Consider the following 57,671-nt stretch of genomic DNA (forward strand, 5'->3'; position numbering starts at 1 on the left):
CCAAGGATACGACTGGCAGTTCGATATACTTTTGAAATATCGGCAGTGACGCTTTATATGTTTGGTGTGCATTTTGAAGCATAATATTTTCGTCTTTATCGCGAATCGTAATTGTATCTCCTTCTCTCCCAAATGAAGGTTTTTGAACGAAAGAACCTTTTCCTAAAAATAAATCTGGTTCTAAATATGTAGGTAACATATATTCTTTAATCCACTGTTGTTCCTCATTTGTATAAAAGGCCTCTTCTTCTGCTAACCCCCAAATAAGACACTGAATTGATTTTGGCTGAAGTAAAAATGCTGACAAAGGATTTATTATAAAAAGCTTTCCGGCTTTTACAAGTTGTAACAATTCCACACCTACCAAATCTCCTGTTTCAGGATCTTGATCCTCAATTAAATCTTCTATCGGATATGTTTGGCGATATAAAACATCAATCTTCGCCCCATCTTTATCGACTAGAGCATCCTTTGTAATTCTAAGTTCTGACATTGGCACTACTTTATTTTCAACATGGCATAGCTGACTTAAATACATAGTGGTATTCCAATCCTCGATATGTTCATGATGTGCTGTAAAAACAACATTTGGATTATCTAATCCCTTTGTCGCTTCCATTACTGCTTTCGTTACACCAGAAGATAGCAATCGTTCTTGATCCGAGTTTGGATCATCATAGCCTAGATTTCCACATACTTTCCCATTCATTTGAAAGCATTCCATAATAAAAGTTGGTGTATCACTATTAAACTCAAGCATTTTGATTTGGTTATCCTCTGTTACGGCAAAATCAAATCGCGAAATTACAGATTCAGGATAAAGCCCTTTCATTCTAATGAATGATAAGCTCGCAGGAGGAAAACCAAGCTCAAGAAGCTGTTCGTCACTTAAATTTCGCAAAAGTCTAGCAGTCTTAAAAAATATTTTACCCATTCGTTCAGTCGCTAAGTGTACTTGTTCCAAAGTCTGATTTGTTATAGAAAAAACATGAAACAAACTATACTCACATTCATATAAATCCGACCAAAAATTCGGATATTTTAAATAAAATTCTTTTCGATCCCTTATGTATTGCGACATATTTTAGCCCCCAAATCCTCCCTTTGAACCGCTTCCAATTCCACCTTTAAATTCAGCAGACGATTGATACGATTTAAACGCCGATGAATTTTTAAAAGTGGATTTATTTTGATAGTATCGTCCACCATAGAAGTAATGCCCACGATAACCTGAACTACTATCATCACACTGCCATACCCCAAGTTCATCATCCCAATCCCAATCAGAACAACTATTATCATTCGGTTTTGGGGGAAGATCTTGTGCGCAACCAAATAAAGTGCCAGTCATTAAAGACGTTACGACACCACCTACTAGCCATTTCGTTTTTGTCACCTTCGCACTCCCCTTTTTAAATTCTATTCCTATTATATAGGATGGCATGATAAAGTAGAAGAAAAAGGAAGAAGAGGGATTAAATGCGCTTAGAATATCGACTTAATGATGAAACGAAAGGGTATCCTGCTTTATGGAACTACGCCAATATTTCTAATTCTGAAATTATCGCACGCATGACTTGTGAATATTTTATTAAAGAGAAAAATACTTATGTTGTTACTGCAACTTCGGTTGATCCAGACGGAACAGCAGTTATTTATATTCAAAAAGAAGTTTTCACAAATGACCCTTCAGACCCTACATACTCCTACATCGGTTTTGAAATTAGAGAACTAAGTGAAACGAGTTCAAACATAGTAGATAGTCAAGATGTATGGAACTATGAAGAAATTTTACCATCTCTTCATTCAGATATTATATATATTCAGCGAGACGGCATGTCTATGGAGTTCTCCTTAGATTCAAGAGAGATTGATGAAGACAGAAAGTGCTACATTTATTACGGAAACTTCACAGGTGAATCAAGATAATATTGATATATCTATGCAACAAAAAAACCTTACGTATAAAACGTAAGGTTTTTATATAGCCCCACATATGCCGTTCTCTCTAGATGTCCATAAACCTGCTCTCACAGGTGGATGCTCTCACAAATGTTTGTAACTTCCTTCTTAAAAAGATGGCATGTTAGCTACATTTAAATATTGAACTTCCATATTAAACTTATTGGTTTAAGACATGCATAAGCTACGTACACCGTAGGAATTTTATATAAGGTTAGTTGAAATAAGACCCCCGCACGTGCCGCTCCTCGTAAATGTCCAAAAACCCGCTACTCGCAGGTGGATGCCCTCACAGTTACCGTACATCTTCCTCCACAAAGAAGGCTTGATGATGGTCGCTAAATATTGAGCTTCCGTATAACTAACATCGGTTTTAGACATAAATAAGTTACGCACACCGCAGGATGTATTATTTACTTGTCGTTATATTATCACATTGTTTCTAATGTGTAAAATACAAAGTTTTTCGAGCAATCTCTTGCTTGTGACCTTATTTTAATACAAATTATTTTTGCATGCAAGTGATTAATCTTCTTCTTTTGCAATTTGATTTTCTGGATAAGAAATCCAATCACTCCAGCTACCTGCATACAATTTTACATTTTGGAATCCAGCTAATTTTAATGCAACGATATTTGGGCACGCTGTAACACCAGAACCACAATATACAATTGTTTCCTTATCTTTCGAAAGATTTTGGAAGCGTTCTTGTTGCCCAGCTCCATTCTTAAATTGTCCTGATTGCAACATTCCATCCTTCCAAAAATGGTTTACCGCTGTCGGAATATGACCTGCTTTATGATCGACAAGTTCCTCGACACCAGCATAACGCTTTGGCTCTCTAGAATCAATTAATGTAACATCCGCACCTGCACGGATATTCTCTCTGACCGTTTCCATCGTTACAAGCATATGATCTTGTATGTTAGCTTTGAATGTTTTTCGTATAACAACAGGAATTTCCGTTGTTGTCGGTAGTCCATTCTCTTTCCAAGCCGGGAAACCACCATCTAATATATATACTTTCTCATGTCCTACATAGTTACATAACCACCATAAACGAGCAGCATTTGCACCGGCTTGACTGTCATACGCAATTACTGTCGTATGTTCATCAATACCAGCCTCCGAAAGCTTGTCTGCAAACTCCTCAATATTTGGTAAAGGATGGCGGCCACCATGTTCTGCTATAGGACTTGATAAATCTAAATTCAAATCAAAATATAACGCATGAGGAATATGTCCTTCTTCATACTTTTCTCTACCCCAATTAGGATTCGCTAAATCAAAACGACAATCGATTATACGGACATTCTCATCTTCTATATGCTCACGTAACCATTCGACTGTAACTATCATCTTTAACGACCTTCTTTCTCTTTCAAACGACTTACATACTCCATAACCATTTCTTCTGTAACATATTTACGCTGCAAGGTAATACCATTTTTTGCAAGATCATTAATTTGCTTCGTTACAACATTAATGACATCAACCGAAAATTCTTTCCCATTTGACGCAAGAGATACGGCAGCTTCAATAGCTGCTTCACGCTGTGCATCTAATTGTAAACATGCTTTTACACTTTCATTTTGTTTACGAGAATGTGCTGTAATTGCTTTATGTACTTCCATCTTCTCTTCCCCCTAAATAGTTATACGTTTTTATTCAATTCCATTGCAAGCCGGATCATATCACGACATACAATCCCATTTTCAATAATCTCTTCTTCATAATGCTTCGAAAAGTAATCAAAATCAATAGAAAAAATACGAAATCCACATTTTTGATATAAAGCAAGTTGTGAAACACTAGAATTGCCTGTACCAACTTCAAGTTTTGACATACCATATCCTTTAGCAGTTTCTACAGCATGCCTTAATAGCTTCTTCCCAATCCCTTTTCCTTGTAAATGCTCTGCAACCGCAATATTCATGATTTCCATCGTCTTTGGCCTTGTTTCCAAAAGAACATATACACCGATAACGCTCCCCCCCTGCTTAGCTACGTATGTTAATCCTCTTTGTACATATGTAGCTATTTGCCGTTCACTTGGATCAGCAAGTAGCAATAAAGACTTCGGTATAGCCTCTTTTGGAATACGTTCTATTACAACAGACATAAAAAATTCCCCCTTCTCTATTGTTCTAAACCCTCCTTGTCTACCATAAGTAATAGAAAGGAGGGATTCACCATGGACAACAATGAGAAAAAATGCAACGTCATCTCTATTGATGGAAAGAAGAAGAAAAGCGACACGTATTCCTATCCAAAATTAGTAGTTGAAAACAAAACATATGAATTTTCTTCATTCGTCTTATGCGGTGAAACACCAGATGGCAGACGACTCGTTCTTACTCATATGATTTCTACCGATGAATTTGCTGGATTTGTAAAATCTTTAGATACTGTACTGCAAAAGAAAATTGAACGAATCTTTTTCTCCTAACGACTATATAACATAAATTTCTTTTTCAATCTCTACTAACTGCTTTTGCAATTGTTCTTTACTTTGTTCATATAGAGATACATCAATCGTTTCAGCCAATGCAAACAATATACTTTCATAATAGTTCATCACATCTTGCTGCATCACTTTTTGGAATAAGTTCCACTTCATATCCCACTCTTGCTTATAATGATGAACAAATAAATCTTTTTCATCAGCTACATAGTTTGATACGAACGGTTCTAATACAGATTTAGCGTCTTCTTGCATAAAAGCTTTGTCATTCTTTTCAAAAAAGCTTTTCTCATTTTTAAAATGTGCCAGTGCTTTTTTGAAATCTTTTATTTCAACTGAAGGGAACGGTTCTTTATGTGTAATATCTTTATATTCATACTCCACTGTTCCATTCATAGAAATTGATTCATTTTCTACTTTACAGTTCACTACAATTTCGTCCTTTGCACGCTTCATCGCTTCGTCTATCCATTTTTCAAGGCGTAATGATGTCGCACGCATTTCTTGCAATAAATCATGCTGAATAAATGCTACTAAATCCATAACACACTGTTGCAATTGTGTTTTCACATTTCCATCCGTTCGAAGTGACGCCGGATTAATAAATTCAGTAAACACATCGTTATAGCGTAGGAATAGACGCTGTTGCACGTAATAAAGCAACTCTTTCACTTCATTTTGCATCGCCTGTTCTTCAGCAAGTACACTATATGATGAAATGATATGAAGTAGTTGATCACGCTCTGCTTCATATTTTTTCGTTTGCTTCTCTTTCTCTTCATTCCCCTGTTTTGCACCCTTTATCATGTTTACTAAAAGCTGATCTGCCCCTTGCAAAGCACCATATAGAGCATGCACAGAAACAAGCATTAAATCTCTCATCATAAAGGACGTAAATGATTCCTCAAACTTCGTAATCCCAGAGTTTTGTAAAATACCATACTTCTCTTTTTCAACATTCTTTCCTTGTTTCTCTTCAAGCGCACATAAACTTGAAATTGCAAATAAACGCGGATTTCTAATACCGTATTGCAGCAGCTGATCTGCGATATAACCTTTTACCATTTCAAGTTCTTCTTCAGACTCTGCTAAATCCGCCGCATTAATTAAGAAGAACATTTTATCAAGGGCAAAAGTATCCTTTACACGACCAAGCTGAATTAAAAATTCACGGTCAGCACGAGAGAATACATGGTTATAATATGTTACAAATAAAATAGCATCTGCGTTTTTAATATACTGGAATGCAACATCCGTATGGCGAGCATTAATAGAATCCGCTCCAGGTGTGTCTACAAGCGCTACTCCCTGCCTTGTTAAAGCACAATCATAATAAAGTTCCATATACTCAACGAAGCATGATTTCTCTTCATTCGCTACATAATCAGAGAACTCTTCTAATGTAACTTGTACTTGTTCTCCTAAATAAGTAGAAACTGCATCATACCCTTTTTGTACCGCTCGTAAAAAGCTAAATGTTGTTTTTTGCTTCCCAGTTGGTGAAGGATATTTCATAATTTTATCAATTTGTGCTAACGCTTCATCTAACGTAGCAATCTCATAATGAAACAGCTTATAAACAGCTTTCATATCTTCTAATAACGCTTGCTTTGATTTAAACTGAACAATTACTGTTCCGTGTGGTTTTTTCTCTGTAACCGGCAAAATTTGATTAATCGTTGCCGTCGTCGGGTTTGGTGATACAGGAAGTACTTTCTCACCGAGTAAGGCATTGGCAAATGATGATTTTCCAGCACTAAATGCCCCGAATAACGCTACTGTAAATTGTTTTGTTTCCACACGTCTTCTTTTCTCTATTACCTCTTGCTGTACATGTTTCAGCGCAGGCAATGGCTCTAATATCGTTTCAGCTTTTTTCACTTTCTCTAATATCCGCTGAATATTTAAAGCCGCCGTTCCTTTCAGCTCTTCTTCATGAACCGCTACGTTATTGTTTACGATTTCCTGCTCTTGTAGTGTAAATTTCTCACTAACAATTTGCTTTTCCCTTTGCAATATCTCATCTATTTGCAACCCTTCAGGCGTAGCAACATGATCGTGCCAAACATTTCGTAAATGGTCTTCATATGCCTCCAAATTGTTACTGTATTGTAATTGTGTTTCTTTCGCCGTTTGCAACATCGTATATGTTTCAATCTCTTCTTCAATACGAGCAACTGCTTCCCTTACCTTTTGCTTTAAAACGACCGCACTTTTATCAAAAATTTGCTGTGCTTTTATAAAATAACGTTTCTTCAGTTCATTCGCTACATCCGCTGTATAAAGAAGTAAGTAATCACCTGTGAAACCTGCACCTTGTTTAATTACTTCGGCCAACATTTCTGGTCCGAAAGCAATTTCTAACCCATATATGTCTTTCCCAACTTCCTCCGTGAACAATCCTTCTTCTTTTAAGAAGGCTACAATAAATTCCTTCACATGAAAATCAAGCTGCGTTTCAACAATTTTTTGAAGGGCAGAATAAAACACCTCTACACGTCTTTGTTTTTCTTGCTCCGTCTTTCCTTTCGAAAATAGCAAACCGACCTTAAATTTTGTTAATTTCGTTTCTAAATATGCATTTGCCAATTCTCTCATTTCAAATGGCATTAAATAAGCGTTATCTAATATAGCTTGTAAACCTTTTATAAATTCGTTTCTCACATGAGATTCTTTACTTGCCTCACGATTTTTCGCTTCCGTTAACTCTTCCTTCTTTTCAACTACCTCTGAAATAGAAAGTGGTGATGCTAACTCTTCCTCATATTTCAAAAGAGCTTTTTCATTTTCAGAAAAAATAAACGAGAAATGTTCCCCCATTAAATATTCTGTTTCTCGCTCCATTCCAGTCCTTACATACTGCTCTTTTTCTTTCATAATAGAAGTAATTAACGCTTCTAAGCTTCTAATTTCATTATGTGGATGGTTCATCATTTGTAATGACGTATAATAAACACCATCTACTTCAATATCCCAGTTAGAGAATGATTGTTTTACACTATCTTTATAATTCTCAAACGATAATTCATTTTCTTTATGTTTATCTATTTGATTTACAACGAGATAAACCGTTTTATTACGTTGTTTCAATTCTTTAACAAATTGTAAATTCACTTCCGATTGGACGTGATTATAATCCATCATATAAAAAATGACATCTGCCAGATGAAGTGTCGACTCTGTCGCTAATTGATGGGCATCATCTGTTGAATCAATCCCTGGTGTATCAACTAACATAACCCCTTCAGGAATTGGCGCGTCGTTTCGATAAATATGAACACCAATTACTTCATCGCCGTCTTTACAAATTTGTTTTAATTCTTCTGCTGAATATGCACCGTCATATTCGTACTGCTCTCCAGATTTAACCGTTACAACAACACGATCCATTCCTTTTTCAATTTTGACAACGTTAGCGCTTGTCGGAATTGGACTTGTCGGTAACAACTGCGCTTTATATAGATGATTCATCATCGTTGATTTCCCTGCAGAGAAGTGACCGCAGAACGCTATCATAAGCTGTTCTTGTTTATATTTTTGAATTACCTCAAACAACTTTAAACTATTCTCTGCATCGCCGTGTTTTTGCCACTCTTCATAAAAACAAACAAGTTTTTTCATACCGTTTGTCTGTACTATGTTTGTCATCCCCTTGTTCCCCTTTATCCAAGATGTATATACTTTTCCCCGCTATTTGCGAGTTCATAACCAGTGAGAGTTACACCTACCCATTGATTACAGTTTCACTTTACTATCATACTAAATTTTCAGCATATTCTCATTAAAAATAAAAAATCCCTTTCATTCTTTTTACAAATGAAAGGGATTTTATGTCATATCACTCATTTTGCTGTTCCTACTCCATTTAAAACATACTTCGCAATAACTGCATATACAGCGACTGTACCTGCTACTAATGCATATACCATAATTACGCACCAACCTTTTTTGATAATGATTATCACTTTTGAATACAGTTTATCATTAAAGAGAATCATTATCAACACTTTTCATAAAGAAAGCTCCTTATAAGAAGGAGCTTTACTGCCTGTTTTGAAAAAGGTTAAAACTTGTTGTGCACTCTTATTATATCTCATCCTACATAACTTAACAGTTTAAAAAAATGGAAATATCCCCTATCCCCTCCACCTTACATTTTGTATAATAAAAGGGAATTACTTAACAAGGAGGAAAAAAATGACACAAAATCTCACACAAGGCGAGAGGATACACTCCATTGATGTTATTAGAGGAATAGCTGTACTAGGTATTTTTCTTGTGAATTGGCCTGTTATCGCCGGGGTTGACTCACGTGATCTTTCAGGAATTTACGAAGGGATAGACAGCTACATTCGCCTATTTTACGATATGTTTATTCAAACGAAATTTTATACAATTTTTTCGTTTTTATTCGGATTAGGTTTTTATATTTTTATGAGTCGTGCTGAAGCGAAAACAGATCATCCAAAAATTTTATTTGTTCGCCGCTTATTTATTTTATTATTATTCGGTTTCTTACATTACGTTCTTTTATGGGACGGAGACATTTTACATACTTATGCGATTGCTGGATTTTTCTTATTTTTATTTTATAAGAGAGAACCTCGTACTATTTTAATATGGGCTATCGTTTTATTGAGTATTTTTCAATTCATTATGCTAATGGCTGGTATTACGGTTGCATTGGTACCAAAGGAAGAGCTAGGTTTTTCCTTACCTATCATGCCATTAGAAGACTGGCTGTCACAAATACAAAATCGTTTCCATGCATTTTACGCTGATGGAATTGGATTAAATTTACTTATGCTTCCAGAAACAGTTGGGCTATTTTTACTTGGTTTATACGCCGGCAAAAAGGATATTTTCCGCCGCACGAAAGAGTTAGATCCAAAACTTAAAAAATGGCAAATTATTATGTTCCTTTTAACATTACCAATGTGGTTCTTCATGGTCCGTTACTTCTTATCAAAACCATTTTATGAACCAATTTATATGCAGGTCTTTACAATGTTTAGCGGAAAAACGTTATTCATATTCTACATTTTCACTCTAATGCGTTTATTACAAAAAGAAAAATGGCAAACGTTATTACGTCCATTCCAATACGTTGGACGAATGGCATTAACAAATTACATCTCGCATACAATTGTTACATTACTTGTATTTGGTCTATTACTTAAAAATTATTATCCTGCTCCATTATGGGTTGGACCAATATTCTGCATTAGTTTCTACACGTTACAAATCTTTATTAGCCGCTGGTGGCTTTCACATTACCAATACGGGCCACTTGAGTACATTTGGCGTCTTGGTACTTACGGGAAAATGATGCCACTTAAAAAGAAAAGCAAGGTCTCATAACGAGACCTTGCTTTTTTACGCTTCTCTTACTGCATTTTGCATAGATACTGGCTCTTCTTCTACTTTCACTTTACGCTGCGGCACCATATTAAATACGATATTTAAAAGTACTGCTGACGCACTTCCAAGTACAATTCCGTTATCTGTTAAAATACGAATGTTTTCTGGAAGTTGTGAAAATAATGTAGGAACGACTGTTACGCCAAGCCCAATTCCGACAGAACATGCAACGATTAATAAGTTTTCTTGTCTTCCGAAGTCAACGCTACTTAACATTTTAATACCATATGCCATAACCATACCGAACATCGCTAACATCGCACCGCCCAGTACTGATTTCGGAATAATTGTTGTAATAGCTGCGATTTTTGGAATGAAACCAAGTGCGATTAACATACCACCGCAAGTATAAATAATAACGCGATTTCTTACTCCAGTTAATTGAACAAGTCCTACGTTTTGAGAGTATGTTGTATATGGGAACGCGTTGAAAATGCCACCTAACACCATCGCTAATCCTTCTGCGCGATAGCCTTTTGTTAATTCTTTTTCACCGATTTTTTTATTGCAAATATCAGATAATGCAAAGTATACACCCGTTGCTTCTACAATCCCTACACAAGCAACGAGAATCATCGTAATAATTGGTGTTAATTCAAATGTTGGTGTACCAAAGTAAAATGGTTGAATACCGTGGAACCAATCCGCCTCTCCAACCGCTTGCAAACTTACTTTCCCCATAAACGCTGCAACGATAGTACCGAACAATAGACCTAGTAAAATAGAGATTGAACGAATAAATCCATCAAAGAAACGATACATAATGATGATAAATAATAACACACCAAATGCTAATGCTAAATTTTCAAGACTACCGAAATCCTTACTTCCTACTCCTCCAGCCATATCATTAATTGCTGCTGGAACAAGTGTAACTCCAATTACAGTAACAACAGATCCTGTTACAACAGGTGGAAACAGTTTTACAAGTTTTCCAAATAATTTCGCAAAAATAACAACGAATAACCCAGCAGCAATAATTGCTCCATAAATTGAAGACACACCGTATTGTTTTCCAATCGCAATCATCGGTCCAACGGCTGTAAATGTACAACCAAGTACAACGGGAAGTCCTATACCGAAAAAGCGATTTGATAATGCTTGTAAAATTGTCGCAACGCCGCACATTAATAAATCAATTGAGACTAAATATGTTAACTCTTTTTGATTTAAACCAAGTCCACCGCCCACAATAAGCGGAACGATAATTGCTCCAGCATACATTGCAAGCATATGCTGCATACCAAGCGATGCAATTTTAAATGGATGCTGCTTCATCGTTTATTTCACCTCCGCAGTTTCTTGCTGTACAAATGTAACTGTGCCGTTATCAAGTGATGCAATTTCTGCTAGTGATTCAACACGAACGCCTTGTTCACGAAGCTTCTTTCCTCCATCTTGAAATGCTTTTTCAATAACAATTCCAATTCCTGCAATACTCGCTCCAGCTTGCTCTACTAAACTCATTAAACCTAAAGCAGCCTGACCGTTTGCTAAAAAGTCATCGATGATTAATACACGATCATTTTCATCGATATGATTTCGAGATAATGAAATTTCATTTGTTTCTTGTTTTGTAAATGAATATACGTTTGCAACGTACATATTATCTTGTAACGTTAACGATTTACGTTTTCGTGCAAAAATTACTTTTACACCAAGCTCTAATGCAGCCATAACTGCTGGTGCAATGCCTGAAGATTCAATCGTCACGATTTTTGTAATGTTCTCTTCTTTAAAACGTTTAGCAAATTCTTTTCCGATTTCTTGCATAAGTACTGGATCAATTTGATGATTTAAAAAAGCATCTACCTTTAATACGTCACCAGATAAAACCTTTCCTTCGTTCAAAATCTTTTCTTGTAATACTTTCATGTTTGTTCCCCCTCTTATGCAATAAAAAAACTCCAAAAGCCGCCACCACTCGTTACAAGTGAGAGACGCGCTTTTGGAGTTTCGCAAAAAAAGAATGCTAAACAAGCAATTATATTCGTCCTCACTCATAGTCAAAGTATTTACGGTACTTCGGTAGAAACTTGCAGGCCATATCCCCGCGATTATATGAGTGTAGCTAACTATTTATTTTATAGAAGGATTATAACGTACTTTTTATGCTTTGAAAAGCATTTATCGAAAAAACACGTACAAATTTTTAAAAACTACTATTTTTGTTCGAGTTTTGCAAACTCTTTCATTTCCAATTACAACTTCGTTAAAATGATTGGCCCATCTTTTGTAATCGCAATTGTATGCTCATATTGAGCTGATAATTTCCTGTCCATCGTTCGTGCAGTCCACCCATTTAAATCTACTTTAGAATATCGCATACCTATATTTACAATCGGTTCAATTGTAATTACCATTCCTTCTTGTAACTGAGGTCCTTGTCCTTGTTTCCCAAAATGAAAAATTGCTGGTTCTTCATGAATCTCTTTACCGATTCCATGTCCCGTAAAGTCTCTTGCAACAGAAAAACCTTCATTTGTTACATAACTTTCAATTGCATAGCCAATATCTCCTACATGGTTATCGATTATCGCCTGGTCAATTCCTTTATACAAAGCATTCTCAGCTACTAACAACAACTTTTCTGCTTCATCAGAAACTTTTCCAACTCTATACGTCCAAGCAGAATCTGAAAGACCCCCATTTAAGTTTACTACCGTGTCAATTGTTACAATATCACCCTCAGTTAAAGGAACATCGGCCGGAAACGCATGACACATTTCATCGTTTACAGATGCACATATCGCATATGGATATCCGTTGTACCCTTTCTGCTCAGACGTTGCACCATGCTGTTCTAAATATGCTTCAACAAACGTATTAATTTCTTTTGTAGTAATACCTGGTTTCATCATCTTCGCAATTTCTCTATGACATGAAGCAAGTAATTTTCCAGATTCATGCATTAACTCTATTTCATTTTTCGTTTTAATTATACTCATGCTGTCTCTCCTTACTAAACTTGCTATTTACTATTAAACTTCAATCATACACATCCTCTTCCAAAATTTCAAAACTTCCAATTACAAAAAGTATGATTTATTTCTGCATAAAAAAACAGAAGGAGATTCTTCTGTTTTTTAATCATTTTTACATATATAATTCATTTTCAAAAACTCAAAACAACTACCATTTGTTTTCTGTATAAACGTTCCAACTACTTCAAACCCTGCCCTTTTATACACTTTAATCGCTCTCTCATTAAATATAGCTACTGATAGTGTTATATACTTGCATCCATATTTTTCTTTACTAAAAGCTAGTATAGCGTTTAAGAACTGTAAACCAAATCCGTTCCCAGTTATATTAGGTCTCATTCCAAGACCAATATCAACCGTTCCGTCATTTATTTTACAAACAGTAAAATAACCAATGAGAGTGCCATTTTCCTTCACAGAAAATGTATGATTCCCTCTACTTTCATCATGTAAAAATTCAGCTAAATCTTCTTCATCTGCCTCTATATCGTAAAAGGAATATTTCCCTTCATAATGCCAGTTGTATGCAATTTCTTCTGCTTCTTCTTGCGTCATTACTTTATATGTATAGTCCATTCTCCCATCCCCCTTTAAAAAAGAGCTGCAATTAAGCAGCTCTTTTTTTACAACTCATAAATCTCTTTATATTTCGCTTCTAAATAATCGGCTAAGTAGTTTGCATTTAAGCCTTCACCTGTTACATCTTCTAAAATTTCAAGTGGCTTTTTCGTTTTACCGTATTGGTGAATGTTTTCTGTTAACCATTCACGAATTGGTGTTACGTTTCCTTCTTCTAATAATGCATCAAAGTTCGGAATGTCTTTTAACATTCTTTGCTTAAATTGCGCTGCATACATATAACCAAGTGCATAAGATGGGAAGTATCCAAATGAGCCACCAGCCCAGTGAACATCTTGCAATACACCTTGCGCATCATTTTCCGGACGAATTCCTAAATATGCTTCCATCTTATCATTCCAAGCTGCTGGTAAGTCCTTCACTTGTAATGTACCATCAAATAATTCTTTCTCTAATTCATAACGCACCATAACATGAAGCGGGTATGTAAGCTCATCTGCTTCTATACGAATGAATGACGGCTTCGATTCGTTAATTGCATCATAAAATTCATCGACTGACATATCATCAAATTGACCATCGCTATACTCTTTTAATAAATCATAATTTTTCTTCCAGAATGATTTATTACGGCCGATAAAGTTCTCAAAGAATAATGATTGTGATTCGTGAATACCCATAGATGTACCACTGCAAAGTGGTGTACCTTCAAATTGTTCTGCAATATTTTGTTCATATACTGCATGACCACATTCATGGATCGTTCCAAAAACAGCCATACGAAAATCTTTTTCATCATAGCGTGTCGTAATACGAACATCCCCTCTATTTAATGTAATTTCGAAAGGATGCACTGTTTCATCAAGACGACCTGCTTCAAAGTCATAATTCAATTGCTTTAATAGTTCTAATGTAAAGTTCTTTTGTTTTTCTTTTGAAAATTGTTCCGATAAAGCACTTGTTTTTAATCCTTTTTTAGACTCAGAGATTTCTTTTACAAGCGGCACGATGCGCTCACGAAGTTGACCAAATACGTGATCTAAAACTTCTACTGTAATACCTGGCTCATACATGTCTAATAATGTATTATATTTATATGTTTCATAACCCCAATATGTAATAAATTTCTTTTTAAATTCAACAATTTTTTCTAAGTATGGGCGGAACATTTCGAAATCAGATTTTTCACGAGCTTCTTCCCACACACTCTCTGCTTTCGCTTCTAATTTCACATAAGCCTCATATTCAGCTTGTGGAATTTTTTTATTTCTATCATATTCTTTCCGACACTCTTCAACCATTTTCTTCGTTGTTTCAGAAAGTTTATCTTCACGTATTAAAGCTTCAAGCTCTGTTAAATAGTTTCCCATCTCATCTGAAGTCGACATAGCAAACACTTCTGACGAAAGCATACCAATTACTTCTGAACGCTGATCTACACCTTTTTTGGGTGCACCTGTTCTTAAATCCCAAAACATTAAACTTAATGCTTCTCCGTAATTTTGTATCTTCTTCACGTATGTTAAAAATTGTTTTTCTACTTCATATGTAGCAACTGTCATCGTATAAAAGCCTCCTTTTTCTACCTCAAATTTAATTCGACACAGAAACATAAATTCCTTTTATAATAGAAAAAAAGCTTGGCAAGCGCCAAGCTTTCTCCTTATAATTCTTTACCTTCTACTGGCAGTACATTTTTCACAGCTGCAACTACTTTCTCATCTTCTGAATCAGATAAGAAGATTGATATAGCACCTTTATCTTCACTTGTACGAATTAAACGCCCAATTCCTTGACGAAGTCGTAAAATCATATATGGTACATCTACATCCCAGAATGGGTCATTTACGTGCTTACGTTTCGCTTCAAACACAGGATCGTTTGGAGGGAATGGTAATGACCAAATAATAACGTGTGATAATGATGAACCAGGAATATCTAAACCTTCCCATAAATGAACCGCACAAAGTACAGTCTCTTCTTCATTTTGGAAACGAGAAACGAGCTGGCTAATTTCCTGATCTCCTTCATATAAGAACGGAACCGACATTTGCTCCTTACTTACATACTCTTTGAACGCTGCAAGCTCTTGCGTTGTACGGAATAATACAAGCGTACGTCCATTTGTTTTTTGTATATTTTCAAGTGTATATTGACACTTTCTTTCCCATTCATTTTCTTTCGTATGCGATAGTAAGTTTACTGCCATTTGCTCTTCGTAATCAAACGGTGAAGCAACTGAGAATGATAAGTAATCTTTTACCCCTAGGCTATTAGCTGTAAACGCGAATGAATCATTGTTCGATAATGTCGCAGAAGAGAAAATATACGGTATTTTCTTCGAGAACACTTTCTCTTGTAATACTTCTTCAACTGCACGCGGCATAATCACTAATGTGAAGGCACCATCACCTTCTTCACCCCAAGTAATTACATTTTTCTCGTGCATGAACAGACGAAGTGAATGTTCTAATACATCTAAATGCTCATCAACAATATTTAAATCATACGTGTTTACTGTATGCATTTCACTTTCGAATACTAATGCATCTCCAACTTCACCGATTTTTGCATAAAGTCGTTTCGCTTCAGCTGTTACTTTTTCTGTCACAGTAATTTCTAAACGATCAGAACCGGCAATTTCTTTTTTGTTTTCTTGTAACACATCAAAGAATCGCTCTGTTTGCCAAATTGTTTCTTCTACTAAATGTGCAAACTCCTCACGAATATCGTTTTGTAGCAATCTCGTTAAAAGTTGCTCCATCATTGTTTGCTTTAAACGGTATGTTAAAGCTTTTTGAGCTGCATATTCTACAAGATGTCCTTCATCGAATACAACGCAGCTACTTTCTGGTAATAACGGAATTTGCCCTTCACGCTTACGAGCATCGTACGTCCAAATATGATCCATATAGAAATCTTGAGAACAAATAATTAAATCTGCTGCTTTACGATAATGTTCACGAGAAAGAGTTTGTCCACAACGATGACGAGAATCACAAGTAAAGCAATCTTGGAAGTAATCCCAATTTACTTTTGACCATTCTTCGTCATTTAAAAGTGGAAATTCTTTTCTGTCACCATAGTGAGTAAAGTTTTGCATCGTACCATGATCGAATACAAACTGTGGTAACTCATAATATACGTCTTCAATTACTTCTGGAGCTCGTCCACTCATAACATCTTCAAGTTTACGTAAGCATAAATAATTATCCATTGATTTTGCAAGCCTTACATCAACAGATAGCCCTAATGCTTCAGATAACTTAGCGATGTCCCCTTCTTCTTTCACAAGCTGCTCAATTAACGTTTCATCTGCACAAGCAATAATAGCTGGTTTCCCAGTATAACGCGCGTAACAAATTGCATACAGAAGATATACAATTGTTTTCCCTGTTCCTACACCAGCTTCTGCGAACATAACTTTCTTTTCTTGGAAAGCGCGTTCTAACTGAAACGCCATAAAAATTTGTTCATCACGCTCTTCAAAGCCTTTTTCCGGAAGGATGTCGTAAAACACATCTCCAATCCACTCATTCAACTTATCATAAAAATTATCTTGTTTTCCTACTTCAAATGGTAATCTCTTCTCAGTAAACATCCTTAGCCTCCAACCAAAAAGTTTTTCTATAAAAAGATAATAGCAACTGCTACGCATATGTATGCATTTGCTTTCCCCTGTTGCAATACATAGAAATTCACGAAAAAAAATTTTCCTTTCGAAAAAGGAAAATTTTCTTCTATATTAATGACTTTAAATACCGTTTATCAATCGCTGTTTCATGTGAAAGAGCTGACAAATATTCTTCTTGTGCTTTTTGTATTTCATCTACAATCGCACCTTGACTATCCACTTCTTTTCCGAGCTCATCATACGTACGGTGAATAGCTTTTTGAATCATTGATAATTGGAAATTATCCATATCACTTCCTCCTTTACGCATTACATAATAGCCAGTATATGCGCGCTGGAGGAGTTTTATACTATGAATTACGCGGTGGACGTTTTCCGAAGTATTGGTAGTAATCTGCCACCAAAACAAACTCATAAACCTAGTAATTTAAAGGTTTCCTCTAATTTCTTTTTTCCGAATCATTTGTTACTACTTCCATAATAATATGTCTAGAAAAAAAATACAATGGATTTATGTATTAGACACATCGTTTTATCTTAACATAATTAGATAACATCTTCAATAATTTATTATATCCTAATTATGAGATGACTATTTGATTCAAAACTGGACAATCTCATCGCTTCTCATTAATCATCTGTATTAGCAAAAAGAAATCGCATGATACTAAAGAAAAATAAGAAGACAAAAAAACCAGCAAAATACCCTGCTGTCACTAGCAAATTTGTATATTTCACATTAACATCTAATACATTCAAATAACCCAAAATAAGTAAATAGAAAGTAGATAAATTCACGCTCAATTCTGTTATATATCTTATCACATACCATCTTTCTCCATTTAACTTATAACAAGTAAGTTTCTCCCAATAAAAATGATATATAAGAAGTAAAAAAACTGATATTATCCCTCCTAATATCACTAAGTAGGCTAAAAAGTTCATTATCATTACAAATACTAACAGGACCTTCTTTAAATATTGATGAGCCATCAATCCCATAAATTGATTATTTAAATCTACAAAAAAATTATAATCAAAACTTTTAATAAAAAACAAAAAGGTCAACAATAAAAAAAGAATTACCTGTATTTTCTGTAATGAAATTTCTTTAAATTCCTTTATACTACGAATTGCTTGTGTTTCAAGTGCCATCTATTTACCTCAATTCTTAAACTTGTATTTTACAAAAATCACAGTATTTATACCCCTATATTTCTTACTAAATTCAACAATAACTTCCGGTTATTCGACATCTGCTAATTTAGATATAAAATTCATCAATTATAACTTCTCCTTTTCAAAAAAGAATTCTTTTTTACACTAGCACACTAATCTCACTATTTTATTAACCTGCCAAAATACCAATAAAAACAAAAACTATAACAATAATTATAATTAAAACCACACCACATCCAACTATATCCATGGTTTGCCCTTTATTAAATTGCTCTTTCCTTCATTTATACTCTTCTGCATCATATTCCATGTTAATGAATTCACTGTTTCCAGAACGTTTATTTTCTGCTACTTGTTGCAAAAGTTTGGTGTACAATTTAATATCACATTCTATCAAATCTACATATCCATTATGATATCTAATTATTACATGAAATGTAGAATCATTCTTTGCAGACAAAGCCCCTGCTAACGCTCCTGCACCACCTAATGCAATATTCCCAATAACGCCACGAACTACAGCACTTTGCACATTTTTCACACTATCTTCACTAACAATTTCAAGCATTGAAATATTCTGTTTCCATTTTTTTGTATCAATATTTATCAATTCACTTTTTACTTTTTGCCCAATGATTAATTCTTGATTACGCCAATTTAATGTATATCCTTCTTTTAGTATCTGCCCTGTTACCGTCACCCCTGTAAATGGTTCTAAATTCCCCATCCCTACGCCCTCTTTCCTTTAATAAAATTTGCACTTTACTAATAAAAATACCATATTTTTACATAAACATAAACTTCCTATTATGTACTATTTAAAACGATTTTATATTACCCTTAACAAAAAAACAGAAAATTCAGTTTTTTGTTGAAAAACAATTAAGTATAATATCTATTATATTCTATTCTTGCTATCATTATTTATAAGAATCTATAAAATCCAAAGGAGGATATCATGAACGTTCAAACAAAGGGGAATGAACAGATTACAAAGTTATTAGATAACTGGTATATAGAAATTCGAAAAAGAAATTTAAATAATGCAAAGCAACTAAAAAAGGAACTCGATAAAAACATTACCAGTGTAAAAGACGATAAAAATGTACTTTTATACCACTCTTTATTGAACTTCCGTTATCAATACTTGATGGACAGTTTAAGTATTGGCAAAGATAGTTTTAAAGAAATAGAATCTTTTGATATACCAACAGATGAACCTTTATTATATTATTACCATTTTTTCAAGGCAATGCACTCAAACATAACTGGTGATTATAATTTGGCAAAAGAACATTATGAAAAAGCCGAAATTAAATTAAAACAAATCCCAGATCAACTCGAACAAGCAGAATTTTATTTTAAACTTTCTACCTTCAGTTGCCATAACCAACAATATGTTTTAGCACTTAAACAGGTTTCTAAGGCAAAAGAAATTTTTTCTAAATACAATGGTTATGAATTAAACATTGGTTACTGTAATAATCTTTATGGATTAGCATGTATACATTTGAAAGAATATGAATTAGCAGAAGAATGTCTTATCTCTGCATTGGATATATTCCAAAAACAAAACGAAGAACAAGCAACCTTATACGTTCGACATAACTTAGGTTTTATGTATGCAAATCAAAACCTTTCAGAATTAGCAATTCGCTATTTATCCGAAGTAACTGAAAAAATGCCAGCAAACTATAGAGCGATTTTAATTGAAGCATGCGAACATGCAAAAATTAATAATAAAGAAAAAGCATTAGAACTTTTAAAAACAGGTTTAGAAATCAGTTTAAAATTAAAAAATGAGGAATACCAACATCGCTTTAATATCTTACTAACGATAAACAATGAGGTTTCTGGAGAACAATTAGAATCAATAATACTAGCAGGAATGCTCTATTTTGAAAAAGAAAACCTATACGAGTACATTAATGAATATAATGAAAAATTAGCAGTGAAATTTTATCATGAAGGCAATCATTTAAAGGCAAGTAAATACTTCTATCTAAGTTCAAATGCAAGAGAAAAAATTCATGATAAGGGGGCGTTAAAATGAAAAAAGTAATAATTAGTTTAACGGGAATTATGACTGCACTAACATTAACATTTGGTGTACTGGATGCTAAAGATACACATGAAACAATTTATACTGTAAAACAAATGTCGGATGGTCATACTGGTGGTTAATAGGTTGAATTAAAAGGGTGGTTGTAAAATAGATAACCACCCTTTTTTATTTTCATACTTCTTTAAAATCTTTAATTAAATAATTTATTTCGCTTAAAATATCTTTTAAAGTTCATTTAAAACATTTTTATTATGTAAAAGAAGGGCAAAGCCCCACCGAACGAAGTGAGGTAATGAGCCGAAGGCGAATCAAAGAGCGTTAGCGACCTTCCTTTTATACTATCTATTCTTTTTACTATCTATTTTCTATACCTATCACTTTTTGTCCATTTTTGAGACACTTTTTGATATAAGTTTATCAGAAAATGTCACCTTATTTCTCATTTTCGGACAAAAAGTGATATCCCATCGCATTTTAAACAAGTAATTTAATATTCCAAAATGTCCAAGAGGGTATCCTTAATTGCAATTTGGTACTTTTGAGACATGATAAATCTCATTGTTATCAAGGGGTTTGAGGATTCTCTAATTTGCCAACTTTATATATTAAAACGAATTACGAAAACGAAAATCAAAAAGATTCACGACTCAAAAAAACGCCCTCCTAAATTTTGAAGTGAACTCGAATAGTGGTACATGAAAAAGGATGGATATTCCAATCGGACCATTATGGAGCAGTTTGGAATTAAAAATGTTTCCCAAATTAAGACGTGGATGAAGTGGTATCGTACCGGTCAAACGTACCGTTTTCAACAACCTGTAGGAAAACAATATTCTTATGGAAAAGGGCCAAAAGAGTTAAATGAATTGGAACAGCTACGGTTAGAAAATAAACAGTTAAAAACAAAATTACTGATATGGGGAAAGTATCTGGAAATCGAAAGGAATTAAACCCGGAAACTGTAGTTACTTTATGGACCGATTTCAAAACAAAACTAACGGTAAAAGAATTATGTAATGTATTAGAATTACCCTGGTCTACATTTTATCGTTGGTTACAACGAACAGTGGACCTAAGAGATGAGATAGAAGAGAAAATAAAGGATGTTTGTCTTCGGCATAAATTACGATATGGGTACCGAAGAGTGACCGCAACTCTTCGGAAAATGGGGCTGTGTGTATGGAATAGTAGCAACGGTTCTTTTCTTCCCATAAGTCATAATTGTCCTATTCCTCATGTCAATATCAGGCCACTTTAAATTAACTAATTCTTCTCTCCTAAGCCCTGTAGAAATCAATAGGACTATTACCATTTGATTTCTCATTAAAGCATAATTTGTCCCTTTATAATGCCCTCTATCAAAGTGTTCAAGAACACTCTTTACTTACTCATCTGTTAAAACATCTGTTATGGTATCTTCTTTACTAAATTTTATTTTTTTGAATGGGTTTTCTTCGACTATCCCTTCTTCTAGGTACTTAAAATACACCTTTAATGTTCGATTCTTTTCATTTATTGTAGATATACTATTTTTCAACTCATGCTTACAATAAATGAAAAACTCTTTTGCAACTTTTGACGTAACTTTATCAGTGTCAAATATCCCTTTATTTACACAAAAGGACTCAAATCTTTTCAAAATTTCTTTATAAGATTTCAAAGTATGTTTACTTAAATTACGTAATTCCCTATCATCTAAAAATTCTTGCATTACAATTTTATACAACAAAAAACCTCACCCTTTCTTCCTTTTGGAAAAAAGAATGAGGTTTATTTATTGGGCTAATATTTAATAACTTGTTCTAAGCGAACCAATTATGTTTTAGCCCTTCAAATGCCTTTATACTATGAATTACGCGGTGGACGTTTTCCGAAGTATTGGTAGTAATCTGTACGGATAAATCCGTTAAACAGTTTACGCTTCTTCGACGCATCTTTTCCATAACACTTCTCAAACGCTTCGTAGCTTGTTAATACATACGCTGACCATGTATCTAACGGGCGGAATACTTGTCCCATTTCTTTATACAGTTGTTCAACGAGTGCTTTTTCACTTAAACGTTCTCCGTATGGAGGATTCGTTACAACGTAGCCATAATCCTCTTTTGTTGTGAAATCTTTTACTTGCATTTGTTTAAATGTAATTAAATCGCCTAAGCCTACTTCTTCTGCGTTATCTTGAGCAACTCGAATCATACGATGATCAATATCTGATCCAATGATTTGTAATCGTTGATCATAGTTCGCTAAATCTTCAGCTTCTTGACGAGCTTCACGCCAGTTTTGTTTACCTACCCAGCCCCACTCGTCAGATGCGAAACCACGGTTAAATCCTGGTGCAATGTTTTGTCCAATTAATGCTGCTTCAATCGGAATTGTACCTGATCCACAGAATGGATCAACAAATGGACGATCTGGCTTCCAGTTTGTTAATTTAATTAAAGACGCAGCTAATGTTTCTTTTAACGGAGCTTCCCCTTGATCCATACGGTATCCACGTTTATGAAGTCCAACACCGCTCGCATCAATTGTTAATGTTGCAATATCCTTGAGCATTGCAATCTCAATACGGAATAACGGACCATCTTCTTCAAACCAAGTTGTACGTTTATATGTTGTTTTTAATTTTTCAACGACAGCTTTTTTAACGATACGTTGGCAATCCGAAACACTGAATAATTCAGATTTTAAAGATTTACCGATAACAGGGAATTCGCCATTCTCTGGAATATAATCTCCCCAGTTTAATGCTTTCGTTTTTTCAAATAGCTCATCAAATGTCGTTGCTTTAAATTCGCCAACTTTAATTTTTACACGGTCCGCAGTACGTAACCATAAATTCGTACGACAAATCGCCTTTTCATCTGCTTCAAATGTTACTTTGCTGTTTTCTACTTGACATTCATAACCAAGATCGCGAACTTCTCGGGCAACTAACGCTTCAATACCCATTGCCGCTGTTGCAATTAAAGTAACTTTTCCCATTTGCATTCACCTCTTATGTATATTCAAACAATAATTAATAGCAATTGGTCCTATTAATTATTACATTTTACGAAAAATATTCTCATTAACCATTTTAACTCATACTTTATAACTTCATACAAATAAAAAGCCCTCCTCTAACAAAGGAGAGCTGAGTTATTTCATAGTTGGTTCATAACGTTCTGTAAGCCATGTTCTGTTCCTTTGTACTACAAACGGCCCACGCCTCGTACTCCGGTGGCAATCATCTATCTACAGGTTATAAAACCTGTCCTTTCCCGTCGTTCATTTCCTTGGAAAAGATTCCCCTACCATTATTTGGGTTTCTCGCTCGTGGGGTTTACCTCGTTCCACTCCTATCATTTCTTCAAGGACTTCGTCACTGTGGCACTTTAAAGGTAGTCAAACCATATCCGAAAGGACTTAGGTTTTTTCCCTGCCGTTAAACCAGCCTTACAGCCAGAATACCCTAGCTTATGAATTGGCTAGGCACGAACACTACAGCCATCTCAGGCCGTGCGAGCATGGACTTTCCTCTACAACGTTGGCGTTGCAGCGATTACCCAAACGTTATGACATCCATTAGTATAGTGGAAACAAAAAGATTTTGCAACGTTTTTTTCTATGTAAAATGCTTAAACCTTTTCCCACCTTACATCATTCGTATAACTTACTTCCAAATACAGCTTTTTCTAAGTTAGATAAGCGTTTTAAAATATCCGTATTCGTGTTGTTATAAACCGGTTGTGCAACTGGTGTTTGTACAGGTTGTTGTGGAACTTGCGTTACTGCTAGTTTTTGTTCCTCTAATTCACGCTTTAAACGAGCATTTTGTTGCTTTAATTGCTCAAACTCTTTGTGGAAAGCTTCATAGTCTTTAATGATCATATCAAGAAACTTGTCTACTTCTTCTTGCTGATAACCTCTCATACCTGTTTTAAATTCTTTTTCTAAAATATCTTTCGCTGTTAATTTAATTTTATCCGAAATCATTTTCTTCACCTCAAATTTTTACCAAAACTTTCATTAACTAAATTTTTTCAGAAACAATGCTTTTTGTCAATCATATATACGAGTACTATATTACATATTACTCTGCATTATTCCACTGTTCCTCTTCTATTATATCTTGTAAATCAGAAAAAAGAATGAAATAACTGTGATAATTTTCTATTTCCCCTTTTTTCTTTGCTGATTCTACAATATATTTGGGACTTCCTGGTTTTTCTTCATCGTATACCGCTAAAAGCGCATCACTTTTTTCAATAAAAAATTGATTTTTTAATTTAAATTGCTCTGGGCTTTCATACTTCCGTTTCGTGATACTATCAACATGGTCTGCTTGAGAAAGAATAAATTCGTAATATTCACGATTATCTTCTTTCCAATTTTCTTCTTGTTCTAAAAACGGAGTGAATACCGCTAATTTTAAATCAGGATATTCTACTTGCATTTCAAAAACAACTTCAGCAGCCCATAATTCTACACCTAATTGGCCGCTTATTATAACCCATTCTAAACCATCTTCTACAAAAGTGAGTAATTTACGGTGTAATGCTTTCTTTATACACTCTACTCCTGGATGATCATTTTTAAATATTCCAAGTTCAAATGGCTTATATCCTGTTACTGCAATAACTTTCATATCAACACTCCAATTACAAAAAAAGAACTAGCATTTCGCTAGTTCTAACATATCATTTACTTTTTAAATATTCCACCAACGTTTGGTCCGATATTTGGACCTACTGGTGATACATTGTTTGGTAAAAACGGTGATACATTTGGTCCTGGTCCAAACGGTGATACATTCGGTCCTGGCCCAAATGGAGATATTTGATGACCGTGGTGGTGATGATGATGACCATGGCCACACGGTCCACATCCGCCACCGAATCCTGGGTCGATTGGGTCCACAACATTTACATTTGAATTTGTTTGCGGGAAGAAGTTTTGGTTTTTAATTTGTTGATGATGTACATGTGTTGTATGTGTTGGGAAAATGTGTGGCACCACCGTTGTTGAAAAAGAGTGTGTTACGCATTGTTTCGTCGGATGAATGACAGGAGCAGTCGTACAAATAGGTCCTGTAGGCTTATGCCCTCCAAAGCAAGGATGACAATGATGCATAGTTTTTTCTCTCCTCTCTCGTTAAAAAAATCTGATTACACTTTACAGTATGAGAAAAGAGAGAAAGCCGTTTGTTATATATACCCATTTATTACAAGGAAATTTGTCTAGTCCTTTATTTCATTTACATTGTTTTTATAGACAATCCTTCAACATCACTTACCAAAAAAGCCTCCAACTTGCTTTACAATACCTGTCACTTGATTCATCGCATTCATCATTTGTCCAGCTGTATTCATCATTTTATTTACATCATAGTTACCATCTGATGTTTTAAATTGAGAAACAAAACTAGAAAACTGACTTGGCTGTTGTTGCTTTTGCTTACCCTGCGTCGGGTACGGTTGTTTTGGTGGATAAAACATCGCTTGTTGATTAGCATACGGCGATGGTGGTGGCATATAATATTGCGAATTCATATAAGGCTGCTGCTGTGGTTGATTCATGTATGGTTGCTGAGCTTGTGATTGTTGAGCTTGATTCACATAAGGTTGCTGCTGTTGTGGTTGTTGAGCTTGATTCACATAAGGTTGCTGCTGTTGTGGTTGTTGAGCTTGATTCATAAAGGACACTTCAAACGGTTGATAATAATTTTGATTTCCATAATAAGGCTCGAAAGGATACATATTATACCGTAAATATGTATCCGTATTATATTGGTACATATTTTGCTGTGCATATGGATTCGTTTGCTGATATAAGTTAGGTTGTTGAAACATGCATTCTCTCCTCCTTCACATAAGTTTCTACATATATAATATGTACCTATAAAATAATATGTGTGATGGAGTATCTGTCTATTTTTGTCGGAAGTTTAAATTTTTAAAAAATTAAAAAAGAAAACCCTTCCATGCTATGATAATAAAGAAGAAGATTCTCATGGGGGAGGAATCAACATGGTATTAGGGGATTTAAAACAAGCGTTTTCTCAAAAAAAGGGGTATTGCACAGAGAATGCAAATGAATTATTAGACTTTGCGAGACATTGGTATCTCGAAGGAAAAATATGCATATCAGATTATCGAACATTAATAAAAGAATTAGAAATAAACGGCGCAACAAAACCTACAACAATGACAGAAGCATAAAAATAACAAGAGGGATCTCCCTCTTGTTATTTACATTGCTCAACTATATTTTGCAAAGTATACGAAATGGCTTGGTGTGTTTCAAAGAATCGTTTACCTTTACCTTTATTTACAAAGCATTGCAACACATTCGTTTGTAAATTATCATATACTTGATCAATTTGCTGTACATGTATATATTTTGGCTTTTCTTCTTTAATCCACTTATAAGCTAATTCTTTCCACTTCTTTAATTCCTCATCTACCATATCTACAAACGGTTTCATATCCTTATAAAAGTCGTATTCGGTTAGTTCTCTCTTTTTTACATTCGCTTCATTATTATACTGCATGAGTTTTTCTGAAGACTGTATTAATGCTTCATTCTTCATTTCTTTCCCACCTTATTATGCACTCACTACGACGTTTTGAAATGTCTTTACCCAATTCCCTTTCTCTTCGTGATGCACTAATTTATTTTCCATATGTTCAATATGCATTTCTGTTATTTCTATCTTATTGCATATTTTTTCACTCGCATCCTTTAATGCATGCTTCATTCTAATCCCTATATTCATTTCCAGCAAATCGAGAGAACTTAACATTTGATCCATTTTTTTCATTACATCTTCCTTCTGAACCATCGCCATATACAAAACGCCTCCTTCTTTGCTTTTCCTTTGTCATGTAATTTCGCCGAATGATTCACCACTCCTGCCCACATGACAAAACTAGTTGTTATTCGTCAAAGAAATCATTTCGTATGTCATTTATAGAAATGGTAACAATACAAAAAGGAGGTGTATTACAATGGCAAAGAACAAAAATGAAAAAAAGAAAAACCAAAACAAACAACAAAATAAACCCGAGACTGGCAATCCAAAGCTAGATGGTCCAAACTTCCCTGCTACATAAAGCGAGACTTTATTACGAACAGTTAAATTTCAAGTCACCCTTAATCTCCTACTAGCATTACGTTTTGAGATTAAAGTTGTAGCACACATAGCAGGATTGTTTCAAATTAAGAAGTCCCGTCTTCAAAATGGAAGACGGGACTTCTTTTTTATTATATCATGAACTCATCCATCCTTTTAGCAAAACGATTTGCGATAGATAGCCTATAGATTTGTTCTCTCTTTCTTCTATACCATTCTGTTATATTAACTTCCCCTTTAGGTTCTTCAGGTACAAATAGCACATTCATTTTCATATTTGCACAAAACCAATCTCTCATTTTTATTTCTTCATGTAAAATAACAGGATAAATATCTCTAAGTGTTGGCGTATAAGACTTTCGAGTTTCCTTTGCGTAAACTTCATAATCTTCTCTAGACCCAGTATGTGTAGTTTGCAATGCAAACTTATAAAACGAACCATTATAAATTGGATGAAACAATAACCATGCTAATTTTTTTCCTAGTTCTATACGCTGTTGTAACGTTTCAAATTGATAAACCGAAAATCCATACATTCTCCCTTCAATTGTTGGGAAGATAACTGCACTAATATGAAGTCTTTCTTGCACTTTAAAAAGTGCAGTATGGAATACATGTTTTTTAAAATATGTGTTCTCAATGACTGGTTTTTGAATTTTATTTTGTTCATTTATAATAAGCGCTGTCATAAGCCTATTCATATCTCTTCTTTCCCAGAAAAGTAACCATTCTTTTTCCATAAATATTGATACGTTGAAATATTGCAACAAATGAAAGAGAGGTGCACGTCTCTTCTTACTTTCCTCATACAATAATAGCTGAGGAAATGCATCTAAAAAAATAATCCAATTAGCCTGTTCGTACAGAATAAATAAATGTTTTTTTACCGTTCTAGGTAAAACAGTAGCATAATATCTCCCTTCTAAATCAGTCATATTCCAGCCCGCATTTCTCGAAACCATACTCGCTAAAAAGGCCCACCTGATTTCACTATTTCTTAAATAATATTCTTGATAAGATTGTGTCCGAGAAATATTGTCCACATTAGCTATTTCTGTTTTCTTTTTAATATTGTGAACGATTGCTTTTTCTTCCTCTGTACAAAAATTTTTTTCTCGATTTTGTTTCATTTTCATATAATCATTCCATGTAAACATAAATAAGTCATCATACCTTTCATCAAAAAGGTCACATCTTTTTTCATTTTTTGATATAATCACCTTTGTAAGTAATTCTTAGCAAGTTGGGGGTGGACACACTATGACCATTCGTTACCCAAATGGAAAAAGGTATAATCAAGCTTCACAACCTCAAAAAACACCTATAAAAACACATACTTATAGTAATAGAGGTATGTCCCTTGAAGAGGAATTGAATGAAACAAATCAATATTACTTAACCCATAATATTGCATGTGTACATAAAAAGCCTACACCTCTTCAAATTGTAAAAGTAGATTACCCCGCTCGAAGTGCTGCAGTGGTAAAAGAAGCGTATTTTAAACAACCTTCTACAACAGATTACAACGGTGTATACAAAGGGAAATACATCGATTTTGAAGCAAAGGAAACAAAAAATAAAACTAGTTTCCCACTTCAAAACTTCCACCTTCATCAAATTGAACATATGAAGCAAGTGGTTGCTCATAATGGAATTGCATTTGTTATTATTAAATTTACACTTTTTGATGAATTTTATTTACTAGATGCAAAACATATTATTGCATTTTGGAATCGTCAAAATACTGGTGGACGCAAGTCGATTACGAAAGAAGAAATAGAAGAGCATGGATCCTTATTATCATGCGGTTATCACCCTCGGATTGACTATATCCGTGTACTAGACATGGTTTATTTTTCGTGATAGAGTCATCACTAAGGCTCTTTTTTCGACTTTTGGGGGAGAGAATGAAAGGTAGGAGAAAGTATAATGTCAGATAATTATCGTTCTCGTACAGAACGAAATCATGTGAAAAATCAAGAGAAAAAAACACATAAAGAAGAAAAACCAAAGAAAAAAGGCTCCTTTTTCAAGAAATTTCTTATAGGTTGTCTACTTCTTGGTATCGTTGGTCTTGTAGCCGGCGTTTCCGCTTTCTTTGTTATGGTAAAGGATGCTCCAAAATTAGACAAAGCCAAACTTGTTAATCCTTTATCAACAAAGTTTCTTGATAAAAACGGGAATTTCTTCTATGAATACGGTGCTGAAAAACGAACACACGTTACTTATGATCAAATTCCAAAAGTAGTTGAAAATGCATTCCTTGCAACTGAGGATTCGCGTTTCTATGATCATAATGGAATTGATTTTAAACGAACTACAAAAGCAGTTATGGAAAATGTCACTGGTGGTTTCGGTTCCCAAGGTGGTAGTACGATTACACAGCAAGTCGTTAAAAACTACTTTCTAACGATGGACAAAACTGCTAAAAGAAAAGTACAAGAATGGTACTTATCTTACAAATTAGAGCAACAATACTCTAAACATGAGATTTTAGAAATGTACTTAAATAAGATTAATTTAGGTAACCGTTCATACGGTATTGCGACAGCAGCGCAAAAATATTATGGTAAAGATTTAAAAGACTTGCAATTACATGAAGCTGCTATGCTCGCTGGTTTACCCCAAGGTCCAAACATTTATGATCCAACAAAAAAGGAAAATGTTGAACGAGCAACAAATCGTCGTAATGTCGTATTATCATTAATGAATCGACATGGTTATATAACAAAAGAAGAAATGAATAACGCCGTTAAGATCCCAGTAACTGAGGGCCTTCAACCGTCTTCAGAAGTAACTGAGATGAAGTATCAAGCATTTTTAGATGCGGTTGTAAAAGAAGTTGAAAAAGAATATCCTGATGTAAATATCGGTTCAGATGGTTTAACGATTCATACAACACTTGATCAAGATGCTCAAGATTACGCTGAAAAAATTATGGATGGTAATCTTATTAAGTATCCAAACGATCAATTCCAAGGATCATTCGTATTTATGGATACACAATCTGGAGAAGTTCGAGCAATTGGTGCTGGACGTAAAGAAAATAAGTCCACTTTCAAAGGTCATAATATGGCAACTGATTTAAAACGCCAAGTTGGTTCAACAATGAAACCAATTTTCGACTACGGTCCAGCGATTGAGAATCTTCAATGGTCTACTTACCATCAATTAAATGACTCTGAATATACTTATTCGGATGGCACAAAGATTAAAAATGCTACAGGGAGTTTTAAAGGTGACGTTTCACTTCGTGAAGCATTGAAGAAGTCATTAAACATCCCGGCTTTAAAGACAGCTCAAACAGTTGGACTTAATAAATCAAAAGAGTTTGCTGAAGGTTTAGGCATGACATTTGAAAATGGAGTACATGAATCTACTGCAATTGGTAGTAACGATAGTTCTCCATTAGCAGTAGCAGGTGCATATGCAACCTTCGGTAATAGTGGTAACTATAATAAACCACACTTCGTAAAAGAAGTAACCTTCCCGGACGGGAAAAAGAAAAGCTTTAAACCGAAAGAACAACGCGCTATGCAAGACTATACAGCTTACATGGTAACTGACGTTCTTCGTGACGTAGTAAAACCTGGTTCTGGTGGTACAGGACCAACAGCATATGTTTCAGGTGTTGACGTAGCGGGTAAAACTGGAACGCAAAACTTTGATGCAAAAGATTTAAAGAAATACGGCATTCCAGCTGATGCAAACAGGGATAGCTGGTTCGCTGGATATACACCACAATATACGATGGCTGTATGGACGGGTTACGTAAAGAATGGTCCAGAAAACTACATTAGTGATCGTTATACTAAAATTGCACAGCAAATGTTCCAAGTAATGATGAGCAAATTCGCTACAGATAAATCTCGCTTTGAACGTCCTTCTTCTGTACAAGAAATAAACGGAGAATTATACGTAAAAGGTGCGAAAAAAGATGCAATTAAACAAATTAAAGTAGATGCCCCTAGTGGTCTGAATGTCACTTTTGATGGCGCTAGCACAGTTACACTAAACTGGTCTGGACCAGCAGAAGTCGATGCATATGCAGCCAGCTATAAAGCAACTGATGGTTCAAGTGGTAGCCTATCAATAAGTGGTACGACAGCTACTCTTGGTGGTATTAAACCAGGTGTTACTTACAGCTTCTCTGTAGTAGCGAAAAAAGGTACTGGAACAAGCCCAGCAGTTGGTGCATCCTTCACTGCGCCTGGCGGAACTCCAGATGCGAAAAAAGCTGAAGAAGAGGCTAAGAAAAAGGCCGATGAAGAAGCTAAGAAAAAAGCTGATGAAGAAGCCCAGAAAAAGGCTAATGAAGATAAAGTAAAACAAGACGAAGCTAAGAAAAAGGCTGAAGAAGAGGCTAAGAAACAACAAGAACAACAGCAAGAACAACAACGTAAACAGCAAGAAGAAGCTCAAAAGAAAGCTGATGAGGAAGCTAGAAGAAAAGCTGAAGAAGAAGCTAAGAAAAAAGCTGAAGAAGAAGCTAAGAAGAAAGCTGAAGAAGAGGCCAAGAAAAAAGCTGAAGAAGAGGCTAAGAAACAACAAGAACAGCAACACCAAAATACCGGAGGAGATACACCTCACGCAGACGGTGCTGTTGTTACAACAGAGTCCTAATATACAAAAAAGAAGTCCGTTTCTCTTAACGAGAAGCGGACTTCTTTTTTGTTATCATTTTCTTTACATACAGCTTTTCTATTTCGATATACAACTGCGCTAATTGAATATAAGAATGATAATTACTCGGTTTCTTTATAATGAATGAATATCTTTCCATAAAATTAACAGGTCGCACTTTTAATTTATTCGTATTTATTTGCATTTCATTCAAACTATGAACAGGTTGTTCATTTAGCCAATAGACAACCGATAACAAGTGAGCTGCAAAAAGAATCATTGGTCCCTCAGCCTCTTGCTTATTTCTATTTCGAAACAGTATAGCAATGTCTTCATGCTTATTTTTCCATACATTCAACATCGCTGGAATGCTGTTTTCAATTTCCTTCCACGGCTCATACTGTCTTTCAATATCAAATATAAAGTAAGTATTTTGTATTATCTCTTCAAAAGAATTGTCTGTATGATACTTAACTAAATTTACACTTTCTTTAAAAAATGGTAAACAGTGAAATTCTTTCGGTATTTCTATAACTCGCTCCATCCTTTATTTCACCTTCATTCGCTTCTTTCCTTCACGACATACTTCTAACAGTCTGCACTCCTCACATTGCGGTCGTTGTGCTTTACAGTGATAACGTCCAAAGAAAATCATACGATGATGTGTAACTCCCCACTCATCCATCGGTACTTTCTTCATTAATGTTTTTTCTACTTCTAACACCGAATCTTTCCATCTACAAATCGCTAACCGTTTACTCACTCTTTCTACATGCGTATCAACAGCAATTGCCGGGATGCCATACGCTACCGAAACAACTACATTTGCTGTTTTTCTCCCTACTCCTGGTAATTTCGTCAACTCGTCACGGTCTTCTGGAACTTTTCCATTGTAATCATCCAGCAACATCTGACACAATTTTTGAATGTTTTTTGCTTTATTTCTATACAACCCAATAGAACGTATATCTTGTTGTAACTCTTCCAAAGATACACTTAAATAATCTTCTGGTGTTTTATATTTTTGAAATAAATTTTTCGTCACTTTATTTACAAGTGCATCTGTACATTGTGCAGATAGTGCTACCGCGATTACTAATTCAAAAGGATTCTCATGAATTAATTCACAATGTGCTTCTGGATACATATCCGCCATTGTGTCTAAACAATAGCGAATTTGCGTTTTATTTAACATATACTTCCTCCTATATTACTGCTCCAACCAATTATAAAAAGGCACTTTTCCAGTAAATTTCGTCTCTTGTTTTGTCATTTGTTGTGCTCTTTGTTGATTCGCTCTAAATTTTTGACCTTGATTTTGAGCCTGATCTACCGTTTTAATTCCATTCTTTTTCCATTCAAATAAAATACGATCAATATATCGGAAATTTAGTTTTCCACTCATTACAGCTTCTCTAAGAGCCGCTTGAATTAAATTTGGATGATGTTGATCTTGGTCCTCCCACATTCCTAACGTTTCACATTCGAACGGCGAAAGTGGTCTTCCAAATTCTTTTTCAAATACTGTATATAAATTTACTTGCAGCTGTTTTTTTTCTTTTTGCTCTTCCTCTATCGATTCATCCATTAAGAAATGTAATATTTTTTCCCATAACGGTTGTAAAGAATAACTTTCGCACATCATCGCTTCTGATCTTTGTCCACCTTCTAGTGATAAAAACCCTTTTTGAATCAATGCTTGAATTACTTCCATACATTTCATTTCCGTTATCGTCATCCGTTCAGAAATCTCTGAAGGAGTCGGAAACGAATTACCTGACTCTAAAAATGTGTGTACATGAAGTACGACCATAAATTCCGTCTCATTTAAACCTAATTTTTTATAATGCATCATAAGTAATTTTGGAATTGCAATGCTTCCCTGCTCAAACCACTGTAACATCATTTTCTTTTTCATCACCAAACACCTCGCTCTCTAGTATAACACACCTTTAGCTATTTCTTTTTGCCACAATTCGTCAAAAAAACCTCCCTATTAATGGGGAGGTTTTTTATATTACATGAATGAAATATAAAATTAAGCTTGCACTTTACTTTTCATAAATGTATGGATACGCTCTAATGCTTTCTCTACTTGTTCAAGAGATGTCGCATATGATAAGCGAACATTATTTGGAGCACCAAATCCTGTACCTGGTACAAGAGCCACTTTTTCCTCTTCTAATAGAGCTTTTGCCCAATCATCAACTGTTGCATATCCTGATAAAGCTACAGCTTCTTTTACGTTAGGGAATAAGTAAAATGCACCTTGCGGTTTAATGCAAGTAAAGCCAGGGATTTGAATTAATTTATCATAAATAATGTTTAATCTCTCTTCAAAGGCTTGACGCATTGTTTCCACAGGTTCTTGTGAGCCTGCATATGCCGCAATTGCGCCGTATTGAGCGATTGAAGTAGGGTTTGACGTACTGTGACTCGCTAAGTTCGTCATCGCTTTAATAAGCTGCTTATTTCCTGCAGCATATCCAATACGCCATCCTGTCATAGAATGAGATTTAGATACACCATTAATAATAAGTGTTTGTTCTTTTAATGCATTAGAAAGCTGGGCAATTGAAGTATATTCTACGCCACCATAAATTAATTTTTCATAAATTTCATCAGAAACGATTAAAATATCATGTTCTAAACATACTTCTCCAAGCTGTTGTAATTCTTCTTTGCTATAAATCATTCCTGTTGGATTGCTCGGTGAATTAATAATAACTGCTTTCGTTTTCTCTGTAATTGCCTCACGCAGCTGCTTTGCTGTAATTTTGTACTCATTGTCTTCTAAACCTTCTACATAAACCGGCTTACCGCCAGCAAGCTTTACCTGCTCTGGATAGCTTACCCAGTAAGGAGTTGGGATGATAACTTCATCTCCTTCATCAAGTAATACTTGGAATAATGTATACAATGCATGCTTTGCACCATTACATACAATAATTTCAGATGGATCATACGCAATACCTTGATCGCGAGTAAATTTCTTCACAATTTCTTGTTTTAACGATTGTAATCCACCTGTTGGTGTATACTTCGTATGCCCTTCTAACATCGCTTTATGTGCAGCATCCATAATATGCTCTGGTGTATTAAAGTCAGGTTCCCCTGCCCCTAATGCAATTACATCATGACCCTCTGCTTTTAATGCTTGTGCCTTTGCTGTAATTTCTAAAGTTGAAGACGGTGTTAAAGCAGCTACTCGCTTTGCTAATTTCATTTGTAGTTCCCCCTACATCTATTTTTCAATGCTATATCGTCTTAAAAATTTTCCATCTTTAAATTCAAGATAGTAATAACTATAACGATTGTCATCATCAATATATGTAACTTCCCATAGTGGTACATCATTTTCAAAGCCTAATTTCACTTTCATAATCTCTTTCGGCTTACTTTTTGATTCCTTACTTTCATTGCCGACTTGCTCTATTGTTCTTTGTATAGCCTCTTTTTCAGAAATACCTTCGCTCTTTTTCCTTACTACAGTATCCCCTTTTTTCTCAGGCACCCAAACGATAAGTTGTTCTCCCTTTTCATCTGTACCTTGCACGACTATATATGCAGATTTTCCGTTGTAATAATCAACAGATTTCACCTTTGTAAGCTTTGCTTTTTCTTTAGCAATTTCTACAAATTTCGACTCTTTTGGAATTTTCTTTCCCATCGCTTTATTATAAACATACGCCCCATATATTCCGCTAGCAACGATAACAATAATGATTGCAAAAATCCACTTTTTCATTGTATCACTACGTTCTGTAAATCGTAAATACAGCTGTTTCTTTATCTTTTTCGTCTAATGCTAGTCCGAACATGAGGTCCTGCTCTTTTAACGTACGATTTAAACTATCAACAATTTTATACAAATCCGACGAATATTTAATACGCGTCGTTGATAGTACTTCGATTTTCTTCTCCATGAAAAAACTCCTCCGTTACACAAAAATTTCTAATTATAGAAGAACGCAATGCGGTTACAATAAGAGTACATTCTTTACAACCCCTGCTTCATCACCCATCTATTATAGCAGGACATGTACAGCAAAAAAAGGTTTCAAGTCGAAAACCAACACATTTTGTATACAAGAAGTAAGAAAAATAAAATTCCTCCTACCCACATTTTTTACGCCTGAAGTTTATAAGTACTTCAGGCGTATTTTTCTTCCATTTTTATTCATTTGGTGATTCTTCTAATTGTACTAACAATTCTTCTAATGGCCCTTCATAAAGAGGTACGTTAGGAATCGATTGTAGAAATCGTTTTCCATAGGAAGAACTCGTCAAACGACGATCTAACACTACTACCGTTCCTGTATCTGTATTCGTTCGAATTAAGCGGCCGAATCCTTGTTTGAAACGTAATATTGCTTGTGGAAGCGCTAATTTAGCAAATACATCTTCACCTTGATTTTTTAGCCACTCACCTTTCGCTTCCATCATCGGCTGATGAGGAGGTGTAAATGGTAGACGGACTATAACAAGACAACTTAAGGCATCTCCTGGAATATCTATTCCTTCCCAGAAACTGCTCGTCCCTAATAAAATTGATTTGTCGAATTCTTGAAACTTTCGAATTAAGCGGCTTCGACTTCTATTATTCACACTTTGGGTCAGTAATAAATACCCCTCTAATTCATCATTATTTTTTAAATTCGCATACGCTTCTTTTAACATTTCATACGAAGTGAATAAAACGAGCATTCTGCCTTTTGTGGCTTTTGCTATCTTTGCAATATGTTCCGATACAGATTCAATATATCGCTCATTACTTACTTGCTTAATAAAAGGTACATCCGTTGAAACCATTAATTTCATCTGTTCATCATAACGAAATGGTGACGGAACCTTTAAAGTATTTGGAGCGAAATCATGTAAACCAAGTTCCTCTTTTATATAATCAAACGTATCGTTAACTGTTAGTGTTGCGGATGTAAAAATAACACTCTTTTTTTCTGTTAAAAATTCATCAGCAAATCTTTCACCAATATGGACAGGCTGTGCGTATAGAACTGTTGAATGAATCGTCCCTTTCGTTTCAGTCTCCATCCAAGTTACATACGAATTCTTTTCTAATACGAGTAACTGTAATGATTCTGCCATCTTTCTCAGCAACTCAATTAAATGCATAAATTCACCTGTTACAACATGCATCTCCCATTCTAACTTACTTTGCAATATATCCACTTGCTTCTCAAGAGCAGTTACTACCCTTCTTAATTCATATATAAAACGATTTGTTAATTCGACGATACTATCCCACAACTTACCTTTTTCTAGTTCTGCGTTATACCTATAGATGAGCGGCATATTATTCGTTCCTTGCTCTTGCTTTGTTTGTTTAAATATAAAAGTACGTAACATTTGGAAGAGTTCATCCGCATCAAACTTAAGTTCCTTCAAACTATAACTTATCATACGGAAAGTTGAACGAGATGCTTGCTCTGATTTTTTCATCATTTTATATACTTTGGAGAGTACATCTTCTGTTTCTAGTGTCCCAAGACGAGATATAACCAATTGAAAATACATACAAGAGAACTGTTCACCCAATGTTCTACTCGCGGCTTCTTCAATATGGTGAGCTTCATCAAAAATAATATGTTCGCATGAAGCGAACAACGGTTCTTCACTTGAAAAATCTTGAAATAATAACGCATGATTTGTAATAACGATATCTGCAAATAAAGCTTTATTCTTCGCTCGCTGGTAAAAACAACGACTAAACCAATTACTTTGCATACCGCCTGGACTATACGCATCGCTACAAATACGATTCCAAAGTAACTTTCCGCCCTCAGGAATATTTAATTCGTCTCGATCACCTGTTTCAGTTTGCAATAGCCAAACTAAAATCTTCGCCTTTGTAAGTGCCATATCATAATTTTTTTCTTCCTCTTGCAAAGCATACTCAAATTTATGTAAGCATAAATAATGCTTTCTTCCTTTTAGAAGAGCTGCCTCAAATGAAAATGGCATTATTTTTTGTAATAACGGAATTTCTTTTTCTAATATTTGTTGTTGGAGTTGTACCGTTTGTGTACTTATAATGACAGGTTCTTCTTTTCTCTTTGCAAAATAAAGACTAGGAAGCAAATAAGCGAGAGTCTTTCCTGTTCCTGTACCGGCTTCAATTAGTGAAAAACGAGAATCTCTTAACGCCGTATATATCTCTTTCATCATCAGTTGTTGACTTTCTCTTCTTTCAAACTTTGGCATATGTGATTCCAATTTATCCATCGTTTTATTCAAGAAAGCATCAAACTTTGATGAACACGTTTCTCCAAGGTTTAAGGAATAGTTCCGCTTTTTCAGCGCAATATTTCGATGTATTTCATATTGCGCTATATCTTCTTTACCGTGCATTACTTTCTTTAAAATATTTTCAGAAAGCACATCAGCTATATCGCTTTGGAACACATCACTTAATTCATAAAGCGATTGCAACGTGACAAGTGGTAACTTTTCAATTTCATTTAAAAATTGTAAAAATAATTCCGCTGTTGCAAGAGCATCACTATCCGCACGATGTGGTTGATCGTGCTCTAGTTCATGCTTCTTAGCTAAATCACGTAATTTATAACTATCGGCTGTCGGCAAAAGAATTTGAGCCAATTCAACCGTGTCGATTTTCGGACAATGTATTTCTGTATATCCAGCTTGCCTTAATTCTTCATTTAAAAAATTCCAATCAAAGTGAACATTATGCGCAACGAAAGCCGCACCTTGTAATAGCTCAACAATCATCGGGGCTACATCTTGAAATAACGGGGCTTGTTTTACAAGACTTTCATCAATCCCTGTTAATTCTGTAATAAATGGTGGGATCTCTCTCTTTGGGTTAACAAAAGACGAAAAAATCTCCAATATCTCTCCATCTTCTACTACAACAGCTGCAATTTGGGTAATTTTATCCTTCCCATCTTTCCAGGAGTTCCCTGTCGTCTCTAAATCAACAACGACATAACGCTTACTCATATATGTAACACCTCAATTTCTTACCTTTCAAACAACAATAATTTATATAATGTTACTATACCACGTTTTATCTCATCTTAATGAAAAGATGCACAAAAAAGCTATCTCCGCAATGGAGATAGCATTTCTACTTATAATATCGTACCCGCTTTTTCAGCACCTAACATTTCAATAATTTGATTATTATCGTCTAGTACTGCAATTTTTGGTTCTTGTGTATGAATCTCTTCTTCCGTAACTAGCCTATAACAAATAATAATTACTTTGTCCCCTGGTTGTACAAGTCTTGCCGCAGCACCGTTTAAACAAACAACACCACTACCGCGTTCCCCTTTAATAACGTATGTCTCTAAGCGAGCACCATTATTATTATTTACAATTTGGACTTTTTCGTTTTCTACAATATTTACTGCATCCATTAAGTCTTCATCAATTGTAATACTACCTACATAATTTAAATTTGCCTCCGTTACAGTTGCACGATGTAACTTTGCTCTCATCATTGTGCGAAACATAGATGCTCCCCCTTATTTAACCGTTAATGTTATATTGTCAATTAATCTTACATTTTCAAACTTAACTGCAATAGCTAAAATGATTCTTCCTTCGACTTTCTCTACCATTGTTAATGACGGATATGCATATAAATCCGCATAATCTACAGTGCCTTTCGTATGCGTCTCAATATAATCTTTCACAAGATTTGTAATGATTTCCGGATTACGTTCACCTGCCTCAATTCTTTCTTTCGCTATACATAGGCTGCGGTATAAATGAAGAGCTTCTTCACGTTCATCTTGTGATAGATACACGTTACGAGAACTTTTCGCTAAACCATCTTCTTCCCTTACAATATCAACTGGTACGATTGTAACTGGAATATTGAAATCAGTTACAAATCCTTCAATTACTGCAACTTGTTGAGCATCTTTCATACCGAAATAAGCATGCGTTGGCACCGTAATATTAAATAGTTTCATCAGTACAGTTGCAACACCAGCGAAATGACCAGGTCTTTGTTGACCGCATAATACGTCCGTGCGCTTCACAACTTCTACTGTTGTTGTTTGTTCTGCTGGATACATTTCTTCTACACTCGGATAAAATAAATAATCTACACCGTTTTCTTTTGCTACATTTTCATCTCTATCAATATCACGAGGATATCGATCTAAATCTTCATTTGGGCCGAATTGTAGTGGGTTTACAAATACACTTAAAACTACAATTTCATTTTCTTCTCTTGCCTTACGTAATAAAGTAGCATGGCCTTCATGTAAATAACCCATTGTTGGAACAAAACCAATACTCTTTCCACTTGCACGAAGTTCGCTTGTAATTTGCTGCATCTCTTGCACTGTAATTACGATTTTCATTATTGTTTTCCTCCGTATAACGCTAAGCATTCTTCCTCTTTCATTGTGAACGAATGTTTTTCTTCAGGAAATTGCCTTGTCTTTACTTCAGTAACATATTGTGAAATCCCACGCACAATCTCCTCTTGAACAGACGTATATTGCTTCACAAATTTCGGAACACGATTTACGCCGTATGAGATAAGATCATGATAAACAAGTACTTGCCCATCTACTTTTTGTCCTGCACCAATCCCAATTGTTGGTATTGTTAGTTGCTCTGAAATAAGTTCTGCTAACTGCATTGGTACACATTCTAACACAAGCGCTATTGCACCAGCTTCTTCACATTTCTTTGCATCTTCTATTAATTTTTTTGCACTCTCCGCATCTTTTCCTTGCACTTTATATCCACCCAACACTCCTACAGATTGAGGGGTTAAACCTAAATGCGCTACAACAGGAATTCCTGCGTTCGTCAAATATTGAATCGTCGATATAACTTCTCCAGCACCTTCTACCTTCAGTGCGTGTGCCCCGCTCTCTTGAACGATGCGACGTGCATTCACCATCGTTTCTTGTAATGATACGTGATACGACATAAATGGCATATCAGTTACAATAAACGTCTCTTTCGCTCCACGGCGTACAGCTTTCGTATGATGAATCATATCCTCTACTGTTACAGGTACTGTTGAATCGTATCCGAGTACAACCATTCCAAGAGAATCTCCAACTAGAATCATATCAACTTCAGCTTCTTCTGCTAATTTAGCAGATGGATAATCATACGCCGTTAGCATTGTAATCGGCTCACCTTGCTCTTTCATCTTCAAAAAATCTGTTTTTGTTTTCAAAAACTACTCCTCCTTTATGCAGGAGAGAGGAGATGGCCGAAATCATATAAAAAACCCCTCTGGCCATAAAAGGGCAGAAGGGTTGTGTGTTAGTCGGCATTATTCATCCCTCTGTCCCAGTCCGTTATTGGATCAAGGCAGAATCCAAGTTATTATTTTTCGTATGACTTCGAATCATGGTGCAGTTCGCTCTGATACTGCCCACATTCGAACTAATTATAGCAAACTACAAAAAGGAATTACTACATTTTTTTGAAAAAATAATTTTTTATTCTTATTACGGTATATGAAATTTAACACGAGAGTATATATGCTATACAGTTTTTATGGAGAATTCAATCCTGAAAAGATACATGTTTTTTCAACGCATGTTAAAAAAGTCCAAGTTAATTTTTTCTGTAATCCATTTAACTGTATAGTATAACTCTTAAACTAATGATGCAGGTTAATTGAGGAAAGTACTTAACAAAGGAGAATTGCAGATGTCTATGAACAGGTGGTTATTTCGATTCAGCAGTTTGCTTGTAATGATTGTATGGTGGATGTCTTTAGGATCCTCCCATGTATTTGCCACAGTTACTGTCGTAACACCCCCCACCGATTTAACGAAAGTGATTGAGGTTGAACTAAATGATGATTACTTTAATCCAAATGTTATCACGATTCCGCTTGAAGGATCAACAACATTACTATTGAAAAATAAAGGTAAAAACGAGCACACCTTTACAGTGAAAAAACTCGGCATTGACGTCGTAATCGAGTCAGGAAAAGAAAAGAATATTACCGTGAAACCTAAAAATACTGGTACATATGAATTAATATGTCGATACCATCTTCTTAAAGGAATGGCAGGCAAAGTAATCGTCAAATAACATGCCCTGCCAACTCGACGGAAGATATTTTGAAATGAACTTTAAATATGAAAAAAATTTATTATCATGTTACAAATTCAACTCAAAACTATTGAAATAAAAAGAAGTTCCAAAAGAGGAACTTCTTTTACTTAATTTCAATATCTGCAGAATGAATATGATGTACTTTCCCCTCATGATCCTCCAGAAGTAATACACCATCCTCTGTGATTCCTTTTGCTAACCCCGTAATTGTCTCTCTCATCGTTCGAGCGGTAATTTCTTTCCCGATGCTCACAGCGTAACTTTCCCAAAGAATTTTAATGACAGAGAAACCATTTTGTAAATATTCTTCATATAATTTTTCTAGTTGTAAATAGATTTGTTGCATAAGTTCTGCACGAACAATCGGCTTACCTGATTCAATCGCTAATGAAGTAGCGATGTGCTGAATTTCTTCATCAAAATGTTCTTGCTTTTGATTCGCATTAATACCGATGCCCATAATGACAGCATTAATTTTATCAGGATCCGCTTGCATTTCTGTTAATATACCTACAGCCTTTTTACCTTGAATTAAAATATCATTTGGCCATTTTATTCCTACGTTTACACCTGTACATTTTTCAATTGCCTGTGCAACACTAACAGCCGCTAACAAAGTAAGTTGCGGTGCATGATGAACTGGGATTGATGGGCGTAAAATAATACTCATCCAAATCCCTGTTCCTTTTGGTGAATGCCATTTTCTGCTTAAACGACCTCTTCCCGCTGTTTGTTCTTCTGCTACAACGACAGTTCCTTCTTCTGCACCTTCATAAGCAAGTTTTGCTGCAATGTGCTGCGTTGATTCAACAGTTTCTTCAAAATACACTGTTCTACCAATCCGCTTCGTTTGTAGCCCTAACTGAATTTCATTAGCGGTCACTTTGTCTGGCTTACTTGCAATTCGGTAACCTAATCGACGCACAGCTTCAAGTTCATATCCCTCACTCCGCAGATCCTCCATATGTTTCCACACAGCAGTTCTTGAACAACCAAGTTTATCACTAATTGTTTGGCCGGATACAAACTCGCCATCCGCTTCAGAAAAAACTTGCAATAACTGCTTTCTTATAGTAGATTGCATCCTTGTAGCCACTCCCTTATACGCTCTTTCTCATTAACTACGTTTCCTTGTACGATTGCTTCTTCGATTTTCTGAAGCATCTCAGCAACCCACGGACCAGGCTTTTTGTTTGCCCAGTTTAATAAATCATTACCAGTCACATTCATTTCTTGACGCTCCTGGATTGGCAATGCATGAAACATTGATTGTACTCGTTCAACAGATGTAGGGTCATAGCGTTCAATCATCGCTTCATATACTCTCTCTGCCATTTCAGCGATATGAATTCCCGTTTTATAAAGAAGGACTGTATCCCAATCCTTCTCCTTTCTAGTACGGATTGTCAATAAAACTGCAACAATATCTTTTATTTTTTTATTCGAAAACTTCCATTGACGTAAAAAGACAGATGGATGTTCTTCTCCGATACAATATAAGAAAAATGCCCACGCCTCAATATCCGTTTCGAAAGAATCCCATTTATACTGCGTAGCTTTTAACAGTCTCTCTTCTGACATTTGTAAATATGGCAAATGAGAAAATAGCTTCGTCTCTACTAATTCTTTGAGACCTTTCACACAATATGTACCAGTTAACAGTTTCTCAAACTCTACTGTAATACGCTCAATTGCTATATGTTCTAGCAAATGCCCATACGTTTCAATCGCTTGCTTCGTTTTCATTTCTAATGAAAAACCTAACGTGCTTACAAACCGAATACCACGCATCATTCGCAGGGCATCTTCTTGAAAACGATCCGCAGCATTTCCAACTGTCACAATTTCTCTCTGTTGAATGGCTTCCTGTCCAGCAAATAAATCGACCATTTTGCCTTCTTCTGTCATAGCAATTGCATTCATCGTGAAATCACGACGTTTTAAATCCTCTTCTAATGAACGAACAAATTGAACACTACTAGGTCTTCGAAAATCTTCATATTCGCTTTCTGTTCGAAAAGTAGTTACCTCATAGGGCTCACCATTTTCTACAACAATTACAGTTCCATGCTCAAGACCAACAGGAACATTTCTTGGGAATATAGCCATCACTTCTTCTGGTAGAGCAGATGTCGCAATATCAATATCTCCAATCGGCCTATCGATAATAAGATCTCGTACGCTCCCACCAACAAAGTAAGCCTCATGTCCTTGTTGCTTTAATGTCTCAATAATAGAACTAGCTTTTTTAAATCTTTCCATTTTTGTCATCCCTTAGTACGTCATAGTAAATCGTTTCATATTGTGAAACAATCTTTTCTGAGCGAAATTGCTCATAAACACTTTCTCTTGCTCGTTCTCCCATATTACGGTGAAGTTCCTCGTCCTTTAATAGCTGAATAGCTTGATTTGCCACTCCTGTTGTATCGCCAACTTCACATAAATATCCTGTTTCCCCGTGTTGAATAACCTCTGGAATACCTCCAACCCGCGTTCCGATACAAGGTACACCACACGCCATTGCTTCTAATAAAACAAGACCAAAACTTTCCTTCTCTGATAGAAGCAACATTAAATCACTCATCGCAAGTAGTTCTGCAACATTATCTTGCTTCCCTAGGAATAAAACGCGATCTTCAATATGTAAATTCTTCACTATCTGTAAAATCGTACAGAATTCTGGTCCGTCTCCAACAAGAAGCAACTTCGCATCTACTTCTTTAACAATTTTAGCAAATGCCTGAACAACATCCTGCACACGTTTCACTTTACGGAAATTCGAAATATGAATAAGTACTTTTTCACTCTCACTTATACCATATTCTTTCTTTAATTGAGACATATTACGCTTGAAATATACACGTTCGTCTATAAAGTTATATACCGTTTGAATTTCTTTACTTGGTTTTACAAGCTCATGTGTTTCGTTAATTAATGAATGCGAGACAGCAGTAACAACATCCGATTGCTCAATACCAAAACGTATTAAATTATTTAACGAAGGGTCGGAACCTAACACAGTAATATCTGTTCCATGTAAGGTTGTAACAATTTTAATACGCTCTCCGATCATTTGTTTTGCTAAATATGCACAAATTGCATGTGGTATTGCGTAATGCACATGTAAAATGTCTAAGTTTTCTCTTTGTGCAACCTCGGCCATTTTACTTGCTAACGCTAAATCGTATGGTGGATATTGAAATACAGAGTATTGATTTACCGTCACTTCATGAAAATAAATGTTTGGATATACTTTATTTAACCGGAATGGTAAACCCGATGTAATAAAGTGAATTTCATGCCCACGTTCCGCCAATTGCTTTCCTAATTCTGTTCCAACAACTCCAGAACCACCTACAGAAGGATAACATGTAATACCTATTTTTAATTTCATTTACATCCCCCTAATAAATCAGCATGTAATAAAACCGGTTTCTTACTCATAAATCCCTCGGCATACAAGACTCCAACTTCTTTTCCAAACATCTTCTCACGAGCGATCACAGTTTCAACGTAACCTTCTGTTAACGGTGTCTTAACACCATCACTCCCTGTTGAAAACTGACTTTCATACGCTTCTAATGCTTCCACCTTTATAGAGAGGTACTCACTTATATCTATACAAAAATTCGGTTTATGAAAACCATTAATCATATAATTATAAAAAGACTCCACACGATGTGGTGAAAGTTCCGGCATATATTTACGGATTCCTGCTGAAAAAATAGCCTCTTCCACAAGCTTTGCACAATTTGCATGATCTGGATGGCGATCTTCATAGTACGGCGCAAAAACTAGTTTTGGTTTATATGTACGGATCACCTTGACAATTTCACGTATATACTCTTCTTTCATATACAAACCACGGTCTGGCATCGCTAAATTCAGCCTCGTTTTTACTCCCATTATACGAGCTGCGACCTTCGCTTCTTCTTTTCTCAACTCTATCGTTCCATTTGAAGAAAGATCAGCTTCTGTTAAATCACAAATACCTACTTCATACCCTTGCTTTGTATATTTAGCGATGGTACCAGCCATGCCGATTTCAACATCATCGGCATGAGCACCAAACGCTAATATATGTAATCCACTCATAATTGTTCCCCTCATTTTCTTAACTTACGATAATCTAAATCTCCTCGCTCTAATGCGTGCATTAACATTTCAGCACTTGCCATATTCGTTGCAAGTGGAATCGCATATACATCACATAAACGAAGTAATGCATTCACATCCGGTTCATGCGGCTGTGCTGTTAATGGATCGCGGAAGAAAATCACCATATCTAAATCGTTCTTTGCAATCATTGCACCAATTTCTTGATCTCCACCAAGAGGGCCAGATTGATATCTTGTTACAACTAATCCAGTCGCTTCCATAATACGAAGCCCTGTCGTTCCTGTTGCAAATAATTCATGTTGTTCAAAAATTGGTTTATATGCGTATGCAAACGAAACCATATCATTTTTCTTTTTGTCATGTGCGATTAAGGCAATTTTCATCCGTTGTCTCCCCTTTAGTCGATAATATTTTCTAAACCGTACACAAGATGATCAAGGTTCATTACTGTTTCAATTGATAGTTTTACACCTGACATAAATGATGCACGATTGAATGAATCATGACGAACTGTTAACATTTGTCCATCTCCACCAAACATTACTTCTTGGTGTGCAATAAGCCCTGGCAAACGTACACTATGAATGTGAATACCGTCTACATTTGCACCTCTTGCACCTGCTAGTTGCTCTACTTCATTTGGATGACCTTGCTGCTTTGATTCACGATTTTGACGAATTAACTCTACCGTTTTTACAGCTGTACCAGATGGTGCGTCTAATTTTTGATCATGATGTAATTCAATTACCTCAACATCTTGGAAATATTTCGCTGCCATTTGTGAGAATTTCATCATAAGAACTGCACCAATTGCAAAGTTTGGAGCAATAATTGTTCCTACTGCTTTTTCTTTTGCATTCTCTGTTAAACGTGTCAATTCTTCTTCTGTAAATCCAGTTGTACCAATAACCGAACGAAGTCCACGCTCAACTGCAAGTGTAACGTGTTGTTTCCCCACTTCTGGTGTTGTTAAATCTAACAACACATCTGCTTCTACTTCATCTAAACAAGTATGTAAATCAGCGTAAATCGGCGCATGTAATGCTGGCATGCCAGGTAAATCAGAAATCTTCTCACCACCATGCTTATAATCCACTGCTGCTACTAAATTAAAATGTTCCGTTCTTTCCATAAGAAGGACTGATTCATGTCCCATACGTCCTCTTGGTCCGGCGATAATTACTTTAATTTCTTTCATTATTCTTTCTCTCCCTCATCAATACGTGTCCAGCGATCTTTATCACGTGTATTAAATTTATTCATTACAATGTTATGTGCTGTCTCTAAATCAATATTTAAACTATTTGCCATACAAATCATAACAAATAATACATCTCCAAGCTCTTCTTCAATACTTCTTTCTTTTTCAGTTGTTTTCTTCGGTTTCTCACCATAATAATGATTTACCTCTCTTGCAAGCTCTCCCATTTCTTCCGTTAAACGAGCCATCATTGCAAGCGGACTGAAATAACCTTCTTTAAACTGACCAATATATGCATCTACTTCTTTCTGCATATCTTTCATCGTTTTTGCTTCCATACTATTCACCTCTAATCCTTCCTCTTTCATGTTAGCCAATTCATCGCGATTTGACAAATATTATTCCCCGCCAAGCACCTATTTGCGACCCATTTTTGGATAGACTATAATAAAGTGAAACTTTCTTTTGCGATTTTCACAAAAAATCAGCCCGCATCAATCAGGTTCTTACTATTTTCACTAGCAACTAGAAATTACTTATTATTATGTTTTACTGTTTCAGCGGAGCAATGCAATCATTACATAATTAGGGGGATTTCTATATGACATCAAAATTGAAGATGCGAAATATTATTTTTATTTTAATCGGTTCCGCTATATTTTCTTTCGGTATTGTCAATATCAATATTGAAAACCACCTTGCAGAGGGTGGGTTTACTGGTATTACACTATTATTGTATTTTTTATTTAAGTTTGATCCTTCCTACTCAAACTTAATTTTAAATATCCCTATATTTTTTATTGGTTGGAGGTTACTTGGCAGAACGACATTTTTATATACATTAATTGGCACCTTTAGCGTATCTTTATTTCTATGGATTTTCCAGCGTTACGAAGTACTCAACTTACATTTAAACTTGCAAAATGATATGACACTCGCAGCTTTATTCGCCGGGGCATTTATCGGTATCGGCCTTGGAATAATATTCAAATATGGCGGGACTACTGGCGGTGTAGATATTATCGCACGACTAGCTCACAAATATGTTGGCTGGAGTATGGGGAAAACAATGTTTATGTTTGATGCTGTCGTTATCGTAGTCTCTATTCTTACCTATTTATCATACCGCGAGGGCATGTATACGCTAGTTGCTGTTTTTATCGGTGCTAAAGTCATTGATTTTATGCAAGAAGGAGCTTATGCTGCCAAAGGAGCGACTATTATCTCAGAGAAAAACGATGAAATTGCTGCCAAAATTTTATCTGAAATGGAGCGCGGAGCAACCTTTTTAAAAGCTGTTGGATCGTATACAAAAGTGGAACGTAACGTATTGTATTGCGTTGTTGCTAAAAATGAAATCGTGAAATTAAAGAATATCATTACTTCTGTAGATCCTCATGCTTTTGTCGCTGTAAGTGATGTACATGATGTAGTTGGTGAAGGATTTACGTTAGATGAAAATAAAAACCCTTTACATAATTAAATGTAACTAGAAAAGCGCCTTAGCTTTTCTAGTTTTTTATTACAAGTCTTTTAAGCTTCTCAAAATCCTCATGAATAAGCTCCAATAAACTCCGATTATAAAAAATGGAAGCTGGATGAAAAGTCGGAAAAACATGATATTCTTTCTCTGACCATGTAAACTCTGCACTTTGCATATCCTTTAATTTTTGAATGGGCTGTTTTAATAATTGCCCGTGTACATCTGTGATTTTTTTATTTTTTCCTGTTAAACGTTGAAGACCGATATTTCCAAGCGTGACGATAAGCTTCGGATGTATTTTCTCTAATTCATAATCTAACAAAGGCGCATGGGCAACTATTTCTCCCTGATTTGGCGTTCTATTATACTTTTTTTGTATGATTTCACCATTTCGTTCTTTTTTCTCTCGCCATTTATAAGGTCTACTTCGAACAGCGCTCGTAATATATACTTCTTCCCTTGTAACATCAATACGCTCTAAAAAATCCATTAATTGTTTTCCCGCCCTCCCGCTAAACGGAATCCCATTATGAATTTCTGTTTCACCAGGCGCTTCTCCTAACAACATAAATTTGGGATTTTCAGGACCTTGTCCACTTAAAAAACCTTCTAGTTGATAAGGAGCACTGCGCTCTTGCACTTGTTTTACTAAATGGTCTGGATATTTCATTTCCCCCCCACCGCCTTTCCGCATTACTTCTATTATTTCTATTTGCAATACATTATATAATTCAATCCATACAACAAAAAAAGACTATCAAAATTGATAGTCTTTAGTCGTCGCTACGCTGCATACCAGTATACATTAATACGAGACGTAATAATTCAAATACCGCTACAGCTGCAGCTGCTACATATGTTAATGCTGCCGCATTTAATACTTTACGAGCTTGCCCATATTCATCTGTTGATACAATACCTAACGCTTCAATTTGTTGCATTGCGCGCTTTGACGCATCAAACTCAACTGGCAATGTAACGAGCTGGAACACAACACCTGCTGCCATTAAAATGATACCTAATAACAATAGTTTTGACATTGTCGCAAATATACCAATCATAATAAATACCCATGATATATTCGATCCAAAATTAGCCACAGGAACTAACGAATGACGAATACGCATAAAGTTATAATCTTGTGCATCTTGAATTGCGTGTCCTACTTCGTGTGCTGCAACTGCTGTACCAGCAACTGAATGTCCATAATAGTTATCCGTTGATAATCGAACCGTCTTAGCGGTTGGATCATAATGGTCTGATAAATGACCTGGTGTTTCTTCTACAGCTACGTTGTATAATCCATTTTCATCTAAAATTTTTCGAGCCACTTCCGCTCCTGTCATACCTGATGTTGAATAAACTTGTGAATACTTGCTATAGGCACTACGTACTCTTGACTGTGCATACAACGGTATGATCATTATGATCGCGAAGTAAATTAAATAAAACATCATGAACCTCCATTGAAGTTTTAATTATAGTACTTCTCATTCTATTTTCTTCTGCCACTATTGTCAATGAATAAACCTTACAATCCATATCTTTATTTATTGCATTATCTATTTTTAGAATGTACATTACTTTTTCTTTTCTCTCTCTCTCCTTTATACTTTCTCCATCCAACATAAGTTAATGTGAATAAAATAAGTCCCCCAGTAATTGTCATAAACCAAATGAGAGAGGGTGCAATTTCATCTTTTTTTACTGTGTGAAATATCTTTTGCAAATCCCCTTTAATAATCCCTAATTGCATTTGGCCGCCTTTCGTTTTTAACATAACGTTACGAAATTCATCTAAATAAGATAAATGAACATTTACACGCTGGACCTCGTTTTCTGGCAAAGCAATCATTAAGCTTGGATAAATAATATTGAATTCATTTAAAAACGTATTTAACGTTTGTTGAAACTGCCCAGCATCTTCTTTTTCCATCGCTTTTTCCATTTGAGAAAAGGCATCCATTACTTTCCTTTCTCTTTCCATCCAAAGTGGTTGATATTTCGATACTTGTGCATCAACAGCAAGTTGTAATGCCAGCACATTATCAATTTTAGCTTGCTTACCTAAACCTTCTTCAGAGAGCGATTGTTGCGCCTTATCGTAAGCTAAAGAAATAACTCTAACTTGATCTGGTGTTACTTCCTGCTTCTTTTCATTCCCCTTTATTAAAAACTGCTCCGAGAAATGTTGTAATACTTGTACCGCTTTTTCATCTTCATTACGCTTCACTAACTGTAACGAGTCGTCTAACAACCCTGTTAGCTCATTCCACTCTTCAGCATATATACGTAACGGAAACATTATAATTAGAAATGCTATCAATCCAATTAATGTTCTCTTCATCCCGGTCCCCCCTATAACTACTAGTACAAAATATGTTAATTTGGACAAGAATAGAACAGAACTAGACCGAAAAATATATTATCGTTTTACAAAGAAAAAATTCTCTTTAAGCAGAGAATTTTTTCTGTGACATCCTTTTCTTTTTTACGAAATATCTATATAAGCTGTAACAAAGTATACTCCCACCTAAAATGAATAATAAAATAGCACACGCAGCATGCATAAAGAACTCTTCTGGTAACATTAATATAATTGGATCCTTTTCAGGATCAAAAACCCAATAATCATTACTAAATAAAAGTTTATGGAATAATACAAAACTCTTTTCAAAATTAATAGCAATTGGTAACATAAGCGCTATCGGAAAAATGATTGTTAAAATCGATCCGTGCAGTAAAAACTTTTCATTTTTCTTTTTTAATAAATAAATTCCGCCTATCACTGCAATCATAATTGTCGCATACATCACATATTGAATCTTTACTAAAATATTTTTAACATCTACAAAATGAATACGGCCATTTGTGGACATATCTAATGTGGGCAAATGTAATGCTCCGTCATAAAACGGGGATAAATATGTAATAAGCACATCGTAATTTCTTTTAATTTCATCCTTCGTCATATCCGCTAAATCAGGAATATTTAAAAAATCAATTTCAAAATAATACAACCATTTTCCATACACAACTGCCGTTGTTGCGAGTGCAAAAATAGAAAATGCTATGCTATATGAAACAACTAAAGTAATCAATCGATCCAATATTTTTGTACCACTCTTATTTTTCTCCATGTTCTCCCCCTAAATGTTCTAACCATCATAAAAAAAATTGTTTTCTTTGCTCACGTAAGCAACAATAATATGTAATACATAGTACAGCAATACTTAACCAAAACGTAAAATAACCAATTTCCTCTACAAACAAATGCATAATTCCATATCGCGGCATTTGCCAAAATAAATAATCAATTGCATCGTTATGCAACGTCCACACAGCTGCTACTATAAAATGCCATTTTTTTATACGATAGAATGGAGCATATAAAAATCCTTGTATTGCCATCGCGAAGTGCGAAAGCATTAACATGTAGCCCATAAGGCCTATGGGCCCTTTTACGTAAATCATAATCGCGTTTACAACAACAGCCCAAATACCATATTTTATTAAAGTTACAATCGCTAACGCTTCTATTAATCCCCAGTTTCTCTTTGCCAAAAAAGCAATTAAAACAAAGACAAAAAAGAGAGTCGCCATAGGACTATCTGGTACAAACGGCCAAAATATAGGTGACGTTTCTTTCAATTGATTTCCGTACCATATAAATCCATAAATTGTACCTAATAAGTTAACAATTAATAAAAATAATAATACCGAGCGTTGTCTTAACATTGCATACAAGTACACCAATCCGTATGTCCAACACCTTTCAAGCAAAGTAATTCATTCACTAAATCCTACTCTATTATAACAAACTTCATCCAACTAAATAGAAAAGCTGACTACAAATTTTGTAGTCAGCTTTTTTATTATTTTTTATTATACTTTGCAACGAATTCCGAAAGCTTCTTCAGTTCCTCATCCGTACCTTTAAATACACCTTTAGGCATTGAACCTTTTCCCTCTTTCGCAATTTTAGCAATTTCTTCTGGCTTTAAAGTTAAGTTTTGCAGTGCCGGTGCTGCTGCCCCGCCTTGTAAATTGTCACCATGACATGTTAAACAAGTATTTTTTTGCATTAATTTATAGCCATCATCATTTTTATCAACTGGCGCTGTTTTTACAATTGCTCCTTGTTTTTTTGCAGCTTCCCAGTCGTGGTGTGCTACAGATTCCCAAGTTAAAAAGATAATCGATGCAATTGCTAAAAGCATAAATCCAGTTGCCACAGGACGCTTCAATGGACGTCTTTCTGGACCTCGATCAAGAAATGGAGCTAACAGTAATGCTCCAAACGCAATCCCTGGCATAATAAATGCTCCAATTACAGTAAATGAACCGGAAGCATACGAATACTTTAATAACTGATACAAGAATAAGAAATACCAATCTGGAAGTGGTATATATCCAGCATCTGTTGGGTCCGCCATTCTCTCAAGCGGCGACGGATGCGCCACTGTTAAACATAAATAACCGATTAAAAAAACTGCACCAACCATCCATTCTTTTAACAAGAAGTTCGGCCAAAATGCTTCTGTTTTCCCTGGGTATTCAGAATAGTCTTTTGGAATATTTGGTTTCCGAGCTACTGGTACCCGAGAATCTCCTACAAACTTCATCCCTTTGCCGCGATGCATAATCTCCCTCCTTTAGTTCTTTCCCCTTTAATTTAGCAATCTCTTATAGTGGACCGGAAATACCTTGTTTGCGAATCATGATGAAGTGGAAGGCCATTAAACCTAGAAGTGCTGCTGGTAAGAAGAAGACGTGAATAGCAAAGAAGCGAGTTAATGTTTGAGCGCCAACAATTTCGGAATGACCAGCGAGTAATGTTTTAATATAAGGACCAATGAGCGGTGTTTGCTCTGCAATTTGAATCCCTACTTTTGTAGCAAATAAAGCTTTCATATCCCACGGTAATAAATATCCGGTAAAACCAAGACCTAACATAACAAAGAAAATAAGAACACCAACAATCCAGTTTAACTCACGGGGCTTTTTATACGCACCTTGGAAGAAAACTCTGAGTGTATGTAAAAACATCATTACAATTACGAGACTAGCACCCCAGTGGTGCATACCACGAACAATTTGCCCATAAGCAACTTCATTTTGTAAATAGTAAACTGATTCCCAAGCATTTTTAATATCAGGCACATAATACATCGTCAAAAACATTCCAGATAAAATTTGAATTACAGTAACGAAAAAGGTAAGTCCTCCAAAGCAATAGACGAATGCAGAAAAGTGATGTGCCGGGTTTACATGTTCAGGTACTTCATGATCAGCGATATCACGCCATATTGGTGTAATATCTAATCTTTCATCCACCCAATCATAAATTTTATTTAACATCTACTTTGCACCCCCTCTTGGCTTCGCTTTTCCTAGATACAGCGTTCCATCTTTCACTTTAGACTCGTACACATCAAGCGGAGCAAGGGGTGGCGTACCTTTAATGTTAATCCCATCTTTTGTATAACGACCCCCGTGACATGGGCAAAAGAATTGATTCGGATGTGCTTTGTCCGAATTCCAGTTAACTGTACATCCTAAATGTTTACATACTGGAGAGAACGCAACAATGTCTCCGCTTTCATCTTTATGAACCCAAGCTGATTTTGGTTCTTCAGACTTGTACCAACCATCAACCTGCTTCACTTTAAAATCGAAACGCTTCGGCTCTGTTGTAATATCCTTTACTTGCGCAACAGCAACCATATCTGTTCCCGCTTCTTTTCTTAACACCGGATCAAGCGCAAATCGCGTCATCGGCATTAAAATACCAGCAGCCATAAAGCCTCCTACCCCTGTGAGTGTGTAATTTAAAAATTGTCTTCTTGACACGCGATGTTCTTTCTCGCTCACGAAAATTTCCCCCCTCTATCAGAAATTGTCCCCTCGTGATAAATTATATAAAAAATAAAAACTAGGACACTATCATGATATAATACGCTCATGCACAGGTCAATATCATACTACTCATAATAATAGGAACTTTCTGTTTATTATGAGTTTCCCCATTTCTCTTCCAGCATCACCATTATATTTTTTATATGTGCATGAATAACTTCTCTTTTTGCTTGATCACTAAATTGTTCTAATGCTAATGAAGGAAACCAAAACAAATCTCCCTGTAACTCTTGCATATCCTCTTTCCATGAAAAATCACTTGTAACATAAGCAATATGCTTAAAACCTTCACTTCGTAAATGATTTGTCCATTCTTGCAAACGACCTTTTTCATTCTTTTGACTTTCTACCAAATACGTAAACGCAGGCAGTAAAAGCACTCTTCCTTTATACTCTCTTTCCAATTCCGTGCTCAACAATTCGATAAATTCACCTTGTTCTACAACCATTTTCATTTCTTTTGCTGCCGAAATTGATAACAGCGGTATTACTCCTGTATCAACATACTCTCTTGCTTGCTCAAACTGTTCCACATCTTTTACAATCCACTTCAAATTCCTTCCCTCCTTCACTTACAAATGACAGAACTTTCACTTTATATATATTAAACCATACTAAAAGAGGTAAAAAAAGAAAAACTACCCAATATAGGTAGTTTTTCTTGATGAAAGTCTGAAATTTGTAAAAATTTATTAATCCAAATAAATTCTATAAAGTTTTTAACTCTGCCGTTAATCTATGAAACGCTTCCTTATCTTGCTTATCTAACGCTTCATCAATTTGTTTCAAAAGGCGTTCTCTCCTAAACGAAAATACACTTTCTTCCAAAAACCTTTCTGCAAGTAAACGATCTTTTTCATTTACTTCAATATGCTTTGGTAGATATGGGTTTTCTTCTAATACAGCTACATAATTCGCATTTTGAAACGATGATTTAAAGTTGAGTTGAATATAAATATCCTCATCTCGATTTAAACGAATATCATGAAACGATTTTTCAGCATCTGTTGTCATAACATTTTGTTTAAAAAAGTGAAACGGTGTGTCTTTCACACAATTCGCTGACATCACTAAGCCACGCGGACAATATTTTGCATGCTCTACGAAGTGGACTTTATGCATCAATTGGTCGTGACTCATTAAATAATTCAGAATCCATACACATTCACGCTGTTTCAGTTGGTAATTATTCAAAAACCATTTTACAAAATCCTTCTTCTCGTTTACAGAAACAGGGGTATTCATAGCAATTAAGTCCCTCCTCTGTCTTTCTCTTTTCTTTTTAGATTCAAGAAGCGGCATTCAGTTTCCTTCCAACTTATGAAAAATCCTCTAAATTATATAACAACTCTTCAATATGAATTTGTGTCGGGTCTAGTTGTAATAACTGGGTAAATACTTCTTTCGCCTCTTTTCGTTTTCCTTCTTCCAATAAGAAATAACCGTACTCTTCTAAGAAGTCTGGATGATTCTTAAAAGAAGTATATGCACTTTCATAGTGTTTTAATGCATCCGAATACATTTCTAATTGTTTTTTTGCATACGCAAGATCCCAAAGTAGTTGTGTATCTGGTTCTCCACTATCAATAGCACGCTCTACAATTGCAATTAACTCTTCGTACTTTTCTTGTTCTTTTAAGATATATGCATATTTTAATGTTGCACCTAAATGCCCTGGATCTAACTCAAGCGCTTTTTGAAGAACTTCCTCTGCTTCTACTATTTTTCCTAATTTCGCCGCAATGTTCGCTAACTCTACATAAAATGGAACTGAAAGCTCATCTACTTTAATTCCTTCATGAAGCGTTTCATAGCTTTCTTGAAGCATTCCTTCTTTTTCATAGCTTTTCGCTAAATACATGTACAGTGATGCGTACTCAGGGTCTAATTCTTTTAGTTCTTGCCAAGCACCGATTGCTCTCTGATATTCTTCACCTTGGTATAATGTGAAGGCATATCCAAATAATGAGTGAATATCTTTTTGTTCCTCTAGGCCTGCTTCATAATAAGAAATCGCTTCTTCCCAGTTTCCGATCGCGCTTAACGTTTCTGCGAGGCGAAGTGCGATCACAACCCCACCCATTACTTTATGTTCCGCTAATAGCGATTCATAATAAGTAATTGCCTTTTGTTCTTCACCTTTACTACTATATAATTCTGCTAACCCAAACGTAATAACAGGTTCATCAGGCATCATTTCTTTCGCCTTTAATAGTTTTTGCTCTGCTACATCATCAAAACCTTGCATTTGGAATAAATCTGCAACAAGTAATAACGATTGAACATATAAATCGTCATTTTCTGGAATATCATGAAGCACTTCAATCGCTTCATCTTCTTTATCTAGATCAATATATAATTCTGCTAAAAATACAGTGAATTCACTTTCTTCTGGATACAGTAAACGTAAGTCTTCAGTAATTGCTAATGCCTCATCTGTAAATCCAAGTGTATGATAGTAACGAGCGATATCATACTTCTCTTCATCATTCGCAATTTTTAATTGTTCTTTTAATAATTGTAATCCTTTTTCCGCTTCACCATTTTCAATATATGAAACAGCTTGTTCAAACTTTTGCATAAACGTCTCCTTTAATTCTAAAAAATATTCTCTTCTGTTCATTTATCATAAGCAACTCACTGTTAGAACGCAACCTTTAGAATGAGCATGCTTCTTCTTATACTTCTTCCTACAGAGTAGTTAATTGTTCAAAAGGTTCGGATATGACACCGATACCTTATCATCATCTTCTATTGTACCGCTTTCTTTTATGACCGTGCAAATAACTTCTCTCACTAATTATCAAGCCATACAAACCGTGGTTTACAGAA

65 protein-coding genes, 3 other RNA genes, 1 pseudogene and 1 riboswitch (1 of these 70 running past the window's edge) are annotated in these 57,671 nt (G+C 35.3%); of the genes and pseudogenes, 12 read left to right on the top strand and 57 right to left on the bottom strand.

Annotated elements, in window-relative coordinates:
• Both HMAS_RS16280 and HMAS_RS16285 read right to left on the bottom strand, forming a co-directional pair.
• Window positions 1–1,081, bottom strand: the 5' portion of a protein-coding gene (locus HMAS_RS16280; RefSeq protein WP_000084947.1) for a glutathionylspermidine synthase family protein. It extends 158 nt beyond the left edge of the window; the window shows 1,081 of its 1,239 coding nt (coding positions 1–1,081); it begins with the start codon at window positions 1,079–1,081; its stop codon lies off the left edge, out of view.
• A 3-nt stretch (window positions 1,082–1,084) separates the two neighbouring features.
• The gene (locus HMAS_RS16285; RefSeq protein WP_000169030.1) at window positions 1,085–1,396 is read right to left on the bottom strand and encodes a hypothetical protein; all 312 of its coding nucleotides are present in this window, start codon (window positions 1,394–1,396) and stop codon (window positions 1,085–1,087) included.
• 83 nt (window positions 1,397–1,479) lie between these two features.
• Here HMAS_RS16285 and HMAS_RS16290 point away from each other — a divergent pair, with 83 nt between their 5' ends.
• Window positions 1,480–1,929: a hypothetical protein gene (locus HMAS_RS16290; RefSeq protein WP_001235526.1), complete on the top strand. Its 450-nt coding sequence runs from the start codon at window positions 1,480–1,482 to the stop codon at window positions 1,927–1,929.
• A 54-nt stretch (window positions 1,930–1,983) separates the two neighbouring features.
• Here HMAS_RS16290 and ssrS (HMAS_RS16295) read toward each other — a convergent pair.
• The 5 genes from ssrS (HMAS_RS16295) to HMAS_RS16315 form a co-directional block, all read right to left on the bottom strand.
• A non-coding RNA gene (gene ssrS, locus HMAS_RS16295) (6S RNA) lies at window positions 1,984–2,167 on the bottom strand.
• A 21-nt stretch (window positions 2,168–2,188) separates the two neighbouring features.
• Window positions 2,189–2,371, bottom strand: a non-coding RNA gene (gene ssrS / locus HMAS_RS16300) — 6S RNA.
• Window positions 2,372–2,487: 116 nt separating this feature from the next.
• Complete coding sequence (locus HMAS_RS16305) at window positions 2,488–3,321, bottom strand: sulfurtransferase (RefSeq protein ID WP_000637559.1); 834 nt, start codon at window positions 3,319–3,321, stop codon at window positions 2,488–2,490.
• 2 nt (window positions 3,322–3,323) lie between these two features.
• Window positions 3,324–3,596: a YpbS family protein gene (locus HMAS_RS16310; protein ID WP_000451814.1), complete on the bottom strand. Its 273-nt coding sequence runs from the start codon at window positions 3,594–3,596 to the stop codon at window positions 3,324–3,326.
• Between the two features lie 20 nt (window positions 3,597–3,616).
• Window positions 3,617–4,084, bottom strand: coding sequence for a GNAT family N-acetyltransferase (locus HMAS_RS16315; protein ID WP_000117689.1), 468 nt, complete (start codon window positions 4,082–4,084; stop codon window positions 3,617–3,619).
• Window positions 4,085–4,156: 72 nt separating this feature from the next.
• Between HMAS_RS16315 and HMAS_RS16320 the strand changes: the two genes are divergently transcribed.
• A complete protein-coding gene (locus tag HMAS_RS16320) occupies window positions 4,157–4,411 on the top strand; it encodes a DUF3931 domain-containing protein (RefSeq protein ID WP_000369740.1) in 255 nt (84 codons plus the stop codon).
• A gap of 3 nt (window positions 4,412–4,414) precedes the next feature.
• On the opposite strand, the gene HMAS_RS16325 is transcribed toward HMAS_RS16320, so the two are convergent.
• Together HMAS_RS16325 and HMAS_RS28260 are read right to left on the bottom strand one after the other, a co-directional pair.
• Complete coding sequence (locus HMAS_RS16325; RefSeq protein WP_116344923.1) at window positions 4,415–8,074, bottom strand: dynamin family protein; 3,660 nt, start codon at window positions 8,072–8,074, stop codon at window positions 4,415–4,417.
• A 194-nt stretch (window positions 8,075–8,268) separates the two neighbouring features.
• Window positions 8,269–8,391, bottom strand: a complete 123-nt coding sequence (locus HMAS_RS28260; protein WP_002023725.1) for a hypothetical protein — start codon at window positions 8,389–8,391, stop codon at window positions 8,269–8,271.
• Window positions 8,392–8,623: 232 nt separating this feature from the next.
• Between HMAS_RS28260 and HMAS_RS16330 the strand changes: the two genes are divergently transcribed.
• The gene (locus HMAS_RS16330; RefSeq protein WP_000193194.1) at window positions 8,624–9,787 is read left to right on the top strand and encodes a DUF418 domain-containing protein; all 1,164 of its coding nucleotides are present in this window, start codon (window positions 8,624–8,626) and stop codon (window positions 9,785–9,787) included.
• Window positions 9,788–9,802: 15 nt separating this feature from the next.
• Here the strand turns inward: HMAS_RS16330 and pbuX are convergent, their stop codons facing one another.
• The 9 genes from pbuX to HMAS_RS16375 all read right to left on the bottom strand — a co-directional run bounded on the left by pbuX (window position 9,803) and on the right by HMAS_RS16375 (window position 18,950).
• Window positions 9,803–11,125: a xanthine permease PbuX gene (pbuX, locus tag HMAS_RS16335; RefSeq protein ID WP_000809212.1), complete on the bottom strand. Its 1,323-nt coding sequence runs from the start codon at window positions 11,123–11,125 to the stop codon at window positions 9,803–9,805.
• Between the two features lie 3 nt (window positions 11,126–11,128).
• A complete protein-coding gene (locus HMAS_RS16340; protein ID WP_000866483.1) occupies window positions 11,129–11,722 on the bottom strand; it encodes a xanthine phosphoribosyltransferase in 594 nt (197 codons plus the stop codon).
• Between the two features lie 108 nt (window positions 11,723–11,830).
• Window positions 11,831–11,932: riboswitch (purine riboswitch) on the bottom strand.
• Between the two features lie 116 nt (window positions 11,933–12,048).
• Window positions 12,049–12,795, bottom strand: coding sequence for a type I methionyl aminopeptidase (locus HMAS_RS16345; RefSeq protein ID WP_000022486.1), 747 nt, complete (start codon window positions 12,793–12,795; stop codon window positions 12,049–12,051).
• A gap of 138 nt (window positions 12,796–12,933) precedes the next feature.
• Entirely contained in the window at window positions 12,934–13,407 is a 474-nt protein-coding gene (locus HMAS_RS16350) for a GNAT family N-acetyltransferase (protein WP_000386765.1), read from the bottom strand.
• Window positions 13,408–13,454: 47 nt separating this feature from the next.
• Window positions 13,455–14,972 carry a carboxypeptidase gene (ypwA, locus tag HMAS_RS16355; protein WP_000215074.1) on the bottom strand — a complete coding sequence of 506 codons (1,518 nt, stop codon included), beginning with the start codon at window positions 14,970–14,972 and terminating at the stop codon, window positions 13,455–13,457.
• 101 nt (window positions 14,973–15,073) lie between these two features.
• Complete coding sequence (locus tag HMAS_RS16360) at window positions 15,074–17,011, bottom strand: ATP-dependent DNA helicase (RefSeq protein WP_000493700.1); 1,938 nt, start codon at window positions 17,009–17,011, stop codon at window positions 15,074–15,076.
• A gap of 139 nt (window positions 17,012–17,150) precedes the next feature.
• Window positions 17,151–17,333 carry a DUF3921 domain-containing protein gene (locus HMAS_RS16365; RefSeq protein ID WP_000368570.1) on the bottom strand — a complete coding sequence of 61 codons (183 nt, stop codon included), beginning with the start codon at window positions 17,331–17,333 and terminating at the stop codon, window positions 17,151–17,153.
• Window positions 17,334–17,674: 341 nt separating this feature from the next.
• The gene (locus HMAS_RS16370) at window positions 17,675–18,199 is read right to left on the bottom strand and encodes a hypothetical protein (RefSeq protein ID WP_001162866.1); all 525 of its coding nucleotides are present in this window, start codon (window positions 18,197–18,199) and stop codon (window positions 17,675–17,677) included.
• Window positions 18,200–18,503: 304 nt separating this feature from the next.
• Window positions 18,504–18,950, bottom strand: coding sequence for a hypothetical protein (locus tag HMAS_RS16375; RefSeq protein ID WP_240325947.1), 447 nt, complete (start codon window positions 18,948–18,950; stop codon window positions 18,504–18,506).
• Between the two features lie 231 nt (window positions 18,951–19,181).
• Here HMAS_RS16375 and HMAS_RS16380 point away from each other — a divergent pair, with 231 nt between their 5' ends.
• The 3 genes and pseudogenes from HMAS_RS16380 to HMAS_RS16385 form a co-directional block, all read left to right on the top strand.
• Window positions 19,182–20,276, top strand: coding sequence for a Rap family tetratricopeptide repeat protein (locus HMAS_RS16380; protein ID WP_001102770.1), 1,095 nt, complete (start codon window positions 19,182–19,184; stop codon window positions 20,274–20,276).
• On the top strand, window positions 20,273–20,407 hold the full coding sequence (locus HMAS_RS28265; protein ID WP_006924364.1) for a hypothetical protein: 135 nt from the start codon (window positions 20,273–20,275) through the stop codon (window positions 20,405–20,407). Before HMAS_RS16380 ends, HMAS_RS28265 begins: the two co-directional genes overlap by 4 nt.
• Window positions 20,408–20,983: 576 nt before the next feature.
• Window positions 20,984–21,468, top strand: a pseudogene (locus HMAS_RS16385) (IS3 family transposase); the annotation flags it as partial.
• On the opposite strand, the gene HMAS_RS16390 reads toward HMAS_RS16385, so the two are convergent.
• The 8 genes from HMAS_RS16390 to HMAS_RS16425 form a co-directional block, all read right to left on the bottom strand.
• Entirely contained in the window at window positions 21,412–21,612 is a 201-nt protein-coding gene (locus HMAS_RS16390) for a tyrosine-type recombinase/integrase (protein ID WP_071732564.1), read from the bottom strand. The pseudogene HMAS_RS16385 and the gene HMAS_RS16390 overlap by 57 nt on opposite strands.
• A gap of 60 nt (window positions 21,613–21,672) precedes the next feature.
• Window positions 21,673–21,999: a tyrosine-type recombinase/integrase gene (locus HMAS_RS16395; protein ID WP_002023720.1), complete on the bottom strand. Its 327-nt coding sequence runs from the start codon at window positions 21,997–21,999 to the stop codon at window positions 21,673–21,675.
• 134 nt (window positions 22,000–22,133) lie between these two features.
• The gene (locus tag HMAS_RS16400) at window positions 22,134–23,273 is read right to left on the bottom strand and encodes a THUMP domain-containing class I SAM-dependent RNA methyltransferase (protein ID WP_000521224.1); all 1,140 of its coding nucleotides are present in this window, start codon (window positions 23,271–23,273) and stop codon (window positions 22,134–22,136) included.
• 180 nt (window positions 23,274–23,453) lie between these two features.
• Window positions 23,454–23,844: RNase P RNA component class B (gene rnpB, locus HMAS_RS16405), an RNA gene on the bottom strand.
• A gap of 86 nt (window positions 23,845–23,930) precedes the next feature.
• On the bottom strand, window positions 23,931–24,266 hold the full coding sequence (gene gpsB / locus HMAS_RS16410; protein ID WP_000622431.1) for a cell division regulator GpsB: 336 nt from the start codon (window positions 24,264–24,266) through the stop codon (window positions 23,931–23,933).
• 97 nt (window positions 24,267–24,363) lie between these two features.
• On the bottom strand, window positions 24,364–24,918 hold the full coding sequence (locus HMAS_RS16415; RefSeq protein ID WP_000862910.1) for a DUF1273 domain-containing protein: 555 nt from the start codon (window positions 24,916–24,918) through the stop codon (window positions 24,364–24,366).
• A 56-nt stretch (window positions 24,919–24,974) separates the two neighbouring features.
• A complete protein-coding gene (locus HMAS_RS16420; RefSeq protein WP_000546270.1) occupies window positions 24,975–25,403 on the bottom strand; it encodes a CotD family spore coat protein in 429 nt (142 codons plus the stop codon).
• A 155-nt stretch (window positions 25,404–25,558) separates the two neighbouring features.
• The gene (locus HMAS_RS16425) at window positions 25,559–26,122 is read right to left on the bottom strand and encodes a YppG family protein (protein ID WP_016122190.1); all 564 of its coding nucleotides are present in this window, start codon (window positions 26,120–26,122) and stop codon (window positions 25,559–25,561) included.
• Window positions 26,123–26,299: 177 nt separating this feature from the next.
• On the opposite strand from HMAS_RS16425, the gene HMAS_RS16430 reads away from it, so the two are divergent.
• A complete protein-coding gene (locus HMAS_RS16430) occupies window positions 26,300–26,491 on the top strand; it encodes a YppF family protein (protein ID WP_000242652.1) in 192 nt (63 codons plus the stop codon).
• Window positions 26,492–26,517: 26 nt separating this feature from the next.
• Here the strand turns inward: HMAS_RS16430 and HMAS_RS16435 are convergent, their stop codons facing one another.
• Window positions 26,518–26,862, bottom strand: a complete 345-nt coding sequence (locus HMAS_RS16435) for a YppE family protein (RefSeq protein ID WP_000786939.1) — start codon at window positions 26,860–26,862, stop codon at window positions 26,518–26,520.
• A gap of 15 nt (window positions 26,863–26,877) precedes the next feature.
• The gene (locus HMAS_RS16440; RefSeq protein ID WP_116344924.1) at window positions 26,878–27,120 is read right to left on the bottom strand and encodes a hypothetical protein; all 243 of its coding nucleotides are present in this window, start codon (window positions 27,118–27,120) and stop codon (window positions 26,878–26,880) included.
• A gap of 85 nt (window positions 27,121–27,205) precedes the next feature.
• Between HMAS_RS16440 and HMAS_RS28345 the strand changes: the two genes are divergently transcribed.
• A complete protein-coding gene (locus tag HMAS_RS28345) occupies window positions 27,206–27,385 on the top strand; it encodes a hypothetical protein (protein WP_001987054.1) in 180 nt (59 codons plus the stop codon).
• Between the two features lie 151 nt (window positions 27,386–27,536).
• On the opposite strand, the gene HMAS_RS16445 is transcribed toward HMAS_RS28345, so the two are convergent.
• A complete protein-coding gene (locus HMAS_RS16445; protein WP_002023716.1) occupies window positions 27,537–28,562 on the bottom strand; it encodes a DUF2515 domain-containing protein in 1,026 nt (341 codons plus the stop codon).
• A 103-nt stretch (window positions 28,563–28,665) separates the two neighbouring features.
• Between HMAS_RS16445 and recU the strand changes: the two genes are divergently transcribed.
• Complete coding sequence (gene recU, locus HMAS_RS16450; RefSeq protein ID WP_000155598.1) at window positions 28,666–29,268, top strand: Holliday junction resolvase RecU; 603 nt, start codon at window positions 28,666–28,668, stop codon at window positions 29,266–29,268.
• 66 nt (window positions 29,269–29,334) lie between these two features.
• Window positions 29,335–32,028, top strand: a complete 2,694-nt coding sequence (locus HMAS_RS16455) for a PBP1A family penicillin-binding protein (protein ID WP_001283092.1) — start codon at window positions 29,335–29,337, stop codon at window positions 32,026–32,028.
• Between the two features lie 25 nt (window positions 32,029–32,053).
• Here the strand turns inward: HMAS_RS16455 and HMAS_RS16460 are convergent, their stop codons facing one another.
• From HMAS_RS16460 to panB, 10 genes are all read right to left on the bottom strand, one after another.
• Complete coding sequence (locus tag HMAS_RS16460; protein WP_006924378.1) at window positions 32,054–32,572, bottom strand: YpoC family protein; 519 nt, start codon at window positions 32,570–32,572, stop codon at window positions 32,054–32,056.
• A 3-nt stretch (window positions 32,573–32,575) separates the two neighbouring features.
• Window positions 32,576–33,223, bottom strand: coding sequence for an endonuclease III (nth, locus tag HMAS_RS16465; protein WP_000933030.1), 648 nt, complete (start codon window positions 33,221–33,223; stop codon window positions 32,576–32,578).
• A gap of 15 nt (window positions 33,224–33,238) precedes the next feature.
• Window positions 33,239–33,946 (bottom strand): DNA replication protein DnaD, encoded by a 708-nt coding sequence (gene dnaD, locus HMAS_RS16470; protein ID WP_000728542.1) that lies wholly within the window; start codon window positions 33,944–33,946, stop codon window positions 33,239–33,241.
• 120 nt (window positions 33,947–34,066) lie between these two features.
• The gene (aspB, locus tag HMAS_RS16475; protein WP_000761560.1) at window positions 34,067–35,254 is read right to left on the bottom strand and encodes an aspartate transaminase AspB; all 1,188 of its coding nucleotides are present in this window, start codon (window positions 35,252–35,254) and stop codon (window positions 34,067–34,069) included.
• Between the two features lie 18 nt (window positions 35,255–35,272).
• Complete coding sequence (locus HMAS_RS16480; protein WP_000758739.1) at window positions 35,273–35,776, bottom strand: DUF5590 domain-containing protein; 504 nt, start codon at window positions 35,774–35,776, stop codon at window positions 35,273–35,275.
• A gap of 7 nt (window positions 35,777–35,783) precedes the next feature.
• Window positions 35,784–35,954 (bottom strand): YpmA family protein, encoded by a 171-nt coding sequence (locus tag HMAS_RS16485; RefSeq protein WP_000412179.1) that lies wholly within the window; start codon window positions 35,952–35,954, stop codon window positions 35,784–35,786.
• Between the two features lie 250 nt (window positions 35,955–36,204).
• Complete coding sequence (gene dinG, locus HMAS_RS16490) at window positions 36,205–39,009, bottom strand: ATP-dependent DNA helicase DinG (RefSeq protein ID WP_048558859.1); 2,805 nt, start codon at window positions 39,007–39,009, stop codon at window positions 36,205–36,207.
• A gap of 131 nt (window positions 39,010–39,140) precedes the next feature.
• Window positions 39,141–39,524, bottom strand: a complete 384-nt coding sequence (panD, locus tag HMAS_RS16495; RefSeq protein WP_048534453.1) for an aspartate 1-decarboxylase — start codon at window positions 39,522–39,524, stop codon at window positions 39,141–39,143.
• A 12-nt stretch (window positions 39,525–39,536) separates the two neighbouring features.
• Window positions 39,537–40,385 (bottom strand): pantoate--beta-alanine ligase, encoded by an 849-nt coding sequence (gene panC / locus HMAS_RS16500; RefSeq protein WP_048534455.1) that lies wholly within the window; start codon window positions 40,383–40,385, stop codon window positions 39,537–39,539.
• A complete protein-coding gene (gene panB / locus HMAS_RS16505) occupies window positions 40,385–41,221 on the bottom strand; it encodes a 3-methyl-2-oxobutanoate hydroxymethyltransferase (RefSeq protein ID WP_000851108.1) in 837 nt (278 codons plus the stop codon). The genes panC and panB overlap by 1 nt, the downstream gene beginning before the upstream one ends.
• 482 nt (window positions 41,222–41,703) lie before the next feature.
• Between panB and HMAS_RS16510 the strand changes: the two genes are divergently transcribed.
• Entirely contained in the window at window positions 41,704–42,093 is a 390-nt protein-coding gene (locus HMAS_RS16510; RefSeq protein ID WP_046392517.1) for a cupredoxin domain-containing protein, read from the top strand.
• A 127-nt stretch (window positions 42,094–42,220) separates the two neighbouring features.
• On the opposite strand, the gene HMAS_RS16515 is transcribed toward HMAS_RS16510, so the two are convergent.
• The 7 genes from HMAS_RS16515 to HMAS_RS16545 are packed head-to-tail and all read right to left on the bottom strand — an operon-like array spanning window position 42,221 to window position 47,775.
• Window positions 42,221–43,201, bottom strand: coding sequence for a biotin--[acetyl-CoA-carboxylase] ligase (locus HMAS_RS16515; RefSeq protein ID WP_001192063.1), 981 nt, complete (start codon window positions 43,199–43,201; stop codon window positions 42,221–42,223).
• Window positions 43,186–44,379 carry a CCA tRNA nucleotidyltransferase gene (locus tag HMAS_RS16520; protein WP_000439321.1) on the bottom strand — a complete coding sequence of 398 codons (1,194 nt, stop codon included), beginning with the start codon at window positions 44,377–44,379 and terminating at the stop codon, window positions 43,186–43,188. Before HMAS_RS16520 ends, HMAS_RS16515 begins: the two co-directional genes overlap by 16 nt.
• Window positions 44,366–45,511 (bottom strand): N-acetyl-alpha-D-glucosaminyl L-malate synthase BshA, encoded by a 1,146-nt coding sequence (bshA, locus tag HMAS_RS16525; protein WP_000768305.1) that lies wholly within the window; start codon window positions 45,509–45,511, stop codon window positions 44,366–44,368. Before bshA ends, HMAS_RS16520 begins: the two co-directional genes overlap by 14 nt.
• Complete coding sequence (gene bshB1 / locus HMAS_RS16530; protein ID WP_000015673.1) at window positions 45,508–46,212, bottom strand: bacillithiol biosynthesis deacetylase BshB1; 705 nt, start codon at window positions 46,210–46,212, stop codon at window positions 45,508–45,510. The genes bshA and bshB1 overlap by 4 nt, the downstream gene beginning before the upstream one ends.
• A gap of 11 nt (window positions 46,213–46,223) precedes the next feature.
• Window positions 46,224–46,619, bottom strand: coding sequence for a methylglyoxal synthase (gene mgsA / locus HMAS_RS16535; RefSeq protein WP_000684765.1), 396 nt, complete (start codon window positions 46,617–46,619; stop codon window positions 46,224–46,226).
• 14 nt (window positions 46,620–46,633) lie between these two features.
• Entirely contained in the window at window positions 46,634–47,434 is an 801-nt protein-coding gene (gene dapB, locus HMAS_RS16540; protein ID WP_046392516.1) for a dihydrodipicolinate reductase, read from the bottom strand.
• Window positions 47,434–47,775, bottom strand: a complete 342-nt coding sequence (locus tag HMAS_RS16545) for a nucleotide pyrophosphohydrolase (protein WP_002108639.1) — start codon at window positions 47,773–47,775, stop codon at window positions 47,434–47,436. Before HMAS_RS16545 ends, dapB begins: the two co-directional genes overlap by 1 nt.
• 263 nt (window positions 47,776–48,038) lie before the next feature.
• On the opposite strand from HMAS_RS16545, the gene HMAS_RS16550 reads away from it, so the two are divergent.
• A complete protein-coding gene (locus HMAS_RS16550) occupies window positions 48,039–48,920 on the top strand; it encodes a YitT family protein (RefSeq protein ID WP_000202121.1) in 882 nt (293 codons plus the stop codon).
• 28 nt (window positions 48,921–48,948) lie between these two features.
• Here the strand turns inward: HMAS_RS16550 and HMAS_RS16555 are convergent, their stop codons facing one another.
• From HMAS_RS16555 to HMAS_RS16605, 11 genes are all read right to left on the bottom strand, one after another.
• Entirely contained in the window at window positions 48,949–49,590 is a 642-nt protein-coding gene (locus HMAS_RS16555) for a uracil-DNA glycosylase (protein ID WP_000876871.1), read from the bottom strand.
• A gap of 103 nt (window positions 49,591–49,693) precedes the next feature.
• Window positions 49,694–50,377, bottom strand: coding sequence for a zinc metallopeptidase (locus HMAS_RS16560; protein WP_011109966.1), 684 nt, complete (start codon window positions 50,375–50,377; stop codon window positions 49,694–49,696).
• A gap of 101 nt (window positions 50,378–50,478) precedes the next feature.
• The gene (gene ypjB, locus HMAS_RS16565) at window positions 50,479–51,267 is read right to left on the bottom strand and encodes a sporulation protein YpjB (RefSeq protein ID WP_000831584.1); all 789 of its coding nucleotides are present in this window, start codon (window positions 51,265–51,267) and stop codon (window positions 50,479–50,481) included.
• A gap of 106 nt (window positions 51,268–51,373) precedes the next feature.
• Window positions 51,374–52,060, bottom strand: coding sequence for a TIGR01906 family membrane protein (locus HMAS_RS16570; RefSeq protein ID WP_000414377.1), 687 nt, complete (start codon window positions 52,058–52,060; stop codon window positions 51,374–51,376).
• Window positions 52,061–52,085: 25 nt separating this feature from the next.
• Window positions 52,086–52,676 (bottom strand): DUF1405 domain-containing protein, encoded by a 591-nt coding sequence (locus tag HMAS_RS16575; protein WP_116344925.1) that lies wholly within the window; start codon window positions 52,674–52,676, stop codon window positions 52,086–52,088.
• A gap of 119 nt (window positions 52,677–52,795) precedes the next feature.
• Window positions 52,796–53,563: a menaquinol-cytochrome c reductase cytochrome b/c subunit gene (qcrC, locus tag HMAS_RS16580; protein WP_000554603.1), complete on the bottom strand. Its 768-nt coding sequence runs from the start codon at window positions 53,561–53,563 to the stop codon at window positions 52,796–52,798.
• A gap of 43 nt (window positions 53,564–53,606) precedes the next feature.
• Entirely contained in the window at window positions 53,607–54,281 is a 675-nt protein-coding gene (gene qcrB, locus HMAS_RS16585; protein WP_000932700.1) for a menaquinol-cytochrome c reductase cytochrome b subunit, read from the bottom strand.
• The gene (qcrA, locus tag HMAS_RS16590) at window positions 54,282–54,794 is read right to left on the bottom strand and encodes a menaquinol-cytochrome c reductase iron-sulfur subunit (protein WP_001290418.1); all 513 of its coding nucleotides are present in this window, start codon (window positions 54,792–54,794) and stop codon (window positions 54,282–54,284) included.
• A gap of 140 nt (window positions 54,795–54,934) precedes the next feature.
• Window positions 54,935–55,393, bottom strand: coding sequence for a YpiF family protein (locus HMAS_RS16595; protein ID WP_000871313.1), 459 nt, complete (start codon window positions 55,391–55,393; stop codon window positions 54,935–54,937).
• 154 nt (window positions 55,394–55,547) lie between these two features.
• Window positions 55,548–56,084, bottom strand: a complete 537-nt coding sequence (locus HMAS_RS16600) for a ReoY family proteolytic degradation factor (protein WP_001095925.1) — start codon at window positions 56,082–56,084, stop codon at window positions 55,548–55,550.
• 73 nt (window positions 56,085–56,157) lie between these two features.
• On the bottom strand, window positions 56,158–57,420 hold the full coding sequence (locus HMAS_RS16605) for a tetratricopeptide repeat protein (protein ID WP_001168671.1): 1,263 nt from the start codon (window positions 57,418–57,420) through the stop codon (window positions 56,158–56,160).
• Window positions 57,421–57,671 lie beyond the last annotated feature (251 nt).

Source organism: Bacillus sp. HMA207 (assembly GCF_003402455.1).
Classification (GTDB): Bacteria; Bacillota; Bacilli; order Bacillales; family Bacillaceae_G; genus Bacillus_A; species Bacillus_A cereus.

Bases quoted from the DNA above. Each gene is read 5' to 3' on its own strand.
- HMAS_RS16330 (WP_000193194.1), top strand. From the start codon at position 8,624: ATGACACAAAATCTCACACAAGGCGAGAGGATACACTCCATTGATGTT.
- HMAS_RS16570 (WP_000414377.1), bottom strand. From the start codon at position 52,060: ATGGAGAAAAATAAGAGTGGTACAAAAATATTGGATCGATTGATTACT.
- bshB1 (WP_000015673.1), bottom strand. From the start codon at position 46,212: ATGAGTGGATTACATATATTAGCGTTTGGTGCTCATGCCGATGATGTT.
- HMAS_RS16435 (WP_000786939.1), bottom strand. From the start codon at position 26,862: ATGAAGAATGAAGCATTAATACAGTCTTCAGAAAAACTCATGCAGTAT.
- HMAS_RS16430 (WP_000242652.1), top strand. From the start codon at position 26,300: ATGGTATTAGGGGATTTAAAACAAGCGTTTTCTCAAAAAAAGGGGTAT.
- dinG (WP_048558859.1), bottom strand. From the start codon at position 39,009: ATGAGTAAGCGTTATGTCGTTGTTGATTTAGAGACGACAGGGAACTCC.
- ypjB (WP_000831584.1), bottom strand. From the start codon at position 51,267: ATGAAGAGAACATTAATTGGATTGATAGCATTTCTAATTATAATGTTT.
- HMAS_RS16370 (WP_001162866.1), bottom strand. From the start codon at position 18,199: ATGGCACTTGAAACACAAGCAATTCGTAGTATAAAGGAATTTAAAGAA.
- HMAS_RS16365 (WP_000368570.1), bottom strand. From the start codon at position 17,333: ATGGATAATTTCCAATTATCAATGATTCAAAAAGCTATTCACCGTACG.
- HMAS_RS16425 (WP_016122190.1), bottom strand. From the start codon at position 26,122: ATGTTTCAACAACCTAACTTATATCAGCAAACGAATCCATATGCACAG.
- HMAS_RS16560 (WP_011109966.1), bottom strand. From the start codon at position 50,377: ATGATGTTTTATTTAATTTACTTCGCGATCATAATGATCATACCGTTG.
- qcrB (WP_000932700.1), bottom strand. From the start codon at position 54,281: ATGTTAAATAAAATTTATGATTGGGTGGATGAAAGATTAGATATTACA.
- ypwA (WP_000215074.1), bottom strand. From the start codon at position 14,972: ATGACAGTTGCTACATATGAAGTAGAAAAACAATTTTTAACATACGTG.
- bshA (WP_000768305.1), bottom strand. From the start codon at position 45,511: ATGAAATTAAAAATAGGTATTACATGTTATCCTTCTGTAGGTGGTTCT.
- HMAS_RS16600 (WP_001095925.1), bottom strand. From the start codon at position 56,084: ATGAATACCCCTGTTTCTGTAAACGAGAAGAAGGATTTTGTAAAATGG.
- HMAS_RS16315 (WP_000117689.1), bottom strand. From the start codon at position 4,084: ATGTCTGTTGTAATAGAACGTATTCCAAAAGAGGCTATACCGAAGTCT.
- HMAS_RS16390 (WP_071732564.1), bottom strand. From the start codon at position 21,612: ATGAGAAATCAAATGGTAATAGTCCTATTGATTTCTACAGGGCTTAGG.
- HMAS_RS16345 (WP_000022486.1), bottom strand. From the start codon at position 12,795: ATGAGTATAATTAAAACGAAAAATGAAATAGAGTTAATGCATGAATCT.
- HMAS_RS16520 (WP_000439321.1), bottom strand. From the start codon at position 44,379: ATGGAAAGATTTAAAAAAGCTAGTTCTATTATTGAGACATTAAAGCAA.
- HMAS_RS16460 (WP_006924378.1), bottom strand. From the start codon at position 32,572: ATGGAGCGAGTTATAGAAATACCGAAAGAATTTCACTGTTTACCATTT.
- HMAS_RS16320 (WP_000369740.1), top strand. From the start codon at position 4,157: ATGGACAACAATGAGAAAAAATGCAACGTCATCTCTATTGATGGAAAG.
- recU (WP_000155598.1), top strand. From the start codon at position 28,666: ATGACCATTCGTTACCCAAATGGAAAAAGGTATAATCAAGCTTCACAA.
- HMAS_RS16605 (WP_001168671.1), bottom strand. From the start codon at position 57,420: ATGCAAAAGTTTGAACAAGCTGTTTCATATATTGAAAATGGTGAAGCG.
- HMAS_RS28265 (WP_006924364.1), top strand. From the start codon at position 20,273: ATGAAAAAAGTAATAATTAGTTTAACGGGAATTATGACTGCACTAACA.
- HMAS_RS16400 (WP_000521224.1), bottom strand. From the start codon at position 23,273: ATGGGAAAAGTTACTTTAATTGCAACAGCGGCAATGGGTATTGAAGCG.
- HMAS_RS16305 (WP_000637559.1), bottom strand. From the start codon at position 3,321: ATGATAGTTACAGTCGAATGGTTACGTGAGCATATAGAAGATGAGAAT.
- HMAS_RS16290 (WP_001235526.1), top strand. From the start codon at position 1,480: ATGCGCTTAGAATATCGACTTAATGATGAAACGAAAGGGTATCCTGCT.
- panD (WP_048534453.1), bottom strand. From the start codon at position 39,524: ATGTTTCGCACAATGATGAGAGCAAAGTTACATCGTGCAACTGTAACG.
- HMAS_RS16455 (WP_001283092.1), top strand. From the start codon at position 29,335: ATGTCAGATAATTATCGTTCTCGTACAGAACGAAATCATGTGAAAAAT.
- HMAS_RS16550 (WP_000202121.1), top strand. From the start codon at position 48,039: ATGACATCAAAATTGAAGATGCGAAATATTATTTTTATTTTAATCGGT.
- HMAS_RS16360 (WP_000493700.1), bottom strand. From the start codon at position 17,011: ATGTTTACTGAGAAGAGATTACCATTTGAAGTAGGAAAACAAGATAAT.
- HMAS_RS16325 (WP_116344923.1), bottom strand. From the start codon at position 8,074: ATGACAAACATAGTACAGACAAACGGTATGAAAAAACTTGTTTGTTTT.
- HMAS_RS16340 (WP_000866483.1), bottom strand. From the start codon at position 11,722: ATGAAAGTATTACAAGAAAAGATTTTGAACGAAGGAAAGGTTTTATCT.
- panC (WP_048534455.1), bottom strand. From the start codon at position 40,385: ATGAAAATCGTAATTACAGTGCAAGAGATGCAGCAAATTACAAGCGAA.
- HMAS_RS16445 (WP_002023716.1), bottom strand. From the start codon at position 28,562: ATGTTTACATGGAATGATTATATGAAAATGAAACAAAATCGAGAAAAA.
- pbuX (WP_000809212.1), bottom strand. From the start codon at position 11,125: ATGAAGCAGCATCCATTTAAAATTGCATCGCTTGGTATGCAGCATATG.
- HMAS_RS16510 (WP_046392517.1), top strand. From the start codon at position 41,704: ATGTCTATGAACAGGTGGTTATTTCGATTCAGCAGTTTGCTTGTAATG.
- HMAS_RS16310 (WP_000451814.1), bottom strand. From the start codon at position 3,596: ATGGAAGTACATAAAGCAATTACAGCACATTCTCGTAAACAAAATGAA.
- HMAS_RS16480 (WP_000758739.1), bottom strand. From the start codon at position 35,776: ATGAAAAAGTGGATTTTTGCAATCATTATTGTTATCGTTGCTAGCGGA.
- gpsB (WP_000622431.1), bottom strand. From the start codon at position 24,266: ATGATTTCGGATAAAATTAAATTAACAGCGAAAGATATTTTAGAAAAA.
- HMAS_RS16375 (WP_240325947.1), bottom strand. From the start codon at position 18,950: ATGGGGAATTTAGAACCATTTACAGGGGTGACGGTAACAGGGCAGATA.
- nth (WP_000933030.1), bottom strand. From the start codon at position 33,223: ATGTTAAATAAAACGCAAATTCGCTATTGTTTAGACACAATGGCGGAT.
- HMAS_RS16395 (WP_002023720.1), bottom strand. From the start codon at position 21,999: ATGCAAGAATTTTTAGATGATAGGGAATTACGTAATTTAAGTAAACAT.
- HMAS_RS16350 (WP_000386765.1), bottom strand. From the start codon at position 13,407: ATGGACTATACATATAAAGTAATGACGCAAGAAGAAGCAGAAGAAATT.
- aspB (WP_000761560.1), bottom strand. From the start codon at position 35,254: ATGAAATTAGCAAAGCGAGTAGCTGCTTTAACACCGTCTTCAACTTTA.
- HMAS_RS16380 (WP_001102770.1), top strand. From the start codon at position 19,182: ATGAACGTTCAAACAAAGGGGAATGAACAGATTACAAAGTTATTAGAT.
- qcrC (WP_000554603.1), bottom strand. From the start codon at position 53,563: ATGCATCGCGGCAAAGGGATGAAGTTTGTAGGAGATTCTCGGGTACCA.
- HMAS_RS16555 (WP_000876871.1), bottom strand. From the start codon at position 49,590: ATGAAATATCCAGACCATTTAGTAAAACAAGTGCAAGAGCGCAGTGCT.
- dnaD (WP_000728542.1), bottom strand. From the start codon at position 33,946: ATGAAAAAGAAAATGATGTTACAGTGGTTTGAGCAGGGAAGCATTGCA.
- HMAS_RS16515 (WP_001192063.1), bottom strand. From the start codon at position 43,201: ATGCAATCTACTATAAGAAAGCAGTTATTGCAAGTTTTTTCTGAAGCG.
- HMAS_RS16420 (WP_000546270.1), bottom strand. From the start codon at position 25,403: ATGCATCATTGTCATCCTTGCTTTGGAGGGCATAAGCCTACAGGACCT.
- mgsA (WP_000684765.1), bottom strand. From the start codon at position 46,619: ATGAAAATTGCCTTAATCGCACATGACAAAAAGAAAAATGATATGGTT.
- HMAS_RS16440 (WP_116344924.1), bottom strand. From the start codon at position 27,120: ATGGCGATGGTTCAGAAGGAAGATGTAATGAAAAAAATGGATCAAATG.
- HMAS_RS16545 (WP_002108639.1), bottom strand. From the start codon at position 47,775: ATGGAAGCAAAAACGATGAAAGATATGCAGAAAGAAGTAGATGCATAT.
- HMAS_RS16485 (WP_000412179.1), bottom strand. From the start codon at position 35,954: ATGGAGAAGAAAATCGAAGTACTATCAACGACGCGTATTAAATATTCG.
- dapB (WP_046392516.1), bottom strand. From the start codon at position 47,434: ATGAAAGAAATTAAAGTAATTATCGCCGGACCAAGAGGACGTATGGGA.
- HMAS_RS16415 (WP_000862910.1), bottom strand. From the start codon at position 24,918: ATGAAAGTTATTGCAGTAACAGGATATAAGCCATTTGAACTTGGAATA.